Genomic DNA, 57,671 nt, shown 5'->3' on the forward strand with positions numbered 1-57,671 from the left:
CGCCGATGGTACCTGGCCCACGGGCCCGGGAGAGTAGGTCGCCGCTGGATTCACGCCCCCTACGAGGTAAACCTCGCAGGGGGCTTTTTTTTATACCGCGAGCATCAAATTTTTCTATCCTTTACCACATGAAACCGACGTTATCGTTTGTGTTGCAGTTGCCGCCTTCGACGGCGTATGCAAAGCTTGAATCTGTTGTAGAGAATTTGCTGAAGGGCGTCTGCATGATGCTCGATTCGGGCAAGGTGAAGTTTTCGCTCTTCATGGATGGCCCGACACTTGAGGTGGCTGCCAAGGTTCCGCGTCCGCTCATGTTCGGCAAGTTGCGTCGTGCTATCGAAGACGGTTCGCTTGAACTTTTAGGCGGTGGCTATTACGACCCGATGCTCCCGCTTTTCCCGACAGAACTGCAGTCCATGCAACTCAAGAAGCATGGTAAGCTCCTGTGGAAATATTTCGGCATCGAGCCTTCCGGTTATTTCAACTCCTCGATGGTGTGGGAAATGGAAATGACCGAACTCCTCGAAAAGCACCGCTTTGAATATGCGCTAGTGCAAGAGGCATCGCTCCAGGATGCGCTTGGCCGTACGACTCCCGTTTCGGGCTGGTATACGGTCGAAGACAAGGGCTCGCTCATGCGAGTGGTCCCGGTGTCGCAAAAACTTTCTGAAGCCATTTCGAACGATGATTTTCAGTGGGAACAGATTGCAGAACCCTATTGTCGTGGCGGAAAGGCTGCCGTTGTCGGCTTGAATATTCCTCCGCAGCCGGGCGATATTATCCCATTCTTTGAACGTTTGATCGAGTTTGTCGAAATGAACGAGATTTCGACGAAAACGGTTGCAAGTGCTGTCACTGAACAGAATGCCGAAGGCCGTGTGAGCTTCTTGCTCTCGTCAGGCCGAAAGATCGGCTTGCCTGCGGCAGCGAAAACCTGTCGTGAACTTCTGATTCGTAGACCCGAAGTCAACCTGCTCCACAAAATGCTTTTGGCCCAGTTCCGCCGCGCCGCGGCGTTGCTCAAGGGCCGTGAACGCGATGATTTCTTCGAAATGCTTTTGCCCGCGATGTCGCCGATTTATTATCGCGACTTGCAGGACTCCGAAGGCATGCGCACGCCGATGGTCCGCTGGTGGGGTAACCGGTTCTTGTTGCAGGCGGCCAACCGCTTGACCGATCTCGTTTCGTTCGATGGAATCCGTCTGGATATTGCCGACTTTATGCTCGAAGGTTACAAGAGCATCTGGGCCGAGAACCATTCGTACTCCTTCTTGCTGAATTACCGCGACGGCGGCATTCTGAATATCTTGAATGCCAAGGATGCCGAAAATAGTGTACTGGGGGCTTGGCGTGACGACGGAAATCCGGCTGTCGGGTTCCTGGATTTCATGATTCCCAATGTGGAACTCAAGGCCGAAAAGCTGGACCAGATTCTGTCTGACCGCGAAGGGATGCTGTCTGCCGCGTACGATTATCAAGTCAAGCGCCATGATGCGGGTACCGATATCGCCTTGTTGTCCGATCAGCATTTGGTGCATGGCGGCCAGACTTTCGCGATTCATGCCGAAAAGAATTTCGAACTTTCGTCTACGGGTTCGCAGTTCTCGGTAGAATACAAGCTTACGAACAATTCTCCCGAAACCATCAAGGGATTCTTCGGAACCCTGCTGGATACAGGACTTCTCGCTTGCGGACATACGGATAGGGACATCTTGATTGATGGTGTCCCGCTCAAATTCAATTTCCGAGACCCGCTGATATTCCCGGATGCGTGTTCCCTTGAAATTGCGGACAAGACGACCACTTCTAGAATAGAGCTGGTCTTTGAGAAAAAGGCCTCCGTTCTGGTGTCGCCGATTTTCGGCGCGTCTGCTCAGGCTGCTCCGGAAGCCTTGCAGGGCATTCGCGTGTTCCCGTTCTGGAAAATGAATCTTGCGAGCGAGTCTGAGTTCTCTGTGCTCATGACGGTTAAAATTTCCAAGAGGTAATCGATGAAGTCAGACTTGATTGACATACAGGTGGAATCTCGCGGAAACGATGTGGAACTTACGTTGTCCGGCTCTCTTGGCTTGCCCCAGCTTTCGGCGGTCAAAGAAAAACTGGATATGCTTGTCGAAGGCCCGGGCTGCTTCTATTTCTTGAATTTGCAGAATGCGCATTTCACCAGTGACCGCTACCTGGAAGTTTTCCTGGAACTCTTGAACCGCGTCAAGTCGCAAAAGTCGGCGTTGATTCTGATTTTTGAGTCGGCGGAACTCTACGATTATTTCTCGAAGTATTTGAGCATTTTCGAAGTCTACGAGAACCGTAAGGCGTACAAGAAGTCGGGCACGAAAAAGCAACTGCAGCAAATCGGCCTGCATTACGGGCTCCGCTCGGGCATTACGGTAAGCTCGGGTGTCGCCGTCGCTCTCATATCGCTGATTCTCGGGTGGATGATTACCTTGTTCGTGATTATTTCGACCCAGGGCCACGATTTGGCCGACAAGCAGGCTCAAATTATTGCGCTCCAGAACCAGAAGGACCGCTACATCAGAGAAATTGACAAGCTGGAATCTTCGATCGGTCCGCTCCGTAAACTAGGCGTGGTGCAAGATACGACTAGGCTCAGTTCCTTCGGGCTCATTCAGGATTGGGTGAGCTATTTGGAATACTTAGAGAATACAAGGCGTGAAAAGTAACGTTCGCATATCCAAGCTCACGTTTGCGATTGCCCTGGTGCTTTGCTTCGGGGCGTTGGGGCTTTTTGTGTCTCATTGGCATGCTCGCCAGGCAGAAATCCAGCAGCTTGCCGTCAAAGAATCGATTTTGCGCGGCGAACTGGAACAGCTGAGCGCATGGGGCAAGTGGACGATTGACTACGTCAAAATCAGCCGTGCGTTGGATTACCTTTCAAAAGGTCGCTTGACCGAAGAGCAGCGTGAAATGCTCACGGAACAGATTTGGCAGATTTCACGATCGTATGCGACAGACCCGTTGCTTATTTTGGCGGTGGTAGCCCAGGAAAGTCACGGAAATCCGAATGCCCGCGGACGCATGCAGTCGGGGGCCTACTCGGGTGCGCTGGGGCTTATGCAAATCAAGCTTGAAACGGCAAAGAAAATGGGCGCTCACTTCGGGCTCAGTGTCGAGACCGAAGAAGACTTGCTGAGGCCCGAAATCAACGTGACGGTAGGAACCGCCTATCTGATCCGCTTGATTTCTAAATACGGCAACTGGAAAGACGCCTTGATTGCATACAACTTAGGACATTCGGCGGTAGACCGCATGCTTCAATCGGGCAAACCTTTGCCGACCAAATATTACGAGCACGTGATTTCCAAATACCAGAACCTGATGAGTCTCGAATTTTAAGACAAGATGGCGATTCCGACAGATAAGTCGTAAGTAAATTGTCCTTAAATTTACTAGATTTTACTCATGTTTCGTGTAATCGCAGTCCTCTTCTTGGTCACAAGTGTGCTTGCCGGTGAAATCCGGTATAGTCTTGACCAGTTCGTGGAAGAAGGTCTCGCGGCGGATCCGCAGGTGGCAGAACTCAAATATGGCACCGAAGCGAAGAAAAACCAGATCCGCAAATTGAAATCCGAGGCCATTTTGCCGACTTTTTATGTGGGCATGATGGTGGGCCCCGCTCCCGGTTTAAAGAACGAATTGCAGAACGGTGATACGGTCGAAGTTTATGACTTTACCAAAATGGGCCCTTTCTGGGGTGTTCAGGCGAAATTTATCCAGCCTCTGAATCTGGGACAGTATCGCGCCGGTAAAATGGCTCTGGAAGCCGACTTGCAGCAAAAGAGTTTCGATATCGAAAACCAGGTCCACAAAAAAGACGTGGAACTGCAGACGTATTACTACAACTACCTTCTGGCAAAAGAAATGATCCGCATTGCGGGCGATGCGCAGTCCAAGGTAGATGACGCCTACGAAAAGTTGGAAGAAGCCCTGGACGATGACGATCCGAACGTGTCGCAGATGGACCTTTTGAACCTGAAGGCCAAAATGCATACGGTCAAGGAAGGCGTTACCGAAGCCAATCTGGGTATGAAGCGCGTGATGCTTGCTATTCGTTTTTCGCTGAGAATGGACGAAAACGACTCCTTCGTGGCCGAGGATTCCGTGCTGGCTCCGCGAACCGAACCGTTGCCCTCGCTTGACGAAGTGCGCAATATGACTCTGAAATACCATCCGGAACTGCGTCAGCTTTCTGCGGGCATTCGCGCCCGCCGCATTCAGATGGACTTGGCCGAAGCAAAACTTGCCCCCGAATTCTTTGTGATGGGTGAAATCGAATACGTGAAGAGCTGGGCCGGTAACAGAAGTATCTTGCAGAAGAATGCTTTTGCCGAAGATGCCGTGAACAAGCTCGATGGCGTCTTGGGCGTCGGCGTTCGCTACAACTTGAATTTCTGGAAAAACTGGGAAGGCTACCGTTCCGCCCGTACGGACATGCGCAGCCTTCAGCTGAAAGAATCTTACGCTTCGGACGGCTTGATGGCCAAGGCCGAAGAACAGTATTACCAGGTAGTTGCCGCCAAGGAAAAACTTGATGCCATGAAAGAAAGCCTGCGTGCTTCCGAAGGCATTTTGAAGGGCGCTGCCATGCAGTACGATTTGGACAAATCAAAGACGGGTGACTTGGTTTCGGCTTATACGCAAAATATTACCATGCAAAAAGATTACTATTTTGCGGTATGTTCGTATAATGTGGAGTTCGCCCAGCTGATTGCAAAGATTGGGATGTCTTTGAAGGAATTCCATACGATTTATATGAACCAGTGAGTTTAAAGGAGAAGAAAATGTTCAAGAAGATTTTAATCGCTATCGCATGCGCCTCTTTGGTAGCCTTTGCCGCCGAAGATCCGGTCGCCGCCATCAAGAAGAAGGATGCCGAACTCCAGACTCTTTTGAAGAAGTCTAGCCGCAATGCGAAGGAAACGGAACGCGTCAAGAGCTTGCTCAGCGATTCCTTTGATTTCGCCCTGCTCGCCAAGAAATCCTTGTCCAACAAGGATTGGGAGGCTCAGGATGCCGCTTCGCAGGAAAAGTTCGTTGCCGAATTCCAGCGCATGGTTCGCAATTCCAGCGCCAAGCGCCTGGAACTCTACCGCGCCGACTCTACGATTTATGAACCTGCCAAGATGAAGAAGGATGACGAAGCCCGCGTGGTGGCCCACCTCTGGAACAAGGGCAAGGAATCGGTTCTGGAATACAAGATGAGCCTGGTTGACGGCAAGTGGAAGGCTTGGGACTTGGTCATCGACGATCTTTCTACGGCACGCAATTACAAGGATCAGTTCTCGCAAATTCTCAAGACCAAGAGCTTTGCAGAATTGATCGATATCATCAGCAAGAAGGCTGATGAATCGGAGAAGTAACCACTTTGATTTGGTTCTGGGGCGTACTTTGTGCTTTGGCGCTTGTCGCCCTGTTCTTTCCGTTTATATTCTGGATTGATTTTTCGGCGGACTTTACTGAAGTAACTGTCCGCGTTCGTTTTTTCAAGAAAGAGCTTTATACCTACACGAAGAACTTTAAAAAGGGGGAGTCCTCCGAAGAGGAGGATGTTTCTATTGAAGAAGAAGAAACGGTTGCTGCGGCCCCTGCACCGAAGGTAGAAAAGGCGGAACCGCCGAAGCCCGAAAAATCTTCGGAGCCGGAAAAACCTGTTGAAAAGCCCGTTGAACCGGAAAGCAAGCCGGAAACGGAAAAGAAAATAGAACCGGAACCTGAAAAGAAGCCTGCAGAAAAGAAACCCGCAGGGAATACTGAAGCGAAAGAAAAATCCAAAGCAGAAGACAAGCCCACGGAAGAAAAATCGTCGGATGACGAGAAAGAACAAAAGCGCTCGTTGACGGATGAAGAATTCTGGACGCTCCTGTTAACTCCCGAATTTGATGTTCGCGCCTGGTGGGCCGTACGCCATGCTTTGTCCGCTTTGTTTAAGTTGTTCAGAATCCGCTTTGTCGATTGCTTTGTAGAAGGTTTCCGTATGGAATACGAAACCATGGGCTATGCCGCGGCGCTGAACGGATTCCTCAAGAGTTTCCCCTACATTGGTGCTTGGGATTTCCGCATGGACTGGACCCGCGATCACGAACTGAATGCGGCGGGCCATATGCGCGCCTCGTTGAACTTGTGCCGTGTGCTGGGCTTGGTCTTGGCGATTTTATTCTACGGCGGCATTGTGGCGTTTGCGTTCTGGCGTCGCCGCGCCAAGATTCTTAAGACGGGCGAGCTTCCGGAACTGGGCTTTATCCGCAACAAGATTGTGAAAATGATGTCGGAGGATGACTGATGCCTGCTTTGACTTTGGATAGACTGCTCGCTTCTATCGGCTTTGGTTCGCGCAAGGAGGCCCGAGCCTTGGTGCGCATGGGTATGGTGGAACTGAACGGCGAAGTCCTTGACGATCCGTTTGTGGAATTCAAGGAACGTCCGGAATCGATTACGGTGAACGGCGAAGAAGTCCCGACAATCGAAAAACTTTACATCATGATGGACAAACCGCTGGATGTGGAATGCAGTCACAACGCCCGCGACCACCAGTCGGTGTTCGAGCTGTTGCCGGACCGTTTTTCGGCGATGGGAATCCAGACGGTGGGTCGCCTGGATGCGGACTCTTCGGGATTGTTGCTGTTTTCGAACCAGGGCGATTTTATCCACAAGGTCGAAAGTCCCAAGAAGGGTTATCTGAAACAGTACCGCGTGACGCTGGCGCGCCCGTTTACCGAAGAGCAGAAGGCGGAACTGTTGCGCGGCATCATGCTTAAAGACGAGCGCCGTCCTGTGTTGGCCCGCGAACTTTCGGTTGATGGCGATTCTGTGCTGATCTCGATTGGCGAAGGACTGTACCACCAGGTCCGCCGTATGTTTGCCGCCGTGGGCAATCACGTGCTTACGCTTAAGCGCGAAGCCATCGGCCCGGTGGTGCTGGACCAGACGCTTGGCAAGGGTGGGTGGCGCTATTTGACGGCCGAGGAAGTAGCCTCGCTGACCTAATTAAATTAAAAAGCCTCGACATTGTCGGGGCTTTAAAACTTGCTGTGGCGAAAATGGATTAGGCTTCTTCGTCGGCCTGGATTTCTTGCGGCTGGGCAGAAATCACGACATCGCGGTCCTCTGCTTCGAGCTTGGCGTTCACGCCTTCGACCAGGGCTTCGAGACTGTTGATCTTGTCCTTGATGTCGTTGCTGAACTTGAAGGAAGGGACCATGCGTTCTTCGATAAGCACGGTTTCGCCGGTGCGGGGATTGCGGGCCGGACGAGCCTTGCGCGGCTTGCAGCTGAAAGTGCCGAAACCACGAATCTCGATGGTGTTGCCTTCGATCAGCTTTTCGCCCAAAAGGTCGAGAAACTGCTCGATGACGGTCTTAATATCGTTGCGCACAAATCCGGTGGACTTGGCGATTTCTTGAATCAGTGCTTGTTTAGTTATATTTGCCACGGCTTAAATATAGGTTTATCAATGAGTTAGCGTACGGGTTATACTCAAATTAAATAATTTTTTCGGGCTCTAGTTGCGGACTATTTGTGAATAATTGTGGTTAAAATGTTGAAAAGTTTCAAACTCAGAAATTTGGATGTATTTCCGAACACAATCCTCAGCCCCATGGACGGGGTGACGGATGCTCCCTTCCGTAGGCTTTGCCGGGTTCTTTCCGGCAACCGGATGGGGCTTCTGGTGTCGGAATTCGTCCCGACGGACGGAGATTCCGTTTTTTGCCTGGATGGCCACAAGCAACTGAAGTTTTTCCCCGAAGAACGCCCGTTTGGCGTCCAAATTTTCGGGCGGTTCCCGGACCGTATGGCCGCCGCCGCTAAAAAGATAGCCGAAAACCTTCATCCGGAGTTTATCGAGGTGAATGCGGGCTGCCCGGCGCCCAAGGTGGCGGGGAAGGGAAGCGGGTCCGGATTGTTGCGTGACCTGCCTCGGCTGCAAGAAATTTTGCACGACGTCCGCGCTGCCCTGGATTCCTCGAGTGTAGACATTCCGCTGACGCTCAAGTGCCGAATCGGTTGGGATGACCAGAGCATTAACGTGATGGAAACGCTGGCGATTGCCGAGGGCGAAGGCGTCGAGATGCTCACTGTGCATGGCCGTACCCGCCTGCAGGGGTACAACGGCCTTGCCAACTGGGAATGGATTGGCAAGGTCGCGGCCGCGGCCAAGATTCCCGTCATCGGGAATGGCGACGTGAACAGCGTGGCTGTTGCTCGCGAGCGCATTGAAACTTATGGCGTGTCGGGCGTGTCCATTGGCCGCGGCGCCATGCACAACCCGTGGATTTTCGGACAGATTGCCGATGCTTGGGAAGGTAAGCCCGCACATGAAATTACTGCGATGGAAGCTCTTGACGTGTTCCCGCTTTACTACAAGTTCAAACTTGAAGACGGCTCTACTGAAATGGGGGCGCTAGGCCGCCTGAAACAGTTGGGCGCAAGACTCTGCAAGGGTTTTTGCCAAGAAGGATGCGGTGACGAAGCCGGAATGCATGTGCGTCAGACGTTGCTTACCGCGCAGACTCCGCAAGAATTTTTCGAACGCTTAGAGGTGTTGAAAAATGGTGTTGTGAAATCGATGCGCTACGATCCGAATCGCTTGGTAAACCTGAACGGAGCCAAGGAAACCGAATTGAGGTTTGGCGACCAGTTTGCCGGAAGGTAAATATTTTTTATATGAAATTTTTTAGATAAACTGCTTTTATTGAAAAGCAGTTTTTTTTGTAAAAAAGAAAGATATGGAAAATAATCTGTATAAACAATGTATGACAACTAGGCGTGCATGCGAAATTTACTGCAATATGAATGTTATTTTATATGAAAAAAATAATCGTTGTAAATTTGACAACGTGAAAAAAATAAACTATTGTTAAAAAAGCTTTTTGAAGGGAAGGAACTATGGCAATAGTAAGCGTAAGAATGGAAGACGAAACAAAGAAAAAGTTTGAAACTTTTTGTGATTCCGTCGGGATCACTGTTTCGGCAGCAGTAAACATGTTCGTGAAAATGACGATCCGCGAAGATCGCCTGCCCTTTGATGTCAAGGGTCATTCGTTTGAACCGCTGGGAAAGGTGGTTCAGGCGAAGGGCGTAGACTAACAGATTTCTTGCTTAATCGTTATGTAGAACAAAGCCGCCCGAATGGACGGCTTTGTTTTTTTTGGCTGCAAAGAAACTGCTAATTAAATGTAGTAGACGTAATTAAAGAACTCAAGGAATTTGTCAAACTGCATTGAGAATACGCCGTTCGAGTTCAAATTCAATCCGTTCCATGTACCACTGCGGCAATATTGCTTTACCGGAGTGGAGCCCCACGGGTTACGAACGATAATGCGCTGAACGCCGTTGTAAGTTTCGATGCCCAAGATAGAATAGGCGTGGTTAGGAACTGTTCCGACGGTGCTTTGACGGTCCTTGCCCGATGTAGAAACGGTGATGGGGGTGGTTGTCTGTCCGTTCGCGGCGGTGTTCCTCACGAGCATTTTCCAAATCTTGCTGCTATTTCCCTTTTTGCAGTAATAATCGTCGTAGCTGTAGCCGGTGAGGCGACGCAATGCGGTACCGGTGTTGCCGCCTTCGATCTTTTTCATGTTGGGACAGTCGGAGCTCGTTTCGATCATCCATTTGGCGAAGGCTTTTTCCCACAAGGCGGGCCAAGTTTCGGTGTAAGAGGTGTTAGAACGACCGTAGATCCAGTATCCGCCCGGGTAGTTTACGGCGACTTTCTGAGAAATAGTGACCCATTCTGCTTTCAGCTTTTTTGTCCAAAAACGGAATTGGTAATTGCCGCTGCTGAGACTGCATGCGCCGAGCAAATGCGGTGCGCTCCACTGCACAGAACACAGTGCTGCCAAGAAATAGCAGTCGCCCAGGGCGCCCTGCATGACTTCGAGCCCATACATGCTGGTGACGATGTAATTTCCCATGACCTTCCACATGATGTCGCTGGGAACCCAGTCTGCAGGCTTGCCTACTTTGTCTTTTGTTGTCTTTGCCGAAGCTTTTTGCTTGGGTTCGTCGTCGGAAACGACCTGGTCGGGGAACAAGGCTGCGCAAATCTTGTTGAAACCGGCAGGGAGGGCGTTCTTGTCGGCCTTCACGGTGTCGGTCTTCTTGGCGGACTTCTTTACAGTTTCTACGACTGCGTTCTTCTTGAAGAATTTGCGCATGCGTTCAAAATCTTTAGTTTCGGCAGCGGCTTCCACTTTGTCCTTAGAGGCGTTGTACTTGAACTGGCGCGGCATCAAAATGGGGCTGTTGGCCTTGAACATGGCCTTAGGGTCCTTAATGCCCAGCAAATCGGCGAGCTTCTTCTGAGGGTCTTTTTCTGCATCCCAATTGATTTTCTTCTGCGCAACGAGATCACCTAGAGCGTACGGGTTGATTGCTTTGCCGAGGTCGCCATCTTTAGGAAGGTTGGAAGTCGTTTTCTTTTTTGTTGCCATTTGAATCTCCTTTTTTTAGAGTTTGTTTGTGATTTATTGCTTACCAATATAAAACAAAAATATGCCGTAAAAGCATAATTTGCTTGCTTTTTTACAAACAAATTCTTATAGAATTGTTAAATGGAATACGCTGGTTTGATGATGTATTTTTGAATGAATATGGTGTAATAGAAATGAATTACGACTAGAATTGTAAAATTTTGTTAACCAAACAAGGCCGTGAATACTCCAAATTGGAATGTCTGGTAAACGGATTTTTTTGGGGGTATTCGTTCGGAAACGTTTTTCTTATATATATTAGTTCCAACTATTGTTCTTAAGAAGGGAAATATGAGGAACAAAATATTTGCGTATAAGGATGCAGTCGGGTTTGAAAACGAACTCTTCCTGTTTAGCAAGTGGTACAAGGAACATGGTTCCCCCACGATGTGCTTCCAAATACATTCAACCATATTGGATCCCGAAAAACTGAAGCCCGTTTGGGATATTCTGGAACGGGTATTCCCCGATATCCCGTGGTTTGGCAATTCGACCGCCGGAAACATTGTGGATTGCGAACAGGCCGTCGATATTTCGGTGTCTGCCATTATTTTCGAAAAAACGACGAGTAAATTCCAGGTTTTTCAGTACGACTTCTCTAGGGAATCTGTCGGTGGCATTGCGAGCGAAATCGTAAAAGAGGCAGATAAAAATCCATGGGTAAAGGCTGTAGAAATTTATCACTGCATTTCGCCCTTCTCGACGACGGCTCTTTGCGAAGGGCTTGACAGCCTTGCTCCGAACATTCAGGTTTTTGGCGGTATTGTTTGCTCTCCCGATATTACGAGCCCGAATTCCTGCGTGTTCTCGTCGGTGGGTGGCTATACGAAGTCCGGTCTTTTGGTCGTGTTCTACGGCGGTGACGATCTTTATATTGAATCTCGCAAGATTAGCGGCTGGAAACCCATTGGACGTAACTTCCACGTGACCCGTTCGGAGGGCAATATCCTTTATGAACTGGGCGGCGTTCCGGCCTACGAAGTTTATAACAAGTACCTGAATATTAAGAACGATAACAATTTCTTCTACAACGCGCTTGAATTCCCTATGCTTTACGAGCATAATGGCGTTTCGATTGTGCGTGCGGCTGGCGCGAGTAATCCGGATGGTTCGCTCTCCATGTCTTCGGATATTGACGAGGGGTCCATTGTCCGGTTGTCGTATGGTGAACCGCAATTGATTGTGGAAAAGATTAAGGCTGAAAGTGAAGCGTGCGAAAAGTTTGCTCCCGAAGTGCAGCATATCTTCTCTTGCGCGGCCCGAAAGGCGTTCTGGTCCCAGCATGAACCGACTTACGAAATTTCTCCGTTCAAGGGCTTGGCTTCTAGCACAGGTTTCTTCTCACATGGTGAATTCCTTCGTGAAAAGGGCCACTTGAACCAGCACAACATTACGCTCGTATTTGCCTCGATGCGTGAAGGTCCTGCGGTAAAGCATGAACATGCTCCTGTAGAAGATATCCAAGAGGGAATGGCTTCGCGTTTGCCGCTTGCGGCCCGTATGGCAACGTTCATTCGCGAAACTTCTTTTGAACTGGAACAGATTAACAGCAAGCTGCGCGTGATGAACGAACACTTGCAAGATGTCGCGACGACCGATGCCTTGACGGGTCTTGAAAACAGGCTTGCCTTTGATGAAATCCTCAAGACGATTAGCCAGGAGGATAGCGAAGCCGGTACCTGGACTATGGTGTTGATGGATGTGAACGGCTTGAAGTACGCAAACGATACCTTTGGCCACCAGGCGGGCGATGCCTTGATCGTGGCGGCAGGTAACGCCATCAAGAGCGCTTACGGTGCAACTGGAAACTGCTTCAGAATTGGCGGTGACGAATTTGCCGTGGTGACGCGTGCTCCGCTGGATTCGCTGTTCGTGCTGTATAGCAACCTGCAGAAGTGTATCGAAGAATACAACAAGGACGCTTTGTACCACTTGTCCATTGCAGTGGGCGAAAGCCGCCTGCGTAGCGATTCTGGCGTTCGCAAGTCCATTAGTGACTGGAAGATGGAAGCGGACTTGAACATGTACCGCGACAAGGTGCGTTACCACAAACCGGTCGAAAACAATGAAAACCAGAACCTCAAGGACTTGATTTCTTGTTTGATCACGGTGGAAGAAGCGAAGGATTCCTACACGGCTCACCATTCCGATCGCGTGAAGGCTTTCTCGGAACAGATTGCTAGGTTGCTTGGCCTGTCGGAAGGTTCTGTCTCGTTGATTACCCATGCCGCGCTCTTGCACGATATCGGCAAGATGGGCATTAGTGACAACGTGCTCGGTAAACCCGGTAAACTGACGGATGATGAATTCTCGATTATTAAGCAGCATCCGGTGATTGGCGCTAAGATCTTGATGCAGTCCAACTACACCCACGAACTGGTGCAGATTGTGCTTCACCATCATGAACGCTTCGATGGCCGCGGTTACCCCGAGGGCCTGAAGGGTGAAGAAATTCCTATCGGCGCCCGAATCATTGCCATTGCGGACTCTGTCGACGCGATGACGAGCAAGCGCGTATACCGTGATGCCTTGTCGCTGGATTACTGCCGCAAAGAAATCGAGAAGAATCTGGGCGTGATGTACGACCCTGCCATCGGCAAGGTGGTGCTGGATCATTGGAACGAGGTCGCCGATTTGCTGATGAAGCTGCAGAGCGGTCGCCCGAAAATCGTCAATCGCACCAATTGATAGACCTTGCAACAAAAGCCGCCGGATTCGTACCGACGGCTTTTTGCTTTTGAAATTTTGTGAGCAAAAAGCCCCTGTTATTAAACAGGGGCGATTGCGAGAGTGAGGCGATATCACATTCTTGGTTTTGTGATAGAGCCGAACGGACTTTTATCTCTTGTCGCGGTCGACCCAGGCGCGAGCCGTGTGGCCCGTGTAAATCTGGCGCGGACGGTTAATCTTGGAATTCGGGTCGTCGTGCATTTCCTTCCAGTGGGCAATCCAGCCGGGCAAGCGGCCGATAGCGAACATCACGGTAAGCATGTTCGTCGGGATGCCCATGGCGCGGTAGAGAATGCCCGAGTAGAAGTCCACGTTCGGATAGAGCTTGCGTTCGATGAAGTAGTCGTCCTTGAGGGCGGCTTCTTCGAGCTTGAGCGCAATGTCCAGCAGCGGATCGTGGAAATGTTCGCGTTCGAACACCTGGTACATGAGCTTCTTGAGTACCTTGGCGCGCGGATCGTAGCTCTTGTAGACGCGGTGACCGAAGCCGGAAAGACGGAACGGGTCGTTCTTGTCCTTGGCCTTGTCCATCACCTGTTCGATGGTCATGCCGCTCTGCTGGATGCGCAGGAGCGTTTCGAGTACGGCCTGGTTAGCACCGCCATGGAGCGGACCCCACAAGGCGCAAATACCAGCGCAGATACTTGCGTACAAGTTAGCGTGAGAGCTGCCCACCATACGCACGGTAGAAGTAGAGCAGTTCTGTTCGTGGTCGGCGTGTACAATCAGAAGCGTGTTCAGCGCCTTTTCCATGATCGGATCCGGGTGGTAGGAACGGGCCTTGCTGCTGAACATCATGTTCAGGAAGTTGCTGCAGTAGCTGCGTTCTGCTTCGGGGTACACGAACGGTTCGCCGATGCTTGCCTTGTAAGAGAAGGCGGCAATCGTGCGGATCTTTGAAATCAGGCTTGCAGTCGTGAGGTCGAACACGTCGGCGATGTTTTCATCGTCGTAGAAACGCGGCGTAAACAGGCCCACGGCATTCACGATGGAGCTGAGGATGCCCATCGGGTGGGCGCTCGGCGGCATCTGCCTAAAGAAGTGCAGAAGGTTCTCGTGGAGGAGAGAGTTCTCGGTCAACAACGTGCGGAAACGCGCCAGCTGCTGCTGAGTCGGCAGTTCACCGTAAATCAGGAGCCAGGCGGTTTCGGGGAAGGTAGCCTTTTCGGCAAGGTCTTCGATACTGTAGCCGCGGTAACGCAGGATTCCGTGTTCGCCGTCCACGTAAGTGATGGCGCTTCGGGTGCTACCGGTGTTCAGGTAGCCGTAATCCAAGGTCACCAGGCCGGTTTCCTTGCGGAGTTTGCAGATGTCGAGACCGTGTTCGTTTTCAGCACCTTCAACAACAGGGAGCTCGATGCTCTTTCCGTTGTAACTTAAAATGGCGTTGTCGGACATTATTCCTCCAGGAGGTACGGATTCCCGCACCTTACTTCATCTTCAAAATGCAATTATAGATATTGTCGAACAGCTTGGGAAGCTTTTCGGTCGGCACGGCAGAGAATGCGAGGCGAATCAGGCCAGAAAGCATGATCGTACCGGTGCTGTAGTCCTTGATGAGCTTTTCGCGGAGCTGTTCTGCGTCAACGCCCTTCGGCTTGATGCACATAAAGTAGCCGCTGTTGCACGGCATCGGTTCAAAGGCGTCCTTGTATTCCGGATGGGCGGCAAAAACTTCCTTGATGATGTCGTAGCGCTTCTTGAGCACAGCGTACTTTTCCTGCTTCTGCTGCTGGTATTCGGGGCTCTGGAATGCGGCGAGCAGGATCTTCTGGCTGATGCTCGGGGCGTTGGAAATGTTACCACGGACGGTACCGGCGGCCTTGTCTTCGAGAGCCTTGAGCTGTGCTTCGGTAGCACCCTTGAAGCCGAAGCTCATGAAGCCCACGCGGAAGCCCCATACGTAGTCTTCCTTGGTCGGGCCGTCGAGCTTGACAGCGAGGAGGTTTTCGTGAGCGTCCACGAGCTTCACGAACAGGGATTCCTTTGTCACGCCTTCTTCGTACACGAGTCCGAAGTAAGCATCGTCGAGGAGGGCCACCACCTTGTTACCCTTGGCGGCGCATTCCGTGAGAATCTTGGCGATTTCGACAGCTTCCTTTTCGGTAGCGGTGTAACCGGTCGGGTTGTTCGGGAAGTTCAGGAGAACGACCTTCTTGTCGCCCTTGCTAGCTTCGAGAGCGGCCTTGAGGGCTTCGGTGTCGAAGCCGCCGTTCTTGAAGGTGTTGAAAGTCTTGATCTTGGCGCCACGGGCGTTTTCGAACACGAGTTCGTAGTTGTCCCAGTACAGGTCCGGGATAATCACTTCGTCGCCGGCGTCGAGGAACAGGTAGCCGGCGCAGCTGATGGCATGCGTCAGGGCGGCGGTCACCACCGGGTTGCTGAAGCTCTTGGTGGCAAGCGTCGGGTTCTTCTTGATGTCCAGTTCCTTCCAGGCCTTGCGGAGGTCCGGGTTACCGAAGCTCGGGGCATACAGGAAAGAAGTCTTGGGGAGGTTCAGGGACTTGAGAACGCAATCCAGCACGAGCGGAGAGCCGTCGTCTTCGAGAGCGGTTCCGATGGTAGCGTTGATTTCGGAGCCCTTGGCTTCGGCGCCCTGGCCGAGGATTCCCTTGCGGGGGAAGAAAATCGCCTTGCCCTGTTCAGAGAGCATGTCGAGAACTTTGCAGCCGTTTGCGGAAAGTTCAGCGTTCAGAGCCTGTGCTAAAGGATTGTAGTTCATAGTGGTGTCCTTTGAAAAATTCCGCGCGCAAATATAGAAAAATGGGGCTTGGGGGCTAGGTCTAGCAATAAATTTTGAGATCGAAAACAGGGTGGTTTGATAATAAAAACAGATTTATGTATTTTTGGGGACGATTAAACGCTTGTCGTTAGGAGGATATATGCGAAAGTTCGTCGTTTTGTCGACGCTATTATTGGCAAGTTTTTCCCTTGCAAGAGAGATTGTCCCGGAAATGCCGGGTACTTACGGCGCGTGCTACAGTATTACGACTGTGGAAGAACTTTACGGATACGTTAAGCTCGTTAACGAAGGCGAAGACCCCGATGGGTGCGTTTTGCTTCGCGACGACATTTATGTCAATACGGGTACTGATTTTGAAACGGGGAATGTGGCACAGTGGATTCCCATTGGAACGGCGGAGCACCCTTTTAAAGGCAAGTTTTCGGGAGAATACCATACCATTTATGGTATTGCGCAAGATTGTGCGGCAGATTCTGTTGCGGGACTCTTCGGCTATGTTGCCGGAGGAACCGAAGATTCTCCGGTATTGATTGAAAGGCTTGGCGTTGAAAATACTCGTATTGCGGGATGCAGCGTAGTTGGCGGCTTGGCTGCAGTTGTCGATTCGAATAGTTATGTGTCTGTTAATAATGCCTATAGCGCAGGAACTTTTGCTGGTGTTTTAACTGCAGCTGGCTCGGTGGAAAAGGGCGTTGTCGGAGGACTTTTTGGCGAAGTTAAGGGCGATGTCTCTATTGAAAATAGCCATAGTTCGGCGGCTCTCAAGGGAGTAAAGTTTGGCGGTCTTGTCGGCACTCTCTCGGTAGATTCGCTTCTTCATCTTAAGAATGCATTTAGCCTTACGGAATATGGCGCTGTCAATGGCAAAGATTTTGAAGGCGCAGAAATTCGGGATAGTGTCCAGTTTGCAAATGCGACTGTCGCAAAACTTTTGTATGAGTATAATCAATATGGGGCAAATTGGCGCCAGTCATCTGGTAGCACGCATCCGACATTGAGTGAAAAATATGGTGGTGATTTCTGGTACCCGTATACACTGCATTACCCTAACGGAGAGATTAAGAGAAGCTGGCATAAGAATGCCGTGGTTCTTGAAGACGGTGATGATAGCACTTGTTATATCGGCTGGTATGAGTCGCCTACTTTTGAAGGTGAAGCGGAAGAATATGTTTGGGGCACTGCTGAATTATGGACTATAGGCCTCCCACGAGACAAAGATGGTTGGTGTCTTATCGGTAACGCAGATGACCTTTATCTTTATGCTAAGGCGTTAAGGGATAAATATAAAAAGTCTATTGATTTTAAGGCGAAACTCACTGCGGATATTGTTGTAAACAAGAATGTTCTTGATTCAAAAGGGAATGTGAACAAGGGAACATTCAGGTCGTGGAATCCTATCGAAAACGCTTATTATACCATTGACGGTGACGGTCATGTGATTAGTGGCCTTTATTATTCTGGGGAAGGAGATATCTCGTTTATCAAGAATTTTGGTCTCAGGGATAAACCGGAGGATATTTCAATTCGTAACTTGGGGATAGTTGATTCCTATTTGGAGAGTACGGCTAAGGATAATGTGACGACGGGTTTGTTCTTAAGGGGTAATGGTAATATTACTTTAGAAAAAGTGTTCTTTGAAGGCACTCTTGCTGCGTCTGGTGAGTATGGGAACGTAAGGGGCTTGTTCAATGCCGTTAACGTGCCGCATGATTTTGTTGTAAAGAATACTCATGTCAAGGGTGTTTTAAAAGGCTCGGCAACGAGTGGTTTTGGAGGCCAGGTTTTGGCTGAGAATGTTTCTGTACGCGAATCGTATTTTGATGGAATATTATGGGGTGATGGTGGCAGCCTTTTTGCGTGGGTGTGCTTGACGGGGACCTCTATGGAACAGCTGGAAAACGTAGAAATCCTAGATTTTTATAGCACTGCGTATAGTCCTTTGATAAAATACACCTTTGCCAAGACATTGACTTTAGTTAATGTTTATGGACGTTCTCCAGACATGGAATTCAGTTATATCGGAAAGAAAAATATCTCGAACTTCTTCGTCATGGATTTAAAATCGGATTCTCACGAAATAACGACTTTCCCGAGCGAAAAATTTAGGGATGGAACGGTTGCTGCTCTTATGCGTCAAAATTGCGTATATGGTGCCAACTGTTCCGTATGGGGACAGAATGTGGAAAAAGGGGACACACTTCCGAATTTTAGCGGAACCATAAATTCGTCAAAGTTGAAATTTGCCAAATTGACGCTGAAAACCTTTGATGATGATCCGAATGCTTCAAAATATCCTAAGCAGTACTTAAAGGGATTTCAATTGACCCTTCCTGCCGAAGCAGATGTTATACGCGATGGTTATGTTTTTGCGGGCTGGTATCTTTCTAGCGATTTCTCCGGGAAACCGATTACGACAATCGATTCAACTGAAACGAAAGATTTGACTTTGTACGCTAAATTTGTTTCACCGCTAATTATTACGCTGGTTGAATACGAGGGCAAGGAACAGATTGATACTGTAGGAAAGGGAATTGCATGGAAAACAAAACGTGTGGAGCGCGAAGGCTACGTATTTGCCGGTTGGTACGACAATCCTGATTTTACGGGACCGTTGTATGGTTATGCTACGATTCAAAAAAATGACACGTTGTACGCAAAATGGTATAAACCGGAAATTCCGCCCTTGGTGGAGGATTGCTATCAGGTGTCGACTGTAGAACAGCTTTATGGGCTTGATTCTATTTATGGGGATAAGACGAGAACAGATGCTTGCGTCGAACTTGTAGACGATATTGTACTCAATAAGAATGTTCTAAAAAAAGATGAATCTTTGAACGATTCCTTAGAAAATGTATTGACCAAATGGAAACCACCAGTGATTGTTGGCGTGTTTGATGGCAAGGGACATTCTATAAGTGGCTTATACTATGATGAGGAATACGCCGTAGCAGGAGTCGGTCTTTTTGAGCGCGCGAACGGGGAAAAAGTTTCCATTCGCAATCTCGGAATAAAAGATGCTTTTATTCGGTGTAACGGAAATGTGGCTGGCGGTATTGTTGGGGTATCTGAAACTGAACTAGAAATTGCCAATAGCTTCTTTGAGGGAACGCTTTATTCTAAGGGCAAATATGGTGCAGGTGGTCTCGTGGGCGATGCCATTAACAGAGCGTCAAAAGTGATAACAATTGTCAATAGTTACCATATAGGACCCGTTACGAGTGAATATGGTTTTGCTGGTGGGTTAATCGGTCGATTTAGTCATTACTCGAAGGCAGATCCTTCTTTTGTTGAAGTTGTTAATAGTTTTCATGCAGGTCGTTTGGCAAGTGGTGAAGAAAATTACAAAGAATGCAATGAAAAATCTCTTTATTGTGGCATGATGTTTAAATCGGAATATGTGTCCCGAATAGACAATGTGTATTCTTTGGGAAAAATTCCGACAGTTTCTCGAAATCATGTGTCTGGGGTGATGAGTTATCCAATCGAAAAGTTTGAAGATGGAACCGTTGCTCAACTACTGCACGATTATAATCAAGACGGGGTTGACGGTAGCATCTGGGGACAATCTAGTGGCAGAAAGTATCCGGACTTTAGTGGAAATGTCAAGGGGTTCTCTCCTTCTTATGCAAAAATAGAATGGCACTCTTATAGTAGTGATAAATATCCTTATCCGGCAAAGGTCTTGAAGGGTTCGCAACTTGTCTTGCCGGACCATCGCGAAATGGTTCGAGATGGGTATATTTTTGGCGGTTGGTATGACAACGCTGGCTTTATGGGGTCTCCGATTTTTAGTATGAATGTGACTAAGGATGCGGTTCTCTATGCAAATTGGATAGAAGTAAAAAAGCCTGGTTTGGTAAATGGCTGCTATCAGATTTCGAGTGCGGAAGAACTCTATGGATTTGCTCGTGTTGTGAATCAGGGTGATTCTACAGCGTGTGGTGAATTGACTCGCAATATTACAATCAATCAGAATGTGCTGGATTCTAACGGGAATCCTCCCCTGGATGCGGAATATGGCTTTGCTCATTGGACTCCGATTGGAAATGAAAATTGTCCATTCAGTGGAAAATTTGAAGGCAATGGGTATACCATTAGCGGGTTGTATCAGTATGCTTTGAACGAGTACGGTGGATTGTTTGGGGTGGTAAATGGTGGCTCTGCGAAGGATCCTGTTTTTATACATCATTTAGGTATTTCGGATTCCTATTTTAGGGGAGGCTTTGACAGTTTCTGGTCTAATACGGCGTCTGTTGTTGGTGGCGTAAGTGAAAAAAGTTATCTCAAAATATCAAGGGTTTATAGCACAGCTACGGTTGAAAACGGTGGCGGCTTTGTTTCTACTAACGAAGGAATTCTTGATATTGACAGCTGCTATAGTCTTGGTAAAGGCATTGTTTCTTCGTATGATGCGTCTTATGATGCATTGATAGATAAATCATATTCCGGGTATGTAGATCCAATCAGACTGCCCTTGGTGACGAATTCCTATTGCGTTGTGGAATCTCGTTATGATTGCAAACTCATGGATCCAAAGAATTTTGATGAGAAAATGTTCGGCTTTGTAGAATCGGATACATCGGGGCATCTTATGCCGTTCACGCCCTTTGTTAACTTGAAAAATCCTCCGGTTGCAATTGTTGCCTCGGGTAAGCAAATACAAGTCAATGGAGCTGCTCCTGGTCAAAAGTACGCCGTTTTGGACATGCAGGGACGTGTTATTTATCAGGGTGTTGCCGAAATATCGAATTTTGTGCTGAATATACCTCGTTCTGGCAAGTATATCGTGCGTGTTGGAAAGGCGATGCGGCCGGTTTTGGTTAAATAGTCGTGATTCAAAACACTGGATTTTGCAAAAAATGAAAAAATGAGCAGAAAGGCTTGTTTTTAGGATAGTGTTAATTTATATTGAATCGTGTAGGAGGTTTACGTGAAAAAGTTTTTGTCCTGTTGTGCGGCCTTTTCGTTTGCTCTTTTGGCTTGCGGTGACGATTCCTCGTCGGATTCTAACGGGAATCACGTTTCTGCAGGATCCAACAAAAATGTTGACCTTCGGATGGTAAGCAAATGCCTTGACGATGGTTTGGGCGTCTTGGCTAAAAAGGCTGGTTCTGAAGAACTTGACAAGGCGTATCTGACTCAAGACGAAGACGGTAACTATCAGGTTTTGGTTCCTGAATTGAACGACTACTGCGATGTGGATGCCCGTTTTAGGTCAAAACGTTCTGGCGATACCTTGGAAATTTGGTTCAATCTGGAAGAAGCCGCCGTGACAAACTGCATGTGCATCAAGGATCACCTGTTCAGCATTAAGTCAAGCGATGCCGATGCCAAGTATTTCAAGTATTCTGGCGATGTCTTCGAGATAACGTCTGAGCCGGCGCCTGAAAGGCCCGAAATCGAGGAACCGACAATTCCCGATGCGCCGGAATTTGACGAGTCTGAACCGCACCAGCACACGACTGATGTGATTGGTAAGTGCAGGAGCGGCTCTGTTGACGATGAATCTCTTTTGAGCTATAAATATATCGATGTTGCCGGATGGAATGATTATTCGGAGACGACAGAAAACGGATCAATTCCTCTTGCCCTAAAGTACGAAGACGAAGGTGACGCAGTCCTTGTCATGGAGACTTCGTTCAGTTGCGATGAATATGTTTCTAGCGTGAATGTTTTTGTTTCGAATGACACGCTCTTTGTGAAACCTAAGATAAGCAAAGATGAATCGGTGAAATTGCCCCCGGGTGAAGGCTGCGCCTGCTTTACGCGCTCTTCAATCGTTCTTAAAAATGAAGGCGCTTATGCCGAAGCAAAGTACATGGTCTTTGGAAACCACATGGAATACGTGTATACATTGAAGCCCGGAATTGAAAAATAATCATCCTAAAGCTCCTTGGAATGATTAGCGCACCCCTTTGGGGGTGCGTTCTTTTTATAGCGGCTGCTAGACTTCGCCGATGCGGGCCATTTTAAGGAGCGGCATGCCGGCTTCGCGGCACTCGGCGAGGTCGATATCGAAATCGATGCTCCAGTCGTTGAAATCTTCTTCGTCTTGCAGCATTTGCTGGATATGCATTATGTTGCCTTCGTAAGTCACAATCGTGTGCCGCAGCGAACGTCCTTCGACGTCGAGGCGGAAATTGTGGTGTTCCGCGGTGTAGGCGGCCATGATTTCGAGCAGACGCGGCTCCGTCCAGGGTTTGCCTTCGCCGTCTACGAGCATTTGGCCTTCGGCGAGGTCGTCGGCGAGCAAGTCCAAGACGTCGCTGTAGGCCTGCTTTTGCAAGGCGCTCATGAGCTGGAAGATGCGCTGACGAACCATGGTGAGGAAACGCTTCTTGTCGTAGGTAATGTCGGCGGCAATCTTGTCTGCGCCAAAGGCGGTTTCCTGTTCGGTGGCGCCTGCGGCTTCCATGCGCTTCTGGTAGTCTTCGGGGTGGGCCATCTTTTCCCATTCTTCGAGCAGGCTCGAGTCCGTGCGGCGAATCATGTCGCCGAGGTAATCTTGCATGTCGAGGAGTTCTTCGTTCTTGTAGCCGTCGGGAACAGTCTGCGAAAGCACCTTGTAGACGTTATTCAAATGCCGGAGCAAAATGGCTTCCATGCGCTGTAGGCCGTATTGCTTGACGTACCCGCTGAAGGTGCTGAAATTTTCGAACATTTCGCGGGCGATGCTCTTGGGCTCGATATTTACATCTACCCAAGGATGCTGTTCCGAAAATTCGTTGAAGGTGTCGTAAATAAAGTCGCGCAGGGGCTTGGGGTATTCCACCTTCTCAATTTCTTCCATGCGCTGGTTGAATTCCATGCCTTGGGCCTTGAGCTCGTCAAGTCTTGCGTTGCGAGCCCTGTTCTGCTGGATGCGCAGAATGGTTTCGGGATTTTCAACGATGCTTTCGCACAAAGTAATAACGTCTAGGGCGTATTCGGGACTTTCACGGTCCAGTTTCGGGAGCGTGTCTACCAAGTACAGCGAAAGCGGCTGGTTCATGGAAAAGTCGTCTTGCAAGTCCATGTTGACGCGCAGGTGGCTGTAACCTTCGGCAATGGGCGTAGTAAATTCGATAATGTGCTTTTCGACAAGGCTTCTGAAAAGTTGGAAAGCGCGGTGGTTGAGCTGCTTTTTGCTGGCCGCACTTTCGTGACAGTCCTTGAGCAAGTTGCGCATGGCGCGGCAGCCGTCCGTGGGACGGCTCAAAATGTTGAGGAGCATTCCGTGGCTCACCTGGAAACTGGATGTCAGCGGTTCCGGAGCGGCGGCAATCAAACGCTTGAAGGTGCTTTCGTCAAAGGGAACGTAGCCATGTTCGGGCGGTTTCTTTTTCTGGAATTTTTTGCCGGTCTGCTTGGTTTTGGCTTCCAGTTTCAAGTTCTCGATTACATGTTCGGGCGCCTGCGCCACCACGTAGCCGATGTCGTCGAAGCCCTTGCGGCCGGCGCGGCCTGCAATCTGGTGAAAGTCGCGGGCGGTCAGAATCGCCGTCTTGTCACCGCTGTATTTGCAGAGCTGCGTAAACAGAACCGTTCGAATCGGAACGTTTACTCCCACGCCGAGCGTGTCGGTACCGCAAATGACCTTGAGCAAGCCTTTCTGTGCGAGCTTTTCGCAGAGAATGCGGTACTTGGGCAAAAGTCCTGCGTGATGGAGCCCGATGCCCTGCTTGAGCCAGCGCTTGACTTCGGGCCCGTAGGGGCTGCTGAAGCGCATTTCTTTAATCGCTTCGTTAATGGCCTGCTTTTCTTCTTTATTGCAGAGATCCAGGCTCATGAAATTCTGGGCGTTGGTGGCTGCGGCAGCCTGCGTAAAATGCACTACGTAAACGGGCGCCTTGCCGCTGGACACGAGCTTTTGCACCGTGTTTGAAATTTCGGTTTCGGAATAGCTGAAATCAAGCGGAACCGGACGCTGCGAAGACCTTACGGTGACCGATTCGCGGCCCGTGTGTTTGGTCATGTCGCGTTCAAAGAATTCAGTGGCGCCGACGGTAGCGCTCATGAGCAGGAATCTTGCCTGCGGAAGCGTGAGCAGCGGAACCTGCCAAGCGACACCGCGTTCCTTGTCGGAATAGTAATGGAATTCGTCCATGACCACGTCGGTAATCGTGAGCATTCCGCCTTCACTTAGCGCCATGTTACTCAGGATTTCGGCGGTACAGCAAAGGATAGGGGCGTCATGATTGACGGTTGCGTCACCTGTCGAGAGACCTACATTCTCGGCGCCGAATTCCTTGCAGAGCGCCATCCATTTTTCGTTGACCAGGGCCTTGATGGGGCAGGTGTAAACGCTGCGGCGCCCGTGTGCCAAACTGTCAAAATGGAGTGCCAGGGCCACCATGGATTTCCCGGAGCCCGTGGGGGTATTGAGGATGACGTTTTTGCCGTCCAAAAGCTCAAGGATGGCCTCTTCTTGAGCGGGGTAGAGCGTGGTGCCGCGGGATTCTGCCCATGCCATGAACGCGTCCAATAGGGTCTCGGCGCCTTCGCCTGCGTTAAAAGGGGTTTGGGGCAAGAAATCTTTCAATGTTTTGCGGGCGTTTTCACTCATAAAGCCAAAGATAGATATTTGTGGGTAAGTCTGTTTTTCTAAATTGTAGGTGTATTGAGTCTGAAGGAATTCCATTTATGGCAACAAAGAAAAAAGAAGAAACCGACCTCGGTGAATTTTTGAAGGAGCTTGCTAAGAATTGGTACATCATGGTACCTTGTATTCTTTTGGCAGGTGCGGTTGGCGCGTTTGTCGCCCAATGGATCCGGCCGGTTTATCAAGTAGATGCCTTGCTGCAGATTGAAGCGAAGAGCAACAAGAGTGCAGGCCTGGTGGGCGGACTTGGAAATCTCTTTGCGACCAATAGCCCGGCTGAAACCGAAATGGAACTCATCAAGAGCCGTCAGGTGATGGGCTCTGCCGTCGAAAAGATGCGCCTTGACCTGGTTGCCGAACCTTTGAACAAGCTGGACCGCTTGCTGCATAAGGAAGGCCGCGTCGACTTGATGAACTTTAGCTACAATAAGGAATTGCTTCCGACCGATTTCCGCGATGAGCCCTGGTTCCTTGAAATGAGGGATTCCTTGGGCAACTTTAATCTTTATGACTATAAGGATAGCCTGGTGCTTTCGGGTGCGGTGGGCCAGACTTATCATTTTGAGTATGCGGGCGATTCGGCTGCTTTCGGCATTTTCAAGGCTGAAGTCCGCGAAGGACAGCGCTTTGCCGTGTCCAAGCTGAAACGCTTGGATGCCATTGGCCTGTTCCGCTCTGCCTTTGACGTCAAGGAAAAAGGCAAGAAGACGGGAATTCTTGAATTTTCGTACCAGGACATTTATGCAGACCGCGCTGTTGAAATTCTGAACGAGGTGGCGTCTTCTTACTTGCGCCAGAATGTGGAAGAACGCAACGCCGAAGCGCAGAAGACTCTTGAATTTTTGGAAAAGCAGTTGCCCGATGTCAAGGCCCAGATGGATTCGTCTCTCTTGAACTTGAATACCTACCGCAATCAGGTGGGCTCGGTGGATATTAACGCTGAAACGCAGTTGGTACTCCAGCGCCGTATGCGACTGCAACAGGATATCCTTTCGCTGCAGCAGAAGAAGCAAGAAGCCATTCGTCTGTTCCATTCCGAACACCCGACGGTGAAGACTCTGGAAGACCAGGAAAACGCCCTGCGTCGCGAGTTGGCTGGTACCTCTAGCGAAGTGAAGAAACTGCCTGCTACCCAGCAAGAAGTACTTAAACTCCAGAACGAAGTGGAATTGACCAAGGTCATGTACACCTCCTTGCTGAACAATATCCAGCAATTGCGCCTGGTGTCTGCCGGCGAAGTTGGCTCTGTGCGCGTCGTGGACTTTGCTGAACAGGTGACCAAGCCTGCGAAACCCAAGAAGCGCGTGATTCTTTGCATGGCCCTGTTCCTCGGATTCTTGCTTGGCGCCATGTTGGTGTCGATCAAGTCGAAGTTCAGCAGCGGCGTGAAGAGCGCTTCGTTCATCGAAAAGGAAACGGGCTATACCGTTTACGCCAAGGTACCTAAGGGCAACCCCAAGGGAACCAAGGGTACAAGGCCGCTTGCAGTGGTGGAACCGGACGATGTCGCGGTGGAATCTCTGCGTGCCCTCCGTTCTTCTCTGGAATTCTCCATGATGGACGAAGGCGGCTCCGTGGTGGGCGTGAGCGGCTTGATTCCGGGCGTGGGCAAGAGCTTTATCTCGGTGAACCTGGCTGCGTTGTTTGCGGGCCTTGGCAAGAGAGTGCTGCTGATCGATGCGGACCTTCGTAAGGGTAGACTCCACAAGGAATTCGGCATTAAGCGTGGCAATGGACTTTCCCAGGTTCTGTTGCGCGAAGTGAAGGTTGAAGATGTCATCCACAAGACGGAAGTCGAAAACCTGTTCGTGGTGCCTTGCGGCAATGTTCCGGCGAACCCGGCTGAATTGCTCGGCTCCAAGCACTACGCCGAACTGATTGAAGAATTCAAGAATAGCTATGATCTCGTGATTGTCGATACTCCGCCGATTATGCTGGTGACGGACGCTGCTCTCGCTTGCCGCGTTGCCGCCCAGATCGTGATGGTGATCGAATACAACAAGCATTCTATCGAAGCAATCAAGGATGGTATGGCGCAGATCCTCAAGGGCAATTCCAGCGCCCATGCGTCGATCGTAATCAACAAGTATGAACACAGCCGCACTGAAGGGTATGGCTACAAATACGGGAAGTACTAATGAAAGGAATCGTGCTCGCCGGAGGCTCCGGTACCAGACTCTACCCGCTGACCATGGTGACCAGTAAGCAGCTGTTGCCTGTTTACGACAAGCCCATGATCTACTACCCGCTTTCGACGCTCATGCTTGCGGGCATTCGCGACATCTTGATTATTTCGACTCCGACGGACTTGCCGAACTTTGAACGCCTGCTCGGTGACGGTTCCTCGATGGGCCTGAACTTGAGCTACAAGGTGCAGCCGAGCCCCGATGGTCTTGCCCAGGCCTTTATTCTGGGCGAAGAATTTATCGGCAACGATTGCTGCGCCATGGTGCTTGGCGACAACATCTTCTACGGTAACGGCTTTAGCCCGCTCCTGAAGGCGGCCGTGAAGAATGCCGAACAGAATGGCCGCGCCAGCGTGTTCGGTTACTATGTGGAAGACCCGGAACGCTTTGGCGTGGTGGAATTTGACGAATCGGGCAAGGTGATTTCGGTGGAAGAAAAGCCGAAGGAACCCAAGAGCAACTACGCCATTACCGGACTTTATTTCTACGACAATCGCGTGTCGGGCTTTGCCAAGGCCCAGAAGCCGAGCGCCCGTGGCGAACTTGAAATTACGGACTTGAACCGCGTGTATTTGGACAAGGGCGAACTCGACGTGAAACTCTTGGGCCGAGGTTTTGCCTGGCTTGATACCGGAACCATGGACAGCCTGATCGAAGCGGGCGAGTTCGTGAAGATGGTGGAAAAACGCCAGGGTATCCAGATTTCTGCAGTCGAAGAAATCGCCTACATCAACGGCTGGATTACCAAGGAAAAACTCCTGGAATCTGCCGCCAAGTACGGAAAGTCTCCTTACGGCCAGCACCTGCGCAAGGTCGCCGAAGGCAAGATCCGTTACTAATTGAATTGCGGACAATTGAAAAAAGCCTGGTGTAAAAACCAGGCTTTTTAATATGAATGCGATAGAGCCGAGCTACGGCAACTCGCCGCCGATCAATTCCATCTGCTTCTTATAGATGTCCTTGCAGGCGTTTTCGCCGAGGTCAAGGAGCGTGTTGAGCATGTTGCGGTCAAAACTGGCGTGCTCGCCGGTGCCCTGGACTTCGATGAAATTCTTGGCGTCTTGCATCACCACGTTCATGTCAACATCGGCTGCGGAGTCTTCCACATAGCAGAGATCGCAGAGCGGCTTGCCTGCGACAACGCCGACGGAAATTGCCGTAATGCCGTGCTGCAGAATCTGGGCGGTAATGCCGAGGCGTTCTTTGATTTTCTTGAGAGCGAGCGCAAGGGCCACGAAGCCGCCGATAATGCTTGCGGTACGAGTGCCACCGTCGGCTTCGATCACGTCGCAGTCGACCACGATAGCGTTTTCACCGAGGGCGGCCAGGTCGGCTGCGCCGCGCAGCGAGCGGCCCACCAGGCGCTGGATTTCTTGCGTACGGCCGCTCGCGCCCTTGCGCTCGCGTTCCACACGCTTGCCCGTACTCTGCGGGAGCAGGCTGTATTCTGCCGTAATCCAGCCGGTGCCTTTGCCGGCGAGCCAATCAGGAACCTTCGGGAGGAGTGTTGCGTTACAGATAACGCGGGTACGACCCATTTCAATCAGAACGGAACCGTCGGCGCTCGAAATAAAGCCCGTGGTCATTTTGAGGTTGCGGTATTCGTCAAACTTTCTGTCGGTACGTTCGTAAGCCATTTTCGTCCTCTTAATATTTCAAAGTTTCAATCACGCCTTTCTTGAAGGTGCCCAGAATGTACATGTTGTTCGTGTAATTCTTGAGCTCGGCAAGAGCGGCCTGGGCGCGTTCTTCATTCACGTTTGCTTCAAAAGACACGTGGAAAATGTATTCCCAAGGCTTGTCCGGATGCGGTCTGCTTTCGCAACGGGTCAAGTTGATGCCTCGCTTCGCAAAGCAACCGAGGGCGTTGTAAAGAGCGCCCACTGCGTTGTTGTCGGCAAGTTCGAACAGCATGGTGGTCTTGGCGCCTTCCACGGTGTCGAAAGCGGCGGGAACCTTTTGGATTCCGTAAAAACGCGTGAAGTTCGTGCCCTTCAAGTTTTCGAGGCCGGCTTTCAGAATATCCAGGTTGTAAATCTTTGCGGCGTAGGCGCTAGCGATGGCGCCTTCGTCTTTAGCCTTGCGAGCAGCGAGCTCTTCGGCAGAGCCTGCGGTATCGAATGCCGGAACCGCCTTGATCTGCGGGTTTTCGGCGAAGAACTTGGAGCATTGTGCAAGAGCCTGCGGGTGGCTGTAAACGCGCTTGAGGTCGCCCAGCTTGACGCCTGGCATCACGCACAAGGTGTGCTCGATGCGCAGCATGACTTCGCCCACAATGCGGTGACGCCACTTGTAGAGCAAATCGTAGTTCGCTTCGATGGAGCCTGCGGTCGAGTTTTCGATAGGAATGGCACCGCCGTCGGCTTCACCGGTTTCAATCGCCTGGTAGATTTCTTCGAAAGTGTCCATCGGGAGCGTTTCGATATCTTCACCAAACAGGTAATGGGCGGCGCAATCGCTATAAGCGCCCTTGCGGCCTTGGAATGCAATTTTTTTCATATGAGAAAATATAGTTAATCGTAAGAGGTCGTCAGTATGCGAGCATCACACATCTCACATTACACATTTCTCATTGTTATTTGAATCTTCTCGCGCCTTGGTACTTGTGGCCCCAATACTTGTCCTGCATGGGCGAAATCATCACGCCGTTCTTGGTACTTGCGTGAATGAACCGGTTTCCGTTCAAGTAAATGCCCACGTGGTCAATCTTCCAGAGGCTTCCGAAAAACACGAGGTCGCCTTCTTTGAGTCCGCCTCGGCTTACGGATTTTCCTCGGCTGTCCTTGTACATCTTGGAAGCACTGTGGTCTAGTGCGATGTTGTAATAGCCTTTGTAAACTTGCATGACAAAACCGGAGCAGTCTGTCTTTGTCTTTGTCGCCTTGCCGTACACATACTTGGCGCCCATCCATTGTCTGGCGTAATTTTCCAAGTCCCCGCGAGGGGTCGCCCTTCTGGCGGCCTTGGCGGCTTCCTTTTTGGTGATGGCCGCACGCGCCTTTTCGGCGGAGTTCATGTGCTTCGAGGAATCTTGCGAGGCGGTCGTTTGCTCTGTGGTCTGCGGCTCTTCAACCGGTTTTTCTTGTCTAGAAGACGAGGCTGTTTCGCTCGGTGGTACGCTCTTGTAGTCTCCGATGCTTCGGTCATACCCCGTACGTACAGGGAAGGAACATCCGAAACACCACAGGCATATGCCGGCAAGGATGAACGGTGCAATTTTAGTGAGCGAAAACATCAAGCGAAATGTAACTAAATCGTGGCTATATGCATTATAGTGTTCAATGGAATTGGTGATGTTGGGCACCTATTTTTGCGGAATGGTGAATCTGCGGACATCCTTACTGGTCTGTTTTATTCAAACAAAGTATATTTATGCCATGGATTTGAAAAACTTTTATTCTCACGATACGAATGTTTACAACCTTGAAGGTTTTGTCCCGCAAATTGTCGATGCCGAATATCTCCGCAATCTCGGAGTAACGGCGCAACCTTCCGAAGCAACCCTGCAAGGGCTTATCAAGGGTTCCAAGCTCTTTATGGAACGAGTCCAGAACCGAACGGTTATTCCTGTTTCGAAGTTGACGATTGAAAATATCGATCCGGATAAGGTTGAAACGGAAATTCACAACTATACAGGCCGTTGCCCTACGCTTACCTTTGAAATCAACCCTATTCGCGGTTGCAATGTGGGCTGCCAGTATTGCTTGGTAACCGATGGCGTTCATGAACAGCACTTGGTGGCGTATGAAAATTACCACCTGTACGTGCGCAAACTACTGGAAGAAATGAATGGGACGCCGACACGCCCCGTGACGGAAGAAGATATTCACAAGAAGAATGTCTTGCTGCAGGATTTGGCGACGGCCATCGAAGAGGCTCCTGAACGTAAGAAAGAAATTGAATCGAAGATTGTCGAAATTAGCCGTGGCAAGAACTGGAACCATTATTACTATTTCTCGCCCAAGACGGAAGCCTTCCAGGAACCGACGGTGCAGACGGGGATTGCTCACCGCATTCTCAAAGAATTCATTGCGCACTTTGAAAAGTATCCGGATTCCAACGCCAGGCTCTTCATTGCTTCAAAGTCCGGCCCCAAGCATTTGCTTTACGAGTACGAAGGCGAAACCATTCTGGACTTGTTTGAAAAGCTCAAGGGCAAAATGCAGTTCAACACGAGCGTCTCGATTATGCCCAAGGAATTCCGCGACCTGCTGGAACCTTACGCCGCCCCGATTGAAGAACGCCTGCAGTCTGTCAAGCTTTGCCAGGAACGCGGCATCCAGGCGAATTCCGCGCTGATTCAGCCCATTGTGATGCCGTACCTCACCGACGAACATATCAAGGATTTTTTCGATAAGTTGCATGCGGCGGGAATCGTCAATTACAAGCCGGAATTCTTGACAGCATGCATGGAAAACCTTGCCATGCTCGGACAATGGCTCGGACACTTCGATAAGAACCTGGAGCGCGAACTCTACGAGATTTATATCAAGCCCGACAACGCCGACCACCGCAAACAACGCGGCCGTACCGCTCCGGAAAGGGATTTGTGCATCAAGAGCATCGAAAAGATGATGGCGTACACGCAAAAGCTCGGCATGACGACCAGTATCTGTTTCTGGGTCCGCAAGCAATTGCGCATCCCGAACACGTTGATTCCCATCGTCAATGCCAACGGTTTCCAGTGTCTCGGTTACCAGTCTAAGCTTTTTGCCAAATAGAGGCAACCATGGACAAGACGTGCTCTCAAGTTTGTCGAGAACTATACTCCGACAGGGAAGACTATTATCACCGCTGGTACCACGAGCGGCCCATTATCATTACGCCTGAACGTACGGCCGAGATTCGCGAAATGCACCGCGTTTTGTACAAGTGCGTCGAATATATGGCGTACCATTACGCTGAATTCGTCGACAAGTACATGCCACTTTCTCCCAAAGAAATGGAAATCCTGGCTTGCCAGAACCGCTATCCGTTCAAGGCGGGCGCGTACCGGCCCGATTATCTAATTACCGAAGACGGCAGACTGAAACTGTGCGAAATCACCTCGCGCTTTTTCGCTCACGGGATTTTCATGTCGTACTATTCCGAAGCGGCGGCGGACAAGTTTGTCGCCAAGTTCCCGGGGACGCACCGCGAAAGCCGTTTTGAAGAGATGATCCGCTACATGCTCGAAATTGTCGGCGACAAGCGAAAAATCTTCGTCTTGAAAAGCTCCGACAAGACTTCTGAAATCGCGCTCTACAAGGCTTTTTACGAACGCATGGGCAAGAGCGTTACGATTTACGAGGCGAACGAAGTCGAACCGAATATCGACAACTGGAAAGGCAATTTTGTCATCAGCGCATTGAACCAGAACGATATTCTCAGTTATTCCATGGAAACCGTCAAAGCGATGATTGATTCTGGAATGTACAACGATTTCCGGACTATCTTCTTGGCGCATGACAAGCGCTTTATGAGGTTGTGGTTTGAAGACGATTTTACCGATCGTTTTTTGACGAAAGAAGAGGCTGCGTTCATTCGCGAGCATTCCATCGAGACTTTTGTCTGCGCGGAATCGGGGGCCGCGTCTGCACTTGCCGATGCCTATGCGCACAAGGACCGCTATATTCTCAAACATTACTGCCTTGGAAAAAGCGAAAAGGTTTTTGCGGGCCCGCTGACCTCCGAAGAGGAATGGAAGAACCTTTTTGATTCTGGCGCGGTCAAGGACATGATTATGCAGCCTTTTTTGCAGCAGCGTAAATTCCATACTGTCTGGGAAGGGACTCCCTTTGACGACTATGTTTGCGGCATGATGCTCTGCGTCGATGACAGGTTTTACGATTCGGGCTTGTTCCGTACCTCTAGCTGCCCGGTGACCAATAAAGTCGACGACCGAAAGGCATGCGCTGTCGCTACGGATTGCGCAAGCCTTTATGCGCATGGAGACTTGCTGTGATTATTGCCGGGAACCAGCCTTACTTTATACCCTACATTGCCTATTGGCAGTTGATGAAGGCGTGCGATTTATTCCTAATCGGCGACGATTACGCTTTTATCACGCGCGGGTGGGTGCAACGCAACAGAATCTTGCGACAGGGAAAGCCGGCCTATTTCGGGCTAGAGATTAACGATATCAGTTGCCATCGTTTGATTAACCAAACGGAACTATTGCGGGATGATTTTGCCAGAAAGCTGAAAGAACTTTACCATTGCTACCGTTCGGCGCCTTTCTTTGAAAGGGGCTACGAATTGATGGAACGGATTTTTTCGTGCGAAGAAACGAACCTGACGGCGTTTCTGGTGAACTCCATTGAAATCGTCCGCGAATATCTTGGAATCAAGACGAAAATGATGTTCACGTCGCAGATCGAGGGCAATTGCCGATTCAAACGCGAGCATAGGGTTTTTGATTTTTGCGACAGGCTTGGCGCAGCGACTTATGTCAACCCGATTGGCGGACAGTCCCTGTACAAGAAAGATGAATTTGCGGAGCACGGAATCGAGTTGAAGTTTATCCATTCGCATTGCCGCGAGTACAAGCAGTTCGGGAAAAACTTTGTCCCCGGGCTTTCGATACTCGATGTCATCATGTTCAATTCCCGCGAAGAAATTGCGCAGATGCTCGACGAATACACGACGGAATAAAAAAAACGCAGGCTCAATCGAGTCTGCGTTTTTCAAAATGTCATTCCCGGCTAGACCGGGAATCTCTTTAAGGTAGAGACCTTAGCGAACAACCTTGCGGTCTTCTTCCGTCATCTTGAGGAAGTCAGCGATCTTCATGCTGCCCTTGTCCCCTTCTTTACGGCGGCGAACAGAGACAACACCATCGGCAACTTCCTTCTCGCCGACGATCAGGAGGTACGGCACTTTCTGCAATTCGCACTGGCGGATCTTGTAGCCGAGCTTTTCGTTGGATTCGTCGACTTCCACGCGGACGCCGGCGTTCACGAGTTCCTTCTCGACCTGCTTTGCATAGTCAACGAACTTCTCGGAAATCGGGAGCACGCGGGCCTGAACCGGAGCGAGCCACAGCGGGAAATCGCCCATGAATTCTTCGATAAGAATACCGAGGAAGCGTTCGATGGAACCGACTGCTGCACGGTGCAACATCACCGGAATGTGCTTCTGGTTGTCCTTGCCGACATACTCGGCGCCGAGACGCTGCGGCAAGTTGAAGTCCACCTGGATGGTACCGCACTGCCAGTCACGACCGAGGCTGTCCTTCAGCGTGAATTCCAGCTTCGGGCCATAGAAGGCACCTTCGCCCGGGTTCAAGATGTAGTCGAGGCCGGCGAGCTTCGTGGCTTCGGCGAGAGCGGCTTCAGCCTTGTCCCAAATTTCGTCGGAACCCACGCGCTTTTCCGGGCGGGTGGAGAACTTCACCACGATATCGTCAAAACCGAAGTCGTGGTAGATTTCCTTGACGAGAGCGCAGAAGTCGGCCACTTCGCTTGCAATCTGGTCTTCGGTACAGAAGATGTGAGCGTCATCCTGCACAAAGCCGCGCACACGCATCAGGCCGTGCATGGTACCGGCAGGTTCGTAACGGTGGCACTTACCGAATTCGGCAAGGCGCATCGGAAGGTCGCGCCAGCTGCGGAGCCCGGTGTTGAAAATCTGGATGTGGCAGGGGCAGTTCATCGGCTTCACGGCCATTTCCACGTCGCCCGCCAGCGTCTTGAACATGTTCTCGTTGTACTTGTCGGCGTGGCCGGACTTGATCCACAAAGTCTTGTTCACGATTTCCGGCGTGATCACTTCGAGGTAGCCACGACGGTCAATCTTACCGCGGATGTAGTCCTTGAGGGCGTTCACCATCTTGGTGCCCTTCGGATGCCAGAACACCATGCCCGGAGAATGGTCTTCGATATGGTAAAGGTCCATTTCCTTGCCGATCTTGCGGTGGTCGCGCTTTTCGGCCTCTTCCAGGAACTTCAGGTATGTTTCGAGACCTTCCTTGTCGGCAAAGCAGGTGCCGTACACGCGGGTCAGCTGGTCAGAGTTCTGGTCGCCATGCCAGTAAGCGCCCGACATCGAGAGCACCTTGAAATTCTTGAGCTTGCCGGTAGAAGGCACGTGGGGGCCGGCACAGAGGTCTTCAAAGTTCTTGCCCGGTTCGCCAGTCACGTAGAAGCTGAGAGTGCCGTCGCTACCTTCGCGGGCGAGAGCGCGTTCAGCGTTGTCCGTCTTGTACTTGTCGCCCTCGGTGCGCTTCAGGCCATCGGCGGCACTGACTTCGCAACGGGTAAACGGACGGTCTTCCTTGATGATTTCCTTCATGCGCTTTTCGATGCGCTCGAAATCCGACTGCTGGATCGGGGTCGGTGTCATCAAATCGTAGTAGAAACCCTTTTCGATAGCCGGACCGTAAGCGAGCTTGGTGCCCGGGAACAGGTCGCAGATGGCTTCGGCAAGCACGTGGCTGCAGCTGTGACGCAGGAGCATCAGAGCATCCGGGTCGTCGTTGCTCGGCGTGATAATCTTGATGGTGCCGCTCTCGGTGAGCGGTCGCGTGAGGTCGAGGACCTTATCGCCGAGTTTGACGCCAAGCGCCTTGCGTGCAAGACCTTCGGAAATGCCCTTCGCAATTTCGAGGCCGGTGGTGCCCGATGCTACGGAACGTACGGAGCCATCGGGGAAGGTGAGTTCGATTTGAGACATAAATAATCCTTTTTGTGGGCGGTTCTCGCCCGGTTCCCCAGAAATACGACATCTGGCGGTGCGCGCAAATGTAGCTAAAGGCAAGCGTCGCGGCAACCGTGCAGGGCCCTAAAACCCCAATTCCATTGTTATATTTAAATGCATGGCATTGCTTCACAAACATACTCAACGATTCTTGCTGCGAATTGTATGCATTGTCATTCTTTGCTTTTGCAGTAATGTCATGGCCCAAGAAATAAACGCCTCGAAAGAAGAAGAACAATTGGACAAAATGCTCGAACATCATAACGAGCGTTACATGCCCAGAGCTCTTGGTTTTAGTGCCGGCTATGTGACACCTGATGTATTTGACTTTTCCATTTTTACTTTTCTTGACGTTTTACCAATCAATATTACAGATGGATATAGTATCCATGTCGGATACGAGCCCCTCCATTTAAGGGTTGACGATTTCGGAGCTTCCGATGACGCCCTGTTTGCCGCAGGAGGATGGTTTCTTTTCAATGGAATTGATGCCGTTGCTAGGAAAATAACGGGTTCCGAATCAGATGGCCCTGGCATTTTGGTTTTGGCACCACTCTTTATCTGGTGCGGAATGGTTTACATCCCCCTTGTACCGGGTTCATGGCTTGGTATTAACGACCAAAACCATTTTACGACTCATGTGATTCAAGAAGGCTTTCACACACATAGTTTTATCTACACAAACGATTTAAGTTTACGATTTTCAATGAAACCCTCTAGAGGAACAACAGGATATTTCCTAGACACGGGAATCCGTTTTGAAAAGAACTTCGCCGAAGATTTTAAATACAGGTTCTTTGTTCAACTAGGTCTATTTGGCTCAGGGTAAAGCCGCAGACCATTACGAATCGAGGGACAAGCGTCATTTGGATTCCCATGGCGTTTAGCACCTTGAAAATGGTTTCAAAACGCGTCTCGCGGTGTGTCTGATGGCACGGAGAAACAGCGCGGGGTCATCCGATTCGCTGACCAAGTTCAAATATTCGGCGACGATTTCCTCGTTGTCGAGGTATTCGGCAATGTCTAAGTGTTTGTGTATATACATAATGTATCTAATCGGATACATATTGTCAAGAGGTGTATATGGGGCTTTGGTGGGCCTGTAATTATTCAGCAATATAAAGTCCATGTATTTGATTCTTCTCTTTGTCAAAGCAGTCTTTGATGATGGAATAATAAGTGTCGTCGGAATGTTCAAAATTTCGATATAGAGAAAATGCTATTAAATCGGCTAGTTGTATGGATCGTGATATGGATGAATCTAAAAATAAGGGAACCTCTGCAAAGTTATTCAGTTTTTCATTCCAACGGTTTCCGAGCGTTTGGTAAATTCTTGACCAATTCTGATATTGGTTTTCCATCTTTGTTTTGTCAAAGATGCATAATCCTCTTGCGGATTCGTTATGTTTTATGAATTTTCTTTTTAGGAACTTGTCAAAACGGCTTGTCAATTGAGAAAAAAGTTCTTCCGAGACGCATTCGTGTTTGTTGTTGACGATTGCGCCGAATAAAATAAATTGACGAGGATAATTTGCTTTGATGTAGGAAAGGCAATCCGTTAAGAAGGACTCTCTTGTTGCCTTTGGAATACTGCGCCAAAAGCCTTTTCCGCTTCTTATGGGACTGGCGTGCAGTTCTATATCAGTTCGCCCAAGGTGTTTTTCCATGATGGAATCTATAGCCTTTTGGATCCAATAAGTTTGACTTTCGAAAGTTGCAAACCCAGCCAAAACACTATATTTTGTATTGGGGTCTGACACCACGCCAGAATCATCTGCGTATAACAGATGCATTTTTCCCCCATAAAAAAGAAGAGAGCCAAGCGAGATAACTCGACGCACCGCATAAAGGCAGCACTCTTGACCCTAATACCCTAAAGATAAATTTTATCATTGCCATTGTCAACACCCTTTTGATTGCTCTTGTGCTTCTCCTTCTATTTGCAAAAAATGTGCCAAATGGAAAAATGGTTTTTTTGAGCGAAAAACAAAGGCTTGAATTTTTGAAGAAATGATTAATCACTGATTAATCAGTGATTAATCGGAAAAAAATACGGTGAACAATAGTGGTTGTAGTTGACTTAATCCTTACGTCCACAGACTTGTGATAAACATAGCGCTTGCGTCATCGGCCTTCTTGAAGCCGCAATGCTCGTAGAAGGAGAGTTCTTCGTTGTAGGCGACCACGACGATGCGGAGGTAATCCTTGTAGATTTCCTTGACGCGTTCCACGAGTTCCTTGCCGATGCTTTGGCCCTGGTATTCGGGGCGTATGAGCAGGTAATGCACGTAGGCATTCATGATACCATCGTCCATGGCGCAGATCATGCCGACAAGCTTATCGCCGTCCCAGGCCGAGATGACGGTCTTGAAATTCTTCATCGCGACTACGAGTTTGTCGGGGAAATGCCCCGAGGACCATTCAACGGAGAGGAAGAGGTCTTTTAAATCTTGTTCAGAAAAATCGTGGGTGTTTTTGTATTCAATGGTCATAATTATGCTGGAGATGCTTATTGGATCCTATCGCCGCTACGCGGCTCCAGGATGACAGAGGATGGGCGCGGCGTTTATTCTCTGCGAAATCTTTTTATTCCTTTCGGCGATAAACGTTCGCGAGTATCGCGCCGGAGATGTTGTGCCACACGGAGAAGATGGCGCCGGGAACAGTCGCCATGGCGAGGCCCGAGAACGCTGTTGCTGCAAGGCTTGTGGCAAGGCCAGAATTTTGCATGCCGATTTCGATAGAGAGAGCCTTTGTCTTGGGTGTCGAGAATTTTAGCAACTTGCCGAGGCCAAAACCGCAGCCGTAGCCGAGCAGGTTGTGTAGAATCACCACGGCAAACACGATAGCGCCCGTGGAGAGAATCTTCGCGGCATTGTGCGAGACAACTGCAGCCACAATCATCGCAATCGCAATCACGGAAACGAGCGGTAACACCTTCACAGCGCGGGCAGTCCATTTGCCGAAGAACTTATTGATGACAAACCCGAGTGCAATCGGCACGATGACGACCTTCACGATGGAAAGGAACATCGCCATCACGTCCACGTTCACGGTGGTGCGAAGCAGCAAATATGTAATTGCCGGAGTCAGCACGGGCGCGATGAGCGTATTCACGCTGGTCATGCCTACAGAAAGCGCCACATCGCCTTTCGAAAGGTATGTAATGACATTGCTGGAAGTTCCGCCCGGGCACGTACCTACGAGAACGACGCCCGCCATCAGCGCGGCATCGAGTCCGAAAATTTTGGAGAGTGCGAACGCGAGTGCCGGCATCACGATAAACTGCGCCGCACACCCGATGGTGATTTCCTTCGGTCGTGCAAATACAAGCGCAAAGTCGCTCAATTTGAGCGTAAGCCCCATGCCGAACATCACGACCATCAGCAGGTAATTCACCCACGAAAGTTCAATCCAGAGCGTCGATTTCGGCAGGAACAACGAGAGCGCCGCAATGGCCAAGACGACAACGGCCATCCACTTTCCAACGAATTCACTGATCTTTTCGAGAATGTGCATTTTAAAACCTTTCAAAATCAACAAGAAAGATAGTCTTTTTCCCGACCCGTGGTTCAAATCTCGATGCTTTCTTCGTCGCTCTTGATAAAAGCCTTGAGACGCTCAATCGTGCGGTCGAAATCGTTCTTGATGGAGCATTCCCAAACGGTCGCGACGCGGTAGCCTTGTAGCGAAAGTTTCCAGTTCGTCTTGATGTCGCGCACGACATTATTCGTGAATTTTTCGTTCCAGAATTCAGGGTTGCTTTTGGGGCGGCTCGTGAACTTGCAGCCGTGCTGGTGCCAGAAACAACCGTTGATAAAGATGACCGCTCCGTATTTAAGAATATACAGGTCAGGCGTGCCTGGCAAATCGCGGCGGTGGAGTCTGTAGCGCAGCCCCGCTTTAAAAAGAGCCCGGCGTACCAAAATTTCTGGTTTCGTATCTACGGAATGAACCGCCTGCATCATCTGCGAGCGGTTCATTGGAAGACGTTTTTTCTGGCGACGTTTCATCGGCCCGAGGCGCTGTTTTATTTCACGATTCCGACGTCGCTCGTCTTGACGAAACCGCGGATTTTTTCACCGAGACGGATTTCGGCGAACCCGCCCTGTTCCGAAAGCACTTCGAACGTGGTGCCTTCAGAAAGCGTGTTCAGCGTTTGTGACTTGTTGTTCGGGGCGCTGGTCACGTCGGCATCCTTGGCGGTCACGACGCCTTCGATGTCGGTTTCGGCTACAAAGACCTTGTAGCCGGCGCTCATGGCGATAATGCAGAATACGCTAGACAGCGCGAACATGGCGCCAATCAGCACGTTCTTTGCCCTACCGCTACGGCTGATACGCCTTGCGATGGCAAGCAACGCGATCGCCCAGAAGATCCCGAGCAACACCCACATTTGAGTCCTTAAAGACAGCGCATGGTGGGCCTTGAAAAGGTCGGAGAGAAGCGGGTTTTCTTCGCCGTCTTCTTCCACCTTGTCGCGGGTCATGGCCTGCGCGTACTTGAGGTTGTGAATAATGTCGTCGTTGTTGGGATCAAGGCGCAGGGCCGTCTTGTAGTAATAAATGGCAAAGCCGAGCTTGCCGCTTCTGAAGTAGGCGTTCCCTAAGTTGTAATACAGGTCGGAATTTTTGACTCCGTAGTCCTCGCAGGTTCGCCATTCGTCGATAGCGCGGTCAAATTCGCCTTCATTATAATATACGACGCCGGATTCAATCCCGTTGCAATGATCTATTGCAAAACAGCCCGTCGCCAAAGCGACCATCATGGCGAAAAAGATAAATACTTTCAGTTTCATATTATACCTTCAATCCTTCGCACAGTTTTTCGACGTCTTCGAGCATTTTCTGCTGTTCGTCCTTCGTCGGGTTTACCGGAGCGAATCGGGCGAATGCGCACTTTTCAAGCCAGTTGTCAATGGCGTCAATCGTTTCGGCCTTGATTCCGAGCTTTGCGAGTTCTTCCTTCATTTGCGGGCGGGTCATGCCCTTGAATTCCAGGTTGGTCTTGTCGCTCAGGTAATCAATCAAGCCATTTTCCAGGGCGGCGTAAAGCGCCTTGGCGTCGCCCTTCTTTAAGGCTTCGCGGGCGTTGGCAAAACGAGCCTTGAGCATCTTGTTGGCCTTGCCCTTGCGCACGAGGGCGGCGTCGCTGTTGTGCTTGCGGCGGCTGCGCACGGCAAAGGTGACTATCAGGTAGAACGGAATCGCGGCTGCAAAAATCACCCAGTAAACAATGCTCTTGTAGGGGGCGGTGTTGTTGGCGGTGTCGCGGACCTTGTGGATAAAGCGGATGTCGCTACCCAGAGATTCGATTTCTTGCTTCTGCACGGCGGCGGGGCCTTGGGCGACCGGTGCCTGGAAGATAGCCTCTGCAGAGGCGTCACCTTTTTCCACAACGACGTTCCAGGGGCCAGCCTTGGCAGTTTCGTAAACCTTTTTGCTCGGGTTGAACCAAGAGTAGGTGATTTCAGGAATGGTGAATTCGCCCTTCTTTTTGGGGTACAGGAACACGCGAATGTTCTTGGTGGTCACCACTTTGTTGCCGACAACCTTCTTGTTGATTTCGTTTTCAGGCGGCACCGAGCGGAATTCGCCAAAGTCGGGGAGCTTGGGGTCGGTAATGGAGCCCGGTAGGCCGTCACCCTTGATGTTGATGGTCAACGTCATCGCTTCGCCGACCTTTAAATTAGTGCGGTCGAAGTCTGCGTTAAAGGTGTAGCTACCGACCATACCGCTAAAGTTGGCGGGCTTGCCTTCGGTAGGCAGCGGCTTTACTGTAATATTGATAGAGGGTGTCTGCGTTTCGGTTTCGACAGATTCCTGGCGGATCGACTGCGCATGGAACGACATGCCGCCCATTTGCTTTTTCTCTTCGACCACCTTGGGCTCGCCGCGTTTGGTGTACTTGAACTTGAACGGCGGAATTTGCAGGTTGCCGCTCTTGGTGGGGCTGAGCCAGGCGAACTTGGCGCTGGCCTGCATTTCGCGGCGGCCGCCTTCGACCGGTTCGAACTTCATGTTGGCGAGGTCGCTACGGTGTACAATAAAATCGTCGCCCGTGTTCATGTCGGTGGCCTGCAGGCCGCCTTCAAAGTGCTCGAAAGTATGGAATCCGAGCGTCACGCTGAACTGTTCGCCTTCGTAAATGGTCTTTTTGCTCGGAGTCAGGCTGACGGCCAGGGCGTCGTCGGTGTAGGCGCGTTGCACGCTAATAGGAACGTCGCCGGTGAGGTTGCGCTTTTGTCCGTCAATCGTCAAGTAAATCTGTCCGACGCTGAGTCGGCCGGTCTTTTTCGGGGCTTTCAGCTTGAAGGTATAAACGCGGGCCTTGTAACCGCCGCGGTTTCCGCCACCGAAGAACGAATTGAACATGTCTTCCATGCTGGGGCGAATCACCTGGTCGGTACTGTCGATTCCCATAAGGGTGAATCCGTTTGCGGTTTCCATCTGCAAATCGCTACGGTTTTCAGGAAGTTCTGCTAAAGGGAATACAAGCTGGAGTCCAAAGGTCTTGCCCGATTCCACGCGTTCCCGGTCCACTTGCAGGGACGGCCGTGCAGATACGCACAGGGCAGCGGCTAGGCAAAATAAGGTAATTCGTTTCATGCCCCAAATTTACCAATTTTTACAGAAAAAGACCACGAGATGGGGGAGGCGACATCATGTGCTGGCCCCGGATAATAAAATTTTCGAAAAAAGTCGCTGAATATATACTTTTTCCCCTTGACGCGTTAGTAAATTTTTGTTAAATTTGGCGCGCTGTTAAAAAATGGCGATAAAACGTCGAAAATAAAGGATGGAAGGATAATATGTACTGCATTCTCGCTGCCCTGCTGGTCAAGAGCTTCAAGAAGTACGCCAAGCGCGCTTAATTTGCCGCCTGGCTATTTTTTTTAGATTTCTCTCTCTGGTGATTACCGGTTTAGCTGAACAGGCTGATCGGTATTTTTTTATGCCTTAATCGAAGTGGCGATCACCTTAATCAAAGTTAAGGCTACGGCGGTAGGGGGTAAAACCGGCGTTTTTGATGAAATTTTCGGCTTGCTCGATGCTGGTGAGGCCGTGGTTCTGGAGCACGTTTTCTTCGATGACGATACTGTTGATGTCGTCGGCGCCGCAGTGCAGCCCGAGTTCGCCTAAAGAAAGCCCCATGCCGAGGAGCGAAACTTCGATATGCGGGATGTTGTCGAGGTACAGGCGCGAAAGTGCCAGGAGCTTGAGGTATTCATCGCCGCGCACGTGGCGGATGGGGAACTTGTCGGTCTGCGGCTGGAAAGTCCATACTACAAAGCTCTTGAACCCGTTTGCAATATCTTGAGTCTTGCGCACGTAATCCAAATGCTCAATGATTTCTTCGGGCGTTTCGACGCTTCCGAAAACGATGTTTGCGCTGCCGGGGAGCCCTTTCTTGTGGCAGGCGGCAAGCGTGTCGCACCAGACTTGGGCGGGCAATTTTTTCGGGCTCAGGATTTGGCGCATGCGGTCGGAGAGAATCTCGGCGCCGGCACCCGGCACAGAGCTCAGACCCGCCTCTTTAAGAATATCTAGCAGTTCGTCGAGCGCGATTCCGTTGAATTCGGCGATGCGCACGAGTTCCACCGGCGAAAATCCGCGAACCTTCACGCCGAGTTCTTGCGTGAGCATTTTCAGCACGTCGGTATAATAGCTGAGCGGAATGTTTTGGTTCACGCCACCTTGCAAAAAAATCTGGTCGGCGCCTTTGGACTTGGCCTCCAGCGTCTTCTGGCGGATTTCGTCCAAATTAAGCACGTAGGCTTCGGGACTGTGTGCGGGCCTGCAAAAACTACAGAAACTGCAAGTGATTTCGCAGACGTTCGTGTAGTTGATGATGCGGAAAGCCGTATAGCCCACCTTGTTGCCCGGATTGATCCGGTGGCGTACGGTGTTGGCTGCCTGGGTGACCTCGGTCCACGGGGCGTTCTTCAAAATGTCCAGCGCCTCGGCCGGAGAAAGGCGAACGCCATCCACAGATTTTTGCAACAACGGATTCATTGGCCTGAAAATAGCTTTTTTTACGTTTGAAGCGTGCCAAAATGGTCGCGATAATTGTATTTTTCTTTCGGTACCGAACGATACCTTTAAAAATGCACAAATTGCAAAAAAAGGTGAATACTATGCAAGTTGATTTGAACACTGTCGATTGGAAGACGCTCCCCTTCGGTTATTATGACACCGATTACAATGTACGCTGCTACTACCGCAATGGTCAGTGGGGCAAGATCGAACTGTCTTCTTCCAAGGACATCAGCATCCACATGGCCGCTACTTGCTTGCATTACGGCCAGGAAGGTTTTGAAGGCCTCAAGGCTTACACGGGCAAGGACGGCAAGGTCCGTATCTTCCGCGTCGACGAAAACGCCAAGCGTATGCAGAACACGGCTAACCGCGTGCTCATGGCTGTGCCGCCTGTTGAATTGTTCCGCGAAATGGTCCACACCGTGGTGAAGGCCAACGCCCGTTTTGTGCCGCCGTATGGCTACGGTGCAACACTCTATATTCGTCCGCTCCTCATCGGTATGAGCCCGGAAGTGGGTGTGAAGCCTGCCGACGAATACCTGCTCATGATGTTCGTGACTCCGGTGGGTCCGTACTTCAAGGACGGGTTCAAGCCGGTGGACATGATGATTAGCCGCAACTACGACCGCGCTGCTCCGCAGGGTACGGGTACGGTGAAGGTTGGCGGTAACTACGCTGCTAGCCTCCAGTCCCTCGCCGAAGCCAAGAAGCTCGGCTACTCCAGCACGATTTATCTGGACGCGAAGGAAAAGAAGTACATCGACGAATGCGGTCCGGCAAACTTCTTCGGCATCAAGGGCAAGACCTACGTGACCCCGAAGTCCGAATCCATTCTGCCGTCTATCACCAACAAGAGCTTGCAGCAGTTGGCTGAATACCTCGGCTACACTGTGGAACGCCGCCAGGTTCCGTTCGAAGAGCTCGCTGAATTCTCCGAAACTGCTGAATGCGGTACCGCCGCCGTGATTACCCCGATCAAGAAGATCGTGGATCCGGTTGCCGGCAAGGAATTCACCTACGGTGACGGCAAGAATCCGGGCCCGGTCTGCACGGAACTCTTCACGAAGTACACTGCAATCCAGTTCGGTGAAGCGGAAGACCCGTTCGGCTGGACGGAAGTGGTGGATCTGTAAGAGGTCGCGACTCCGTCGCTTTGAGCGATGAGGTCGCTCGTCTTCGACTCGCTTCGAGGTATGAGCGAATTTGAAAATTTCCCGCGGAGAAGTCTGCGGGATTTTTTGTGATTGCGATAATTGCGTTTCTACATCAAATAATATATATTGGTAAATAATGCGCTTGTGCTATGAAGGAGCTGGCTATGGCTTGTATTAAATGGTTTGTTTTTCTAGGCTTTGTAGTCATGCTCGCCGCTTGTGGGGACGACAGCGATTTGGTCATTGAAACGTCTTTCGATGCGGCTGTTGAAGATGTCGAAGATTCTTCTAGCAGTAGTGGTAGGGTCGAGTCTTCGTCCAGTAGTAGCGCGGTGTATTCGTCTGCCGAAGATAATTCTTCAAGTAGTTCGGAATTTGCGGAGGAAGAAAAAGGCAGGACTATTTCCGGTGTTGCTCAGAAGGGGCCGTTCGTCGCCGGGTCCACTGTCAAACTTTACGAATTGGATGAAAAAACTTTGACTAAAACGGGAAAGTTTTTTTCTGGAGAAGTCGATTCAGTTGGTGATGGTGGGTTCAAGGTGTCGAATGTGGAACTGACGAGCCCGTATGCTCTTTTTGAGGTGACAGGCAAGTTCCGTAATGAGCTGGCAGGCAAGTTCCCTTATGAGGTGATAGGTGAAGAGTCTAGCGATGAAATCACCCTGCGTGCTCTAGCCAATCTTGATGGACGCGAAAAGGTGAATGTCAACTTGCTTACGCATATGACGTATGAACGTATTCTTTTCCTGTTCGGGAAGGGGAAGGACTTTGCTACTGCCAAGAAACAGGCCGAGTCCGAAGTTTCCAAAGCGTTTTATTTTGGTCGCGAATTTGAAAATTTTGAAGACATAAATATTTTTGGCGATAGCGAAGAAAGTGCTGCTTTGCTTGCTACTAGCGTTCTTGTTGGCCGTAACGAGAATTATTTGATTATGTTCCTGGACACTTTTGGGAATGATTTTAGGAAGGATGGTACATGGAATGACGAAACCACTAGATACAATGTTGGAACCAGGTTTGATTACGATGTGCAGATTGTAGAACGAATCCATAATAATATTATGGGTTGGGAAAGCGGCCCTGTTCCGAAATTTGGAAAGTATATAAAGAAGATGTTGTGTGGCTTTCGAGGTTGGAGCAAATGCAATGTAGAATGTAAAGATGAAGGTGCTTTTATTCGCACAGGCAACAATTCATGGGATATTTGCCGAGGTGGCGCGTTTTTTCGTGCTGATTACTCAACTGTAGATACGTATGGATGGGCTGCAGGAACTGATGGGGAACTACAGAAAGGCGACTCGACGGGTCGTATATATAAGTATGACGAAGACTTAAAGGCGTGGATAATAGCGGATTATGTAAGCTATGACTATGTTACCCTTATGCTCAATGGATGTACGCATAAGCGTGAAGGCGAAATTGGCTTGAATCCCAGGGATAAAACCTATTATGTTTGCGTGTATTATACGGATTCTGAAGTAGGAATAGATGGATACAAATGGCAAAAAGCGCGGGAAATAGATTTCATTAAGCGAGATAATAAATGCGATAGTGAAGACTTTGACCGGATTATTGCTGGAATAGATACCGTCACAAATAGATATTACTGTTCCGCGAATGGTTGGGTGGATTTTATGGCATGGAGTTTTGATGTGCCGAAGGAATACCGTTTTAATCCAGATATTGATTATGGATCCATGACAGACAAACGTGACGGCAAGACGTATAGGACTGTAAAGATTGGTAACCAGACCTGGATGGCAGAAAACTTGAATTATGCGGGTGACGGGATAGGGCATTGCTACGATGATGTCTCTGAAAACTGCGAAACGGGAGGGCGCCTTTATAAATGGGATGTGGCAAGGGATGTTTGTCCCGAAGGCTGGCATTTGCCATCAAAGAAAGAGTTCGAAACATTGTTCTCTGCTGTAAAACGAGCGTATGACAAATATGACAAGGCGCAATACAGTCTTGCCGATATGTTCAAGGCTACCAGCGGTTGGAAGAATGATTACTCAAGGTGGACTCAAGGCCTAGATGTGGTCGGTTTTTCTGCGGTGCCTGCAGGCGGAAAGCATATTTATTCATACCGCATGCCTGAATACAACCTTGCTGGCAGTTTTGCGTTTTTCTTGACTTCAACTGAATACAATGAAAGATACGTGCACGTGATGCTGTTGGGAACGGATGAAGCCTCTGTAGTATCCAATTATATGGAAGGCGATCCTCATTATGACTCCAAGGAATCGGAATTTTCTGTTCGCTGCCTCAAGGATGCGAAATAATCGATGGAGGTGATTATGGTTTATACAAAATGGCATGTCTTATTAAGCATTGTTGTCTTGCTTGTTGCTTGCGGGAACGACGATTTGGTAGTGGAAACGTCTTTCGACTCGTCTGTAGAAGATATAGAAGAAATATCCTCCAGCAGCGTTAAGGAAAAGTCTTCCTCGAGCAGCAAGGGTAATTCGTCTGCCAAAGAGAATGTCTCGAGTAGTTCGGCGCGCGAACCGGATTCTTCGGCGACAGACTCCGTGCCTGCAGCAGTCATCAAGGACAAGACAATTTACGGTGTAGCCCAGAAGGGACCGTTCCGCGCCGGAACAAAAGTCAAGATTTACGAACTGGATGCAAAAACCTTTGCCCAAACTGGAAAATATTTTGAAGGAAAAGTTCAGTCAGATAAAGACGGCTCGTTTGTTGTGCCAGGAGTGACCTTGTCGAGCCCTTATGTCCTTTTCGAAGTTTCGGGCAGTAATATTACCTTGAACGCACTCGCCGACCTGAGCGACCATGATACGGTGAATGTCAATGTGCTTACGCACTTGGAACAGGATCGCGTCTTTTATCTGCTCGAACAAGGACTCAAATTTTTTTCAGCTAAGATACTGGCCGAGGTCGATGTCTTAAGCGCATTTTACATTATGGGCTCGCATGCGGATTTTGAAGACATGAGTATTGCCGGCGATAAGGGGAGTGCCGAATTGCTCGCTGTTAGTGTACTCTCGCTATGCTATGGTGGCGAAAGCAAATTAGCGGAATTCTTGAAGAATTTTGCAGCTGACATCAAGGAAGACGGTAAATGGAATGACGAAATTGCCAAAGCAAAAATTGCGGATGAAGCGCAAAATAAATATTTTGAAGGAAAACTTGATACAATCTACCGGGATATCTTGGGATGGAAAATAGGTCCTCTTCCGAGTAGTCAAGACTATAAAAAGCGTATAAATGATTTCTGGTCTAGAATTTATGACATTGGTTTTTGTCCTGCTTATCCTGCTTATAGTACAGACTCTGTGGCAAGGCATGTCAATAATAAGAATAGTTCAATTTATGACTCCGACATTTGCTTTTATTGCAAGAAATCGAAAATTTGGACTTGGCTCAGGGGGTCGTGTATAGATGGACCTGTAGATGAACCTGTAGATGAACCTAAACAAGAGGAAGTCCCTGCTTCTGGAGATGATGGCCAGTTGCGTGATGGTGACAGGGACCATGTAGAAAAGTTTGACGAAATTCTTGGTCGCTGGGTGGACGCTAACGAAGAGGATTATACACTTATGCTCGATGGCTGTACTTTTAAGCGCCATGGCGAAATTAGCAAAAGTCCTAAAGACGGAGCCTATTACTATTGCGATAGTTGCCCTGATGCGATTCTTTGGTATAATATTGGTGCGGCACCTGGCGAGCCCCCAAGTTGGCGGAAAGCGGTGGATGTAGATTTCGTTAGGCGCGATGAAAAATGCGAAGCTGGAGATGTTGGCCGAATCATTGAAAGGGCTGATAGCGTTACCGGGAGCTTTTACTGTACGGTGAATGGTTGGACTAATTTGAAGGACTGGAGCTATGATGTGCCGAAGGAATTCCGTTTTAATCCGGATATTGATTATGGAACCATGACGGACGATCGTGACGGTAAAAAGTACAAGACCGTGAAAATCGGAGACCAGGTCTGGATGGCCGAAAATCTGAATTACGCCGGCCCTAATGATGATATTAGCCGTTGTTACGAAGATGCGCCTGTAACCTGTGAAGCTGGGGGCCGATTGTACAGTTTGTCTGTGGCGGATACCGTTTGCCCCAGTGGTTGGCACTTGCCTAAAAAGGAAGAATTTGAAATTTTGCTTACGACCGTGGGTGGAATAGATAAAGCTAGCAATGAGCTCAGGTCTATCAGTGGTTGGACGAATGATTACAGCGGTTCAGATGCCTATGGATTTTCTGCGGTGCCTACTGGAGGCGCGTTAATTGAATCGTATCATGGAGATTTTTTCAGTTATAGTGGCTATAACGCGTACTTCTTTTCTAGTGATGGATATGTTTTTTCCATTAATCTCTGGAACGGAATTCTTTTGGATAATAGACGTGGTTGGCCTGTCTATGATCCTAATGAAGCCTTACTTCCTGTCCGTTGCCTCAAGGATGCGGAATAGCCGAACGGCGTAAAATGCCTCGCACCTCAATCATCCCAAGCGTTCTTTAAGGCGCGTGTAGCGGCGGGTGCTGCGGTTGTTGCGGACGGCCTGGTGGAAGGCGCCGGGGGCAGAAAGGATCCACACGTGGCCTTTCGCGCGGGTGATGGCCGTGTAGATTAAGTTGCGCTGCAACATCACGTAGTGGCTGGAATCGAGAATCACGATGACGGCGGGGTATTCGCTGCCCTGGCTCTTGTGGATGGTGCAGGCATAGGCGAGTTGCAGTTCGTCGAGTTCGTCGTCTTGGTAGGTGATGAGTTTTTCGTCGAAGAAGACGGCGATTTTGCGTTTTTCTTTGTAGATGCTGTAGACGATTCCGACGTCGCCGTTGAACACGTTCTTGTCGTAGTTGTTCTTGATTTGCATGACGCGGTCGCCCACGCTCCATTCGATGCCGACCATCTTGTGGCGGGGAACGCCTGGATTCAGCAGTTCTTGCAAGAAGGGGTTCAGCTCGATGATGCCGAGCGGGCCTTTGCGCATGGGGACAAGAATCTGCAAGTCGGTTTTTAAGTCGATGTCAATTTTGGAACGCACACCGGCCGCGATCAGTCGCTGTAAGTGGAGCTTGGCTTCTTCGGGCGTTTCGAACGGAACGAAGTGAAAATTCGGGCCTTCTATAGGCGACGGCGTAATGCCCTGATTGATTTTAGCGGCCTTGTCGGCGATGTCGTTGTCGCCGGATTGTCTAAAGATGTGCTGCAGGCGTACGCTTGGGATGCGCGGACATTGCAGCAGATCGTTGAGGACGTTGCCGGGGCCGACACTTGGAAGCTGGTCGGCGTCGCCTACGAATACGATGCGGGCGGTTTCGGGAACGGCGTCCAAAAGCGAGGCCGCCAGCCAGGTGTCCACCATACTGAATTCGTCGACGACGAGCAAGTTGCAGTCGAGCTTGTTGAATTCGTTGCGGTTGAATTTCTTAGTGACGGGGTCGACATCGAGCAGGCGGTGAATGGTGTAGGCCTTTTCGCCGCAGCAGTCGCCCATGCGCTTGGCCGCGCGGCCCGTAGGGGCGGCGAGCAGAATGTTTTCGCCCATTTTGCGGGCGAGGTGAAGGATTCCCTTGAGAATCGTCGTCTTGCCGGTGCCGGGACCGCCGGTAATGATGCAAATCTTGTGTGCGGTGGCAAGGCGAATCGCTTCGCGCTGCACCGGGTGAAAGCTGAATTTATGTTCGCGTTCCCAGTCGACGAGTTCGCGCTCGAAGCCGTAAGTAGGCAACTCGTTTTCGTTGAGTCTGCGCTTGATGATTTCGGCGATTTTCTGCTCCGCGTTATCGAGCGGCGGGTAAAAGCAGTCTTCGCCGTGGCGCTTGATGCGGCCCGCTTCGCAAATGCGCTTGAACTGCTCCAGCAGATTCTGGATGGCGTCATCATCGGTGACGTCGATGCGCAGATTCTTGAGCGTGCGGCCGATTAAATCGTTGCTCGGCAAATAGCAGTGACCGTCCGAAAGCGATGCCTCTTGCAGCGAGTAAAGAAGTGCTTCTTGCAGGCGCATGGGGCTGTCTTTCGGAATGCCAACTTTCATGGCGATTTCGTCGGCCTTCAGGAATCCGATTCCCCAGATTTCTTCGCAGAGAATGTAGGGGTTCTCGCGGATTTTGCTGATGGTGTCCTGCCCGAATTTCATCCACAGCTTCTTGGCGACGCTGCCCGTGATGTCGTGGTTGTAGAGGAATAATAAGGTTTCGCGGCTGTGGCGGTTTTCTTGCCAGCTGGCGAGGAACTGTTCTACCTTCGCGGCCGAAAGCCCCTTGATTTTCTTGGAGCGGAAACGGTCGGGCTCGTAGTCCAGAATATCGCGCAGTTCTTCGCCGAAAGCTTCGACGATTGCTTTTGCAGTCTTAGGGCCTATTCCTGGGAAAAGGCCGCTGCCGAGGTAGGCCTCCAGATTGTTGTTTTGCATTTCGACGATTTCGAAATGCTTTGCCTGGAACTGTTCGCCGAATTTAGGGTGGCGTCCCCAGTCGCCTTCGAAGCGCAGGTTTTCGCCTACGGAAAGTTCAGGGAGGGTGCCCGTAACGACCACCACCTTCTTGGTGCTGCTATCAATAAGCCGCAGCACGGTGAAGCCGTTCTGCGGACTATGAAAGGTGATGGACTTGACGGAACCTTCGAGAACCATTTATTGAGCTTTGGGAACTTTACCTTCGTCCAGTTCGGGGTTCCAGCGGTCAGGATCAAAACCTTCCATCTTGGTAAGGTATTTGCCGCGAGTGCAAAGCAGGAATCCGAGAATGGCTGCATCGTGCAGGGCAATCACAAGGGCGGTTTTGTAGTCGAGACCGAATCCGAGCGGAGCGCCCTTCAGGTTTTCGGGGCTCACCCAAAGAATGTAGTCGCAGGTAATGAAGGTCATGAACATGCACGGAATAAGTGCAATCCAGAAGTTCTTCTTTTTGCTGCGCAGGTAAACCGTGGCCACGCAAAGGCTGCACACGGCCATGAGCTGGTTACTCCAGCTGAAGTAATTCCACAGGATGTTGAAGCCTTCGGGGTTCAGGTTGCTCCAGAAAATGATGGCAGCGCAGATGGCAAACATCGGCACGGTAAGGAGCAAACGGTTCTTGACAGAGGTCTGTTCCATTCCGGTGAGTTCTGCAATCGTGAGACGGAGGCTGCGGAGGCTCGTGTCGCCGCTAGTGATAGCAAGAACAATCACGCCGACCACAACGAGAATCGAAATCGGAGCCCAAGGAATCACGGTAGAAACGAGAATGCTCAAGACTTTGACGCCCGAAGCGCCGGTCAAGAGTTCCGGCATCTGGTGGTAAATGAACATGCCACCGGCGGCCCAAATCATACCGATCAGACCTTCGATAATCATCATGCCGTAGAAAGTCTGGCGACCGGTCTTTTCGGTGACTTCGGTGCGGGCGACAAGCGGGCTCTGCGTGCTGTGGAAACCGCTAATGATACCGCAAGCAATCGTCACGAAGAGCATCGGGATAATCGGCTGGCCAGCCGGATGCTTGTGGAAGTTGCTCATGATGTCGTTGAAGCAGAAATTATCGAGAACGTTCAAGTTCGGGATGATTCCCACGAAAATAGCGAGAGAGGCAAGAATCAGGAGTGCACCGAAAATCGGGTAGATGCGACCGATAATCTTGTCGATGGGGAAGAAAGTGCTTGCGAAGTAATAGGCTAAAATGCAGGCGACGGCAATCCAGAACAAGGTGGGCGATACCGCGGAACCGGCAAGAATCGGGGTGTTGATGAGGGCGGCAGGCGTGTTGGTGAAGACGGCGCCCACCAAGATTAGGGCAACCGAGATCAGCGTCATCACGATTTTGGCCGGGCCTTTGCCCAGGAACTTGCGGGAAAGGGCCGGCACGTTGTAGCCGTTGTTGCGCATGCTGATCATGCCGCTAAAGTAGTCGTGCACGGCGCCGCCAAGCACGTTACCGATCGGCAACAGAATGAAGACTATGGCGCCGAACTTGATGCCCAAAATCACGCCGATCACAGGACCGATGCCTGCAATGTTCAAAAGCTGGATAAGGACGTTTTTCCAGTGTGCCATGGGAACACGGTCAACGCCATCCGGGTTTTCGAGGGCGGGAGTCTTGCGGTCATCGGGGCCGAAGACACGTTCAACGAATTTTCCGTAAGTGAAGTATCCGCCGATAAGAATCGCGATACCGATCAGGAATGTAATCATGTTATGCCTTCTTGTTGATTGTTTAAATTATTCTGCGCTGTCTGCGGATTCGGCAGGAGCTTCTTCAGCCGGAGTTTCTTCTGCAGAAGCCTCTTCTACTGCGGGGGCGGCCGGAGCTTCGACCGGTTCTTCTGCGGGAGCTTCGGAAACACTTGAGTCGCTAGATTCTTCGACAGGGGCTTGTTCTGCCGGGGCTTCGTCGGAATCCGTTTTCACGTTCCCGCCGCGGACATAACCCTTATCCTTGGCAATTTCGTCGGGAGTCTTGTCCTTGCCGAATTGCGACTTGAAGTAGAGCACGTTTGTCGTGAAGCTGGACTTGCCGGCGTAATCGTAGCCGATAACCGGGTGCAGCGAGCTGATCTGCAGGGCGATTGCAATGCCGAAACGGAATCCGTTGTTACCCTTGACGGTAATGTCGGGGTAGATTTCGTTCTTTCTGAAAATGTCGTAAGGGTCTTGTTGGTATAGTTCGCCGTAAGACAGCATTTTGGCGCTCTGGTAACCAAGCGACATCATGACTTCGAAGAAGTTGACGGGCTTGTAACCGAAAACGAACGAGAAATTGTGAGTCGAAATATCGAGACCCAGCTTGCCTTCGAATGCGTCAGGACGGTAGCCGATGGTACTGGAGTTGTAACCGTAAACAATACTCACGTCAAACGGTTGGGCTGCCTTGGGGAGCATGTACTGGAAAAAGTGACCGAAGCTGTACTGGAATCCGATACCGAACAGGCTGAATTCGCGGAGTTCGCTGATGGAAGGCAGGTACATCATGCGGAGTACGGCTCTGAAGTGGTAGAAGCTCGCGCCCATCTGCAGGTAAGGGTAGGTGAATACGCCGAGGCCGTTCAGGGTCTTGTTACCGTAAATGGTGTCGGAGGGTGCTTCCGGATTGCCGTGGTCGCCAAAGATGGTCGGCTTGCCGCCGTAGCTCTTGTCGTCATCGCCAATGGGGATGATCGAAATAGGGAGGCCCGCTTCAAACGTGAAACTCTGCGGCACCGAGGCGCTTGAGTACCAGTTGCTGTTGAGGACATTGCCTAGGTTGTCGATGATGGGCTTGACGTAACCGGAACGATTGCCAAGTTGGCTATCGAACGCGGACATGGATTCGTATTCGGAGGCCCAGCCGCTTCCATCCATGGCGAAAGCGGAACTAGCCCCTAAAATTAATGTAGCGATTAAAGCAAGCTTTTTCATACGCGGGCAAATTTAGAAAAAGAAAAGGCGCCGCTTGGGCGCCTCGGGTTAAAATTGGTATTGTATCGAAACACTGGCAAAAACGAAGGTTTGCCACAAATACGGGTCTAGATCGTTATTGTCGATTCGGGAACAATGAACGTTTTTGAACCAGTTTTCGTAAATCTTGATGGCCGGAACCATGGCGAGATCTTCAGTAATATAATAGTGGATGTTCATGATGACCGCAAAAGCGGATCCCATAAATTCGGAGTCGTAGACATCGCTTCCGAAGAAGGCGGAATTTTCGGATTTGACGCTGCTGTATGAGTAGCCTGCACCAAGACCGATCTGGAAAAATTCCGGGTAGAATAAGTTGTACGTAACTTCAAGTCCGGCACGCCAAATGCGCACGTCCTGCTGGTAGGAATCTTCGGGGAATCCGGTGATGTCCTGTTCCGATTTCCAGTACTGGAATCCAAGGCCAAAGGTGAATGCGCCGAGGTTTACGCCGAGCATGAGGTCCGGTGCTGCGGCGAACAAGATGGAAGGCGGGTGAATGTCGCCCTTGACGCCGGCGGTGTCTTTGCCGGTAAGAACGCGGTCGTTGAAATCGCCCTTGGAAACTTGGGCGCCAAAGCCTGCGCTTACATAGTAAGTGCGCGGCCAATAGTAGTCTTCGGCAAAGGTAAAACCTGCCAAAAGACAAACGAGCAATGCGATGACTTTCAACTTTTTCATTTTCTCCAAACCTTTTTATGAGCCAATCGTTGCTACTTGGCGGCGTAATAGAACATCGCGTCGATGCACTTCTTGGCGGCAACGCGTACGCTTTCGTCAAGTTCCACGTGCTGGGCCTTTTCCGGATGACGCAAAGTCTCCAAAATGTTTTCGAGCGAATTGGACTTCATGTACTTGCACATGCTGCAGCTGCCAATGAAGGTCTTGTTCGGAAATTCGTACTGCATGCGAGCGTTCAGGCCGCATTCGGTGAGCAGCAGGAAAGGCGTACCTTCGGGCTGTTCCTTGATGTAGTTCACCATCTGGCCGGTGCTGCCTACGTAGTCGCTCAAAAGGGCGACGCCCGGGTGGCATTCGGGGTGGCTCACCACCTTGAGACCCGGGTTCTGGCTGCGGAAGAAGTTGATGAGTTCGGAATCGTAGGTTTCGTGCACGTAGCAGCAGCCGCTGTGGAGCACGATTTCTTTCTTGATGCCGCGCTTCTGCATTTCGTCGATGAGGTTCTGGCCCATGAGACCATCGGGCACGAATACAATCTTGTCGTTTTCGAGGCTAGAAACAATCTTCATCACGTTGCTGCTGGTGACGCACACGTCGCAGTTTGCCTTCACGTCGGCGGTGGTGTTGATATAGCACACGAAGGTGTGGTCGGGATACTTTTCGCGGAGTGCCTTGACCTCGGCGCCGGTAATGGAGTCGGCGAGGCTACAACCCGTGAGCGGGCCCGGAATCAGAACGTCCTTGGTCGGGTTCAAAATCTTGGCGGTTTCGCCCATAAAGCGCACGGCAGAGAACACGATTGTCTTCGCGCTTACCTTGGTGGCGTCCTGGCTCAGCTTGAAGCTGTCGCCGTCGTAGTCGGCAACGCCCAGAATGATTTCGGGGGCCACATAGCTGTGGGCGAGGATCACGGCGTCGCGTTCTTTTTTCAGCTCGTTGATTTCGTTGATGAGGGGAAGCATCTGTTCGCACTTTTCCATGGAATAGGTGCAAAGGACGGCGCCCGGCTGGATACTGCTGAGACGTTTGTAGAGTTCTTCTGCTGTCATGGGCGTAAATATAGCAAATTGTAAAAATATTTCTATATTTGAAAACGAAAAGTTTCCTGTGCCCTGAAAAGCCCGTGCGGGAGCCCTACTGGGTGGCCTGCAAGGAGAGAATCCCGTGAAAACCGGGAGCGGTCGCGCCGCTGTAAGGGAGGACGAAACCGGCATAAACCAATGTCTATATAGATGTGAAGGAGCCGGGAGTAGAGTGAGCCCCGAGCCAGAAGAACTGTGGGAAACGCTTTTTGAGGAACGATGCGAACGACGTCTTTCTTAAAGGCCGCACGAGCTGCGGTCCTTAGCTGCTCGCTTATTGGGGGTGGGCTATGTGGCGCCTTTGCGGAACCTTCGGGCAATTCCCTGGAGGATGTTTCGGTTATTTCGGCAAAATCAGTCGCGGTCGATGAAAATTCTCCAACGCAAGATTTGGGCTTGAGCGAGGTTTCTGCTCCCTCGGTGAGTGGAGTTGCCGTTTCTAGCACTGATTATATGGAAATCCGCCCCTCCGCTTGGGAAGGCCGTGGCTTGTCCGCAACAGAAATCTTGTCTTCGCTTTCGGGAATCCAGGGGTATACGCAAGGGGGCATGGGCAGTTTTCAGACGGTGAGCATTCGTGGCATTGCGGCAAGGAACATTTTGATTTGCATTGATGGCATGCCGCTCAACGATGCCGGTGGCGGTGCTGCCGACCTGGGCGCCATTGATCTCAACAATATTGAAAAAATTGAAGTCTACAAAGACCGGACTCCCGCTAAGTATGGCGGTTCAGGAGTCGGTGGTGTCATCAACTTTGTGACTAAAAGTGCGATTAAGGCGTCTCGCGTGCCGAGCGGTCGTGTGTTTGCCAGTTTTGGCACGCACAATACATTCGAAGGTTCGGCTCAGGTGAGTGCAAGTGTGACCGATAGCGTGCAGTTCTCGGCAACGGCTTCGATGCGCCATAGCGATAACGATTACGAATTTGACAATCGTAACGGCACGCTCTACAACGACGAAGATGACTTTAAGGACAGAAGAAGAAATGCGGAATTCACGGAGTATTCCGGAAACATCCAGTACCGCATGCTTCATGGCGGAGGATTCTTCTCGACCTTGTCCGGAAACATCATGCACACCGAAGCCGGCAATCCCGGTACCGAAGACTTGCAGACTTATGTGGCAAAGTTCACGGGCGACATGGGGCAGCTCTCGTACCGTCTGGAATTCCCCGAATACTTCGATTGCCTGCTTGTGGAATCTGGAATTACCGGAAGGTTCGAAAAAAATTCTTCGGAATCGTATTATCCGTTGGATAAAATCGGCTACTTGTCGAAAGACTACAAGTTTCTAGGCCTGGCGGGGTATAGGGCGATGCCCGAAGTTTCCGCGACCTTGTATTTCGGAGATTTTGAGGCGTTCCTCAGATTGGCGGGAAGTGCCGAACGCTGGGAAGCGCGCGGCCCTGTGCAGGACTTTAGTCTGAATCGTTATACGGGTTCTGTGGCGGGCAATGCGGAATATGCCTTTACGCGGTGGTTCTCGGTTTTGGCCGAGGGCAACGTGTTGAAATCGATTGATGATATCGATGGCGGTAAATTCCAGATGACTACGGGAACTGCGCTGATAAGCGAGGCAACTGAGCGTGATTTGAGCTGGGCTGGAATGGTCCAGGCGAAATTAGGCAAAAAGGATTCGTGGATTGGCGGAAGCGCATCTATCGGTCGCTTTTATAGGCAACCGCAGTTGATGGAACTTTACGGCATGTATCCGGGAACGCTTTCGAACCCGACCTTGAAAGACGAATCTGCTTTGAAGTTTGCGGCAGGAATCTACTTGTCTACGCCGAAAAAGCGCTCTGTATTCCGCACGACCTACTTTGAAACCCATGCCGAAAACGGAATCTATTGGGTGACGAGTACCAACTTGATGAAGGCCTTTAATATAGACAAGTCTGTCATTCGCGGAGTAGAATTGGAACTGGATAGC

At 50.4% G+C, this 57,671-nt stretch carries 44 protein-coding genes and 1 riboswitch (1 of these 45 running past the window's edge); of the genes, 22 read left to right on the forward strand and 22 right to left on the reverse strand.

Annotated features, from left to right (window positions below; all coding sequences use genetic code 11):
- Positions 1–128 precede the first annotated feature (128 nt).
- The 7 genes from B7989_RS11105 (at position 129) to B7989_RS11135 (ending at position 7,002) form a co-directional block, all read left to right on the forward strand.
- A complete protein-coding gene (locus B7989_RS11105) occupies positions 129–1,988 on the forward strand; it encodes an alpha-amylase/4-alpha-glucanotransferase domain-containing protein (RefSeq protein WP_158212903.1) in 1,860 nt (619 codons plus the stop codon).
- Positions 1,989–1,991: 3 nt separating this feature from the next.
- Positions 1,992–2,681, forward strand: a complete 690-nt coding sequence (locus B7989_RS11110) for a hypothetical protein (protein WP_088628557.1) — start codon at positions 1,992–1,994, stop codon at positions 2,679–2,681.
- Positions 2,671–3,354, forward strand: a complete 684-nt coding sequence (locus tag B7989_RS11115; RefSeq protein ID WP_088628558.1) for a lytic transglycosylase domain-containing protein — start codon at positions 2,671–2,673, stop codon at positions 3,352–3,354. The genes B7989_RS11110 and B7989_RS11115 overlap by 11 nt, the downstream gene beginning before the upstream one ends.
- A 66-nt stretch (positions 3,355–3,420) precedes the next feature.
- Positions 3,421–4,782, forward strand: coding sequence for a TolC family protein (locus B7989_RS11120; RefSeq protein ID WP_088628559.1), 1,362 nt, complete (start codon positions 3,421–3,423; stop codon positions 4,780–4,782).
- Positions 4,783–4,799: 17 nt separating this feature from the next.
- Positions 4,800–5,378 carry a phospholipid-binding protein MlaC gene (locus tag B7989_RS11125; RefSeq protein ID WP_088628560.1) on the forward strand — a complete coding sequence of 193 codons (579 nt, stop codon included), beginning with the start codon at positions 4,800–4,802 and terminating at the stop codon, positions 5,376–5,378.
- Between the two features lie 5 nt (positions 5,379–5,383).
- A complete protein-coding gene (locus tag B7989_RS14290; protein ID WP_088628561.1) occupies positions 5,384–6,298 on the forward strand; it encodes a hypothetical protein in 915 nt (304 codons plus the stop codon).
- On the forward strand, positions 6,298–7,002 hold the full coding sequence (locus tag B7989_RS11135; RefSeq protein ID WP_088628562.1) for a pseudouridine synthase: 705 nt from the start codon (positions 6,298–6,300) through the stop codon (positions 7,000–7,002). The genes B7989_RS14290 and B7989_RS11135 overlap by 1 nt, the downstream gene beginning before the upstream one ends.
- Before the next feature lie 58 nt (positions 7,003–7,060).
- On the opposite strand, the gene B7989_RS11140 is transcribed toward B7989_RS11135, so the two are convergent.
- A complete protein-coding gene (locus tag B7989_RS11140; protein WP_088628563.1) occupies positions 7,061–7,447 on the reverse strand; it encodes an HU family DNA-binding protein in 387 nt (128 codons plus the stop codon).
- Positions 7,448–7,552: 105 nt separating this feature from the next.
- Between B7989_RS11140 and B7989_RS11145 the strand changes: the two genes are divergently transcribed.
- Positions 7,553–8,668: a tRNA-dihydrouridine synthase gene (locus tag B7989_RS11145; protein WP_088628564.1), complete on the forward strand. Its 1,116-nt coding sequence runs from the start codon at positions 7,553–7,555 to the stop codon at positions 8,666–8,668.
- A gap of 233 nt (positions 8,669–8,901) precedes the next feature.
- Positions 8,902–9,102, forward strand: a complete 201-nt coding sequence (locus B7989_RS11150; protein ID WP_073323312.1) for a type II toxin-antitoxin system RelB/DinJ family antitoxin — start codon at positions 8,902–8,904, stop codon at positions 9,100–9,102.
- A gap of 83 nt (positions 9,103–9,185) precedes the next feature.
- Here the strand turns inward: B7989_RS11150 and B7989_RS11155 are convergent, their stop codons facing one another.
- Complete coding sequence (locus tag B7989_RS11155) at positions 9,186–10,448, reverse strand: C2 family cysteine protease (protein WP_088628565.1); 1,263 nt, start codon at positions 10,446–10,448, stop codon at positions 9,186–9,188.
- A gap of 330 nt (positions 10,449–10,778) precedes the next feature.
- Between B7989_RS11155 and B7989_RS11160 the strand changes: the two genes are divergently transcribed.
- Positions 10,779–13,175 (forward strand): HD domain-containing phosphohydrolase, encoded by a 2,397-nt coding sequence (locus B7989_RS11160; RefSeq protein ID WP_088628566.1) that lies wholly within the window; start codon positions 10,779–10,781, stop codon positions 13,173–13,175.
- 150 nt (positions 13,176–13,325) lie between these two features.
- Here B7989_RS11160 and B7989_RS11165 read toward each other — a convergent pair whose 3' ends face one another.
- Both B7989_RS11165 and B7989_RS11170 read right to left on the reverse strand, forming a co-directional pair.
- Complete coding sequence (locus tag B7989_RS11165) at positions 13,326–14,615, reverse strand: citrate synthase (RefSeq protein ID WP_088628567.1); 1,290 nt, start codon at positions 14,613–14,615, stop codon at positions 13,326–13,328.
- Positions 14,616–14,646: 31 nt separating this feature from the next.
- Entirely contained in the window at positions 14,647–15,939 is a 1,293-nt protein-coding gene (locus tag B7989_RS11170) for an aminotransferase class I/II-fold pyridoxal phosphate-dependent enzyme (protein ID WP_088628568.1), read from the reverse strand.
- A gap of 160 nt (positions 15,940–16,099) precedes the next feature.
- Here B7989_RS11170 and B7989_RS11175 point away from each other — a divergent pair, with 160 nt between their 5' ends.
- Positions 16,100–20,788 (forward strand): InlB B-repeat-containing protein, encoded by a 4,689-nt coding sequence (locus tag B7989_RS11175; protein WP_088628569.1) that lies wholly within the window; start codon positions 16,100–16,102, stop codon positions 20,786–20,788.
- Between the two features lie 102 nt (positions 20,789–20,890).
- Positions 20,891–21,838, forward strand: a complete 948-nt coding sequence (locus B7989_RS11180) for a hypothetical protein (RefSeq protein ID WP_088628570.1) — start codon at positions 20,891–20,893, stop codon at positions 21,836–21,838.
- Between the two features lie 66 nt (positions 21,839–21,904).
- On the opposite strand, the gene B7989_RS11185 is transcribed toward B7989_RS11180, so the two are convergent.
- Complete coding sequence (locus tag B7989_RS11185; RefSeq protein ID WP_088628571.1) at positions 21,905–24,505, reverse strand: RNA helicase; 2,601 nt, start codon at positions 24,503–24,505, stop codon at positions 21,905–21,907.
- A gap of 77 nt (positions 24,506–24,582) precedes the next feature.
- Here B7989_RS11185 and B7989_RS11190 point away from each other — a divergent pair, with 77 nt between their 5' ends.
- Together B7989_RS11190 and rfbA are read left to right on the forward strand one after the other, a co-directional pair.
- On the forward strand, positions 24,583–26,679 hold the full coding sequence (locus B7989_RS11190; RefSeq protein WP_088628572.1) for a polysaccharide biosynthesis tyrosine autokinase: 2,097 nt from the start codon (positions 24,583–24,585) through the stop codon (positions 26,677–26,679).
- A complete protein-coding gene (gene rfbA / locus B7989_RS11195) occupies positions 26,679–27,566 on the forward strand; it encodes a glucose-1-phosphate thymidylyltransferase RfbA (protein ID WP_088628573.1) in 888 nt (295 codons plus the stop codon). The genes B7989_RS11190 and rfbA overlap by 1 nt, the downstream gene beginning before the upstream one ends.
- Before the next feature lie 72 nt (positions 27,567–27,638).
- Here the strand turns inward: rfbA and rph are convergent, their stop codons facing one another.
- The 3 genes from rph to B7989_RS11210 all read right to left on the reverse strand — a co-directional run bounded on the left by rph (position 27,639) and on the right by B7989_RS11210 (position 29,962).
- Positions 27,639–28,364, reverse strand: coding sequence for a ribonuclease PH (rph, locus tag B7989_RS11200; protein WP_088628574.1), 726 nt, complete (start codon positions 28,362–28,364; stop codon positions 27,639–27,641).
- A 10-nt stretch (positions 28,365–28,374) separates the two neighbouring features.
- Entirely contained in the window at positions 28,375–29,226 is an 852-nt protein-coding gene (locus tag B7989_RS11205) for a prephenate dehydratase (protein ID WP_088628575.1), read from the reverse strand.
- A 76-nt stretch (positions 29,227–29,302) separates the two neighbouring features.
- Entirely contained in the window at positions 29,303–29,962 is a 660-nt protein-coding gene (locus B7989_RS11210) for a C40 family peptidase (protein WP_088628576.1), read from the reverse strand.
- A gap of 142 nt (positions 29,963–30,104) precedes the next feature.
- Here B7989_RS11210 and B7989_RS11215 point away from each other — a divergent pair, with 142 nt between their 5' ends.
- Genes B7989_RS11215 through B7989_RS11225 form a run of 3 tightly spaced genes read left to right on the forward strand, consistent with a single transcriptional unit; the run spans position 30,105 to position 33,360 of the window.
- Positions 30,105–31,448, forward strand: coding sequence for a radical SAM protein (locus B7989_RS11215; protein ID WP_158212904.1), 1,344 nt, complete (start codon positions 30,105–30,107; stop codon positions 31,446–31,448).
- Between the two features lie 8 nt (positions 31,449–31,456).
- Complete coding sequence (locus B7989_RS11220) at positions 31,457–32,671, forward strand: hypothetical protein (protein ID WP_088628578.1); 1,215 nt, start codon at positions 31,457–31,459, stop codon at positions 32,669–32,671.
- Entirely contained in the window at positions 32,668–33,360 is a 693-nt protein-coding gene (locus B7989_RS11225; protein ID WP_158212905.1) for a WbqC family protein, read from the forward strand. Before B7989_RS11220 ends, B7989_RS11225 begins: the two co-directional genes overlap by 4 nt.
- Before the next feature lie 81 nt (positions 33,361–33,441).
- Here the strand turns inward: B7989_RS11225 and thrS are convergent, their stop codons facing one another.
- On the reverse strand, positions 33,442–35,379 hold the full coding sequence (thrS, locus tag B7989_RS11230) for a threonine--tRNA ligase (protein WP_088628580.1): 1,938 nt from the start codon (positions 35,377–35,379) through the stop codon (positions 33,442–33,444).
- 142 nt (positions 35,380–35,521) lie between these two features.
- Here thrS and B7989_RS11235 point away from each other — a divergent pair, with 142 nt between their 5' ends.
- Entirely contained in the window at positions 35,522–36,232 is a 711-nt protein-coding gene (locus B7989_RS11235; RefSeq protein WP_144265041.1) for a hypothetical protein, read from the forward strand.
- A 54-nt stretch (positions 36,233–36,286) separates the two neighbouring features.
- Here B7989_RS11235 and B7989_RS14360 read toward each other — a convergent pair whose 3' ends face one another.
- From B7989_RS14360 to B7989_RS11275, 8 genes are all read right to left on the reverse strand, one after another.
- Entirely contained in the window at positions 36,287–36,532 is a 246-nt protein-coding gene (locus tag B7989_RS14360; RefSeq protein ID WP_369829059.1) for a DNA-binding protein, read from the reverse strand.
- Positions 36,510–37,196 (reverse strand): DUF3800 domain-containing protein, encoded by a 687-nt coding sequence (locus tag B7989_RS11245; protein ID WP_088628582.1) that lies wholly within the window; start codon positions 37,194–37,196, stop codon positions 36,510–36,512. The genes B7989_RS14360 and B7989_RS11245 overlap by 23 nt, the downstream gene beginning before the upstream one ends.
- A gap of 294 nt (positions 37,197–37,490) precedes the next feature.
- Positions 37,491–37,895 carry a GNAT family N-acetyltransferase gene (locus tag B7989_RS11250; protein ID WP_088628583.1) on the reverse strand — a complete coding sequence of 135 codons (405 nt, stop codon included), beginning with the start codon at positions 37,893–37,895 and terminating at the stop codon, positions 37,491–37,493.
- Positions 37,896–37,989: 94 nt separating this feature from the next.
- Positions 37,990–38,922, reverse strand: coding sequence for a bile acid:sodium symporter family protein (locus B7989_RS11255; protein WP_088628584.1), 933 nt, complete (start codon positions 38,920–38,922; stop codon positions 37,990–37,992).
- A 53-nt stretch (positions 38,923–38,975) separates the two neighbouring features.
- Positions 38,976–39,386, reverse strand: coding sequence for a very short patch repair endonuclease (locus B7989_RS11260; RefSeq protein ID WP_233144389.1), 411 nt, complete (start codon positions 39,384–39,386; stop codon positions 38,976–38,978).
- 47 nt (positions 39,387–39,433) lie between these two features.
- Entirely contained in the window at positions 39,434–40,201 is a 768-nt protein-coding gene (locus B7989_RS11265; RefSeq protein ID WP_088628586.1) for a tetratricopeptide repeat protein, read from the reverse strand.
- Position 40,202: 1 nt separating this feature from the next.
- Positions 40,203–42,011: a BatD family protein gene (locus B7989_RS11270; RefSeq protein ID WP_088628587.1), complete on the reverse strand. Its 1,809-nt coding sequence runs from the start codon at positions 42,009–42,011 to the stop codon at positions 40,203–40,205.
- Positions 42,012–42,383: 372 nt separating this feature from the next.
- On the reverse strand, positions 42,384–43,418 hold the full coding sequence (locus B7989_RS11275; RefSeq protein ID WP_088628588.1) for a CofH family radical SAM protein: 1,035 nt from the start codon (positions 43,416–43,418) through the stop codon (positions 42,384–42,386).
- A gap of 92 nt (positions 43,419–43,510) precedes the next feature.
- Here B7989_RS11275 and B7989_RS11280 point away from each other — a divergent pair, with 92 nt between their 5' ends.
- The 3 genes from B7989_RS11280 (at position 43,511) to B7989_RS11290 (ending at position 49,029) form a co-directional block, all read left to right on the forward strand.
- Positions 43,511–44,575 carry a branched-chain amino acid aminotransferase gene (locus B7989_RS11280; protein ID WP_088628589.1) on the forward strand — a complete coding sequence of 355 codons (1,065 nt, stop codon included), beginning with the start codon at positions 43,511–43,513 and terminating at the stop codon, positions 44,573–44,575.
- Positions 44,576–44,760: 185 nt separating this feature from the next.
- A complete protein-coding gene (locus tag B7989_RS11285) occupies positions 44,761–46,881 on the forward strand; it encodes a fibrobacter succinogenes major paralogous domain-containing protein (protein ID WP_158212906.1) in 2,121 nt (706 codons plus the stop codon).
- A gap of 15 nt (positions 46,882–46,896) precedes the next feature.
- Positions 46,897–49,029, forward strand: coding sequence for an FISUMP domain-containing protein (locus tag B7989_RS11290; RefSeq protein ID WP_158212907.1), 2,133 nt, complete (start codon positions 46,897–46,899; stop codon positions 49,027–49,029).
- Between the two features lie 30 nt (positions 49,030–49,059).
- Here B7989_RS11290 and B7989_RS11295 read toward each other — a convergent pair whose 3' ends face one another.
- From B7989_RS11295 to nadA, 5 genes are read right to left on the reverse strand one after another with little or no spacing between them, the layout of a single operon-like run.
- Positions 49,060–51,201 (reverse strand): ATP-dependent RecD-like DNA helicase, encoded by a 2,142-nt coding sequence (locus tag B7989_RS11295; RefSeq protein ID WP_088628591.1) that lies wholly within the window; start codon positions 51,199–51,201, stop codon positions 49,060–49,062.
- Positions 51,202–52,737, reverse strand: coding sequence for a carbon starvation protein A (locus tag B7989_RS11300; protein ID WP_088628592.1), 1,536 nt, complete (start codon positions 52,735–52,737; stop codon positions 51,202–51,204).
- Positions 52,738–52,764: 27 nt separating this feature from the next.
- Positions 52,765–53,940: a DUF6588 family protein gene (locus B7989_RS11305; protein ID WP_144265043.1), complete on the reverse strand. Its 1,176-nt coding sequence runs from the start codon at positions 53,938–53,940 to the stop codon at positions 52,765–52,767.
- 48 nt (positions 53,941–53,988) lie between these two features.
- A complete protein-coding gene (locus B7989_RS11310) occupies positions 53,989–54,660 on the reverse strand; it encodes a hypothetical protein (RefSeq protein ID WP_088628594.1) in 672 nt (223 codons plus the stop codon).
- Between the two features lie 32 nt (positions 54,661–54,692).
- A complete protein-coding gene (gene nadA, locus B7989_RS11315; protein WP_233144391.1) occupies positions 54,693–55,709 on the reverse strand; it encodes a quinolinate synthase NadA in 1,017 nt (338 codons plus the stop codon).
- A gap of 39 nt (positions 55,710–55,748) precedes the next feature.
- Positions 55,749–55,958, forward strand: a riboswitch (cobalamin riboswitch).
- Positions 55,959–55,961: 3 nt separating this feature from the next.
- Here nadA and B7989_RS11320 point away from each other — a divergent pair.
- Positions 55,962–57,671 carry the 5' portion of a TonB-dependent receptor gene (locus tag B7989_RS11320; protein ID WP_088628595.1) on the forward strand. 384 nt of this gene lie beyond the right edge of the window, so 1,710 of the gene's 2,094 nt are visible here — the first part of the coding sequence; the start codon lies at positions 55,962–55,964; its stop codon lies beyond the right edge, outside the window.

The sequence above is a fragment of the Fibrobacter sp. UWB5 genome (assembly GCF_002210295.1).
Classification (GTDB): Bacteria; Fibrobacterota; Fibrobacteria; order Fibrobacterales; family Fibrobacteraceae; genus Fibrobacter.

Coding starts and splice junctions, on each gene's coding strand:
- B7989_RS11105 (WP_158212903.1), top strand. CDS start 129: ATGAAACCGACGTTATCGTTTGTGTTGCAGTTGCCGCCTTCGACGGCG.
- B7989_RS11110 (WP_088628557.1), top strand. CDS start 1,992: ATGAAGTCAGACTTGATTGACATACAGGTGGAATCTCGCGGAAACGAT.
- B7989_RS11120 (WP_088628559.1), top strand. CDS start 3,421: ATGTTTCGTGTAATCGCAGTCCTCTTCTTGGTCACAAGTGTGCTTGCC.
- B7989_RS11125 (WP_088628560.1), top strand. CDS start 4,800: ATGTTCAAGAAGATTTTAATCGCTATCGCATGCGCCTCTTTGGTAGCC.
- B7989_RS11135 (WP_088628562.1), top strand. CDS start 6,298: ATGCCTGCTTTGACTTTGGATAGACTGCTCGCTTCTATCGGCTTTGGT.
- B7989_RS11145 (WP_088628564.1), top strand. CDS start 7,553: ATGTTGAAAAGTTTCAAACTCAGAAATTTGGATGTATTTCCGAACACA.
- B7989_RS11150 (WP_073323312.1), top strand. CDS start 8,902: ATGGCAATAGTAAGCGTAAGAATGGAAGACGAAACAAAGAAAAAGTTT.
- B7989_RS11155 (WP_088628565.1), bottom strand. CDS start 10,448: ATGGCAACAAAAAAGAAAACGACTTCCAACCTTCCTAAAGATGGCGAC.
- B7989_RS11160 (WP_088628566.1), top strand. CDS start 10,779: ATGAGGAACAAAATATTTGCGTATAAGGATGCAGTCGGGTTTGAAAAC.
- B7989_RS11165 (WP_088628567.1), bottom strand. CDS start 14,615: ATGTCCGACAACGCCATTTTAAGTTACAACGGAAAGAGCATCGAGCTC.
- B7989_RS11170 (WP_088628568.1), bottom strand. CDS start 15,939: ATGAACTACAATCCTTTAGCACAGGCTCTGAACGCTGAACTTTCCGCA.
- B7989_RS11175 (WP_088628569.1), top strand. CDS start 16,100: ATGCGAAAGTTCGTCGTTTTGTCGACGCTATTATTGGCAAGTTTTTCC.
- B7989_RS11185 (WP_088628571.1), bottom strand. CDS start 24,505: ATGAGTGAAAACGCCCGCAAAACATTGAAAGATTTCTTGCCCCAAACC.
- B7989_RS11190 (WP_088628572.1), top strand. CDS start 24,583: ATGGCAACAAAGAAAAAAGAAGAAACCGACCTCGGTGAATTTTTGAAG.
- rfbA (WP_088628573.1), top strand. CDS start 26,679: ATGAAAGGAATCGTGCTCGCCGGAGGCTCCGGTACCAGACTCTACCCG.
- rph (WP_088628574.1), bottom strand. CDS start 28,364: ATGGCTTACGAACGTACCGACAGAAAGTTTGACGAATACCGCAACCTC.
- B7989_RS11205 (WP_088628575.1), bottom strand. CDS start 29,226: ATGAAAAAAATTGCATTCCAAGGCCGCAAGGGCGCTTATAGCGATTGC.
- B7989_RS11210 (WP_088628576.1), bottom strand. CDS start 29,962: ATGTTTTCGCTCACTAAAATTGCACCGTTCATCCTTGCCGGCATATGC.
- B7989_RS11215 (WP_158212904.1), top strand. CDS start 30,105: ATGGATTTGAAAAACTTTTATTCTCACGATACGAATGTTTACAACCTT.
- B7989_RS11220 (WP_088628578.1), top strand. CDS start 31,457: ATGGACAAGACGTGCTCTCAAGTTTGTCGAGAACTATACTCCGACAGG.
- thrS (WP_088628580.1), bottom strand. CDS start 35,379: ATGTCTCAAATCGAACTCACCTTCCCCGATGGCTCCGTACGTTCCGTA.
- B7989_RS11235 (WP_144265041.1), top strand. CDS start 35,522: ATGGCATTGCTTCACAAACATACTCAACGATTCTTGCTGCGAATTGTA.
- B7989_RS14360 (WP_369829059.1), bottom strand. CDS start 36,532: ATGGACTTTATATTGCTGAATAATTACAGGCCCACCAAAGCCCCATAT.
- B7989_RS11245 (WP_088628582.1), bottom strand. CDS start 37,196: ATGCATCTGTTATACGCAGATGATTCTGGCGTGGTGTCAGACCCCAAT.
- B7989_RS11250 (WP_088628583.1), bottom strand. CDS start 37,895: ATGACCATTGAATACAAAAACACCCACGATTTTTCTGAACAAGATTTA.
- B7989_RS11255 (WP_088628584.1), bottom strand. CDS start 38,922: ATGCACATTCTCGAAAAGATCAGTGAATTCGTTGGAAAGTGGATGGCC.
- B7989_RS11260 (WP_233144389.1), bottom strand. CDS start 39,386: ATGAACCGCTCGCAGATGATGCAGGCGGTTCATTCCGTAGATACGAAA.
- B7989_RS11265 (WP_088628586.1), bottom strand. CDS start 40,201: ATGAAACTGAAAGTATTTATCTTTTTCGCCATGATGGTCGCTTTGGCG.
- B7989_RS11270 (WP_088628587.1), bottom strand. CDS start 42,011: ATGAAACGAATTACCTTATTTTGCCTAGCCGCTGCCCTGTGCGTATCT.
- B7989_RS11275 (WP_088628588.1), bottom strand. CDS start 43,418: ATGAATCCGTTGTTGCAAAAATCTGTGGATGGCGTTCGCCTTTCTCCG.
- B7989_RS11280 (WP_088628589.1), top strand. CDS start 43,511: ATGCACAAATTGCAAAAAAAGGTGAATACTATGCAAGTTGATTTGAAC.
- B7989_RS11285 (WP_158212906.1), top strand. CDS start 44,761: ATGGCTTGTATTAAATGGTTTGTTTTTCTAGGCTTTGTAGTCATGCTC.
- B7989_RS11290 (WP_158212907.1), top strand. CDS start 46,897: ATGGTTTATACAAAATGGCATGTCTTATTAAGCATTGTTGTCTTGCTT.
- B7989_RS11295 (WP_088628591.1), bottom strand. CDS start 51,201: ATGGTTCTCGAAGGTTCCGTCAAGTCCATCACCTTTCATAGTCCGCAG.
- B7989_RS11300 (WP_088628592.1), bottom strand. CDS start 52,737: ATGATTACATTCCTGATCGGTATCGCGATTCTTATCGGCGGATACTTC.
- B7989_RS11305 (WP_144265043.1), bottom strand. CDS start 53,940: ATGAAAAAGCTTGCTTTAATCGCTACATTAATTTTAGGGGCTAGTTCC.
- B7989_RS11310 (WP_088628594.1), bottom strand. CDS start 54,660: ATGAAAAAGTTGAAAGTCATCGCATTGCTCGTTTGTCTTTTGGCAGGT.
- nadA (WP_233144391.1), bottom strand. CDS start 55,709: ATGACAGCAGAAGAACTCTACAAACGTCTCAGCAGTATCCAGCCGGGC.